46 protein-coding genes and 2 pseudogenes (2 of these 48 only partly in view) are annotated in these 57256 nt (G+C 74.5%); 14 read left to right on the forward strand and 34 right to left on the reverse strand.

Translation table 11 applies throughout. The annotated features are described in order from the left end of the window. On the reverse strand, positions 1 to 781 hold the 5' portion of the coding sequence (gene mycP, locus CP974_RS04410) for a type VII secretion-associated serine protease mycosin (protein ID WP_078915613.1). Its footprint begins 512 nt before the window's first position; the window shows 781 of its 1293 coding nt (coding positions 1-781); its start codon is at positions 779 to 781; the stop codon falls past the left edge of the window. Continuing rightward, positions 778 to 1497 carry a hypothetical protein gene (locus tag CP974_RS04415; RefSeq protein ID WP_224354469.1) on the reverse strand — a complete coding sequence of 240 codons (720 nt, stop codon included), beginning with the start codon at positions 1495 to 1497 and terminating at the stop codon, positions 778 to 780. The genes mycP and CP974_RS04415 overlap by 4 nt, the downstream gene beginning before the upstream one ends. Before the next feature lie 1891 nt (positions 1498 to 3388). Here CP974_RS04415 and CP974_RS04420 point away from each other — a divergent pair. Further along, positions 3389 to 4591: an amino acid deaminase/aldolase gene (locus tag CP974_RS04420; RefSeq protein WP_031137037.1), complete on the forward strand. Its 1203-nt coding sequence runs from the start codon at positions 3389 to 3391 to the stop codon at positions 4589 to 4591. Positions 4592 to 4759: 168 nt separating this feature from the next. On the opposite strand, the gene CP974_RS04425 is transcribed toward CP974_RS04420, so the two are convergent. The 4 genes and pseudogenes from CP974_RS04425 to CP974_RS04440 form a co-directional block, all read right to left on the reverse strand. Further along, positions 4760 to 5770 (reverse strand): DUF2510 domain-containing protein, encoded by a 1011-nt coding sequence (locus tag CP974_RS04425; protein WP_223844491.1) that lies wholly within the window; start codon positions 5768 to 5770, stop codon positions 4760 to 4762. A gap of 20 nt (positions 5771 to 5790) precedes the next feature. Beyond that, positions 5791 to 6558, reverse strand: a pseudogene (locus CP974_RS04430) (3-oxoacyl-ACP reductase); the annotation flags it as partial. A gap of 234 nt (positions 6559 to 6792) precedes the next feature. After that, positions 6793 to 8157, reverse strand: coding sequence for an aldehyde dehydrogenase family protein (locus CP974_RS04435; protein ID WP_031136401.1), 1365 nt, complete (start codon positions 8155 to 8157; stop codon positions 6793 to 6795). A 7-nt stretch (positions 8158 to 8164) separates the two neighbouring features. Then, the gene (locus CP974_RS04440) at positions 8165 to 9541 is read right to left on the reverse strand and encodes a glutamine synthetase family protein (protein ID WP_031136402.1); all 1377 of its coding nucleotides are present in this window, start codon (positions 9539 to 9541) and stop codon (positions 8165 to 8167) included. A 75-nt stretch (positions 9542 to 9616) separates the two neighbouring features. On the opposite strand from CP974_RS04440, the gene CP974_RS04445 reads away from it, so the two are divergent. The 3 genes from CP974_RS04445 to CP974_RS04455 all read left to right on the forward strand — a co-directional run bounded on the left by CP974_RS04445 (position 9617) and on the right by CP974_RS04455 (position 12881). Beyond that, positions 9617 to 10408, forward strand: a complete 792-nt coding sequence (locus CP974_RS04445) for a FadR/GntR family transcriptional regulator (RefSeq protein ID WP_031136403.1) — start codon at positions 9617 to 9619, stop codon at positions 10406 to 10408. 257 nt (positions 10409 to 10665) lie between these two features. Then, entirely contained in the window at positions 10666 to 12135 is a 1470-nt protein-coding gene (gene eat / locus CP974_RS04450) for an ethanolamine permease (protein ID WP_031136731.1), read from the forward strand. An 89-nt stretch (positions 12136 to 12224) separates the two neighbouring features. Beyond that, positions 12225 to 12881 (forward strand): gamma-glutamyl-gamma-aminobutyrate hydrolase family protein, encoded by a 657-nt coding sequence (locus CP974_RS04455; RefSeq protein ID WP_231717382.1) that lies wholly within the window; start codon positions 12225 to 12227, stop codon positions 12879 to 12881. Positions 12882 to 12908: 27 nt separating this feature from the next. Here the strand turns inward: CP974_RS04455 and CP974_RS04460 are convergent, their stop codons facing one another. Next, positions 12909 to 13811: a LysR family transcriptional regulator gene (locus CP974_RS04460; protein WP_031136735.1), complete on the reverse strand. Its 903-nt coding sequence runs from the start codon at positions 13809 to 13811 to the stop codon at positions 12909 to 12911. Between the two features lie 70 nt (positions 13812 to 13881). Here CP974_RS04460 and CP974_RS04465 point away from each other — a divergent pair, with 70 nt between their 5' ends. Then, a complete protein-coding gene (locus tag CP974_RS04465) occupies positions 13882 to 15129 on the forward strand; it encodes an SLAC1 family transporter (protein ID WP_150485769.1) in 1248 nt (415 codons plus the stop codon). Here the strand turns inward: CP974_RS04465 and CP974_RS04470 are convergent. Continuing rightward, entirely contained in the window at positions 15056 to 15775 is a 720-nt protein-coding gene (locus tag CP974_RS04470) for a helical backbone metal receptor (protein ID WP_031129484.1), read from the reverse strand. The two genes, CP974_RS04465 and CP974_RS04470, sit on opposite strands and share 74 nt — an antisense overlap. Then, positions 15775 to 16332, reverse strand: coding sequence for a helix-turn-helix domain-containing protein (locus CP974_RS04475; RefSeq protein WP_031129483.1), 558 nt, complete (start codon positions 16330 to 16332; stop codon positions 15775 to 15777). Before CP974_RS04475 ends, CP974_RS04470 begins: the two co-directional genes overlap by 1 nt. Positions 16333 to 16469: 137 nt before the next feature. On the opposite strand from CP974_RS04475, the gene CP974_RS04480 reads away from it, so the two are divergent. From CP974_RS04480 to CP974_RS04490, 3 genes are all read left to right on the forward strand, one after another. After that, a complete protein-coding gene (locus CP974_RS04480) occupies positions 16470 to 17378 on the forward strand; it encodes a 5'-3' exonuclease (RefSeq protein ID WP_037936976.1) in 909 nt (302 codons plus the stop codon). Positions 17379 to 17393: 15 nt separating this feature from the next. Continuing rightward, a complete protein-coding gene (locus CP974_RS04485) occupies positions 17394 to 18266 on the forward strand; it encodes a siderophore-interacting protein (protein ID WP_373276746.1) in 873 nt (290 codons plus the stop codon). 669 nt (positions 18267 to 18935) lie between these two features. Next, on the forward strand, positions 18936 to 20597 hold the full coding sequence (locus tag CP974_RS04490) for a chromosomal replication initiator protein DnaA (protein WP_085921584.1): 1662 nt from the start codon (positions 18936 to 18938) through the stop codon (positions 20595 to 20597). 227 nt (positions 20598 to 20824) lie between these two features. Here the strand turns inward: CP974_RS04490 and CP974_RS04495 are convergent, their stop codons facing one another. The 12 genes and pseudogenes from CP974_RS04495 to CP974_RS04550 all read right to left on the reverse strand — a co-directional run bounded on the left by CP974_RS04495 (position 20825) and on the right by CP974_RS04550 (position 33530). Further along, entirely contained in the window at positions 20825 to 21457 is a 633-nt protein-coding gene (locus tag CP974_RS04495) for a MerR family transcriptional regulator (RefSeq protein WP_231717381.1), read from the reverse strand. 345 nt (positions 21458 to 21802) lie between these two features. Next, positions 21803 to 24631, reverse strand: coding sequence for a DEAD/DEAH box helicase (locus CP974_RS04500; RefSeq protein ID WP_031129475.1), 2829 nt, complete (start codon positions 24629 to 24631; stop codon positions 21803 to 21805). Between the two features lie 216 nt (positions 24632 to 24847). Continuing rightward, a complete protein-coding gene (tatC, locus tag CP974_RS04505) occupies positions 24848 to 25792 on the reverse strand; it encodes a twin-arginine translocase subunit TatC (RefSeq protein ID WP_031129474.1) in 945 nt (314 codons plus the stop codon). Between the two features lie 88 nt (positions 25793 to 25880). After that, positions 25881 to 26159: a Sec-independent protein translocase subunit TatA gene (gene tatA, locus CP974_RS04510; protein WP_031129473.1), complete on the reverse strand. Its 279-nt coding sequence runs from the start codon at positions 26157 to 26159 to the stop codon at positions 25881 to 25883. Between the two features lie 195 nt (positions 26160 to 26354). After that, positions 26355 to 26546 (reverse strand): annotated as a pseudogene (locus CP974_RS04515) (hypothetical protein); the annotation flags it as partial. Positions 26547 to 26565: 19 nt separating this feature from the next. Continuing rightward, on the reverse strand, positions 26566 to 26841 hold the full coding sequence (locus tag CP974_RS04520) for a CpXC domain-containing protein (RefSeq protein WP_051839085.1): 276 nt from the start codon (positions 26839 to 26841) through the stop codon (positions 26566 to 26568). 248 nt (positions 26842 to 27089) lie between these two features. Continuing rightward, positions 27090 to 28046, reverse strand: a complete 957-nt coding sequence (locus tag CP974_RS04525; protein WP_031129469.1) for a helix-turn-helix transcriptional regulator — start codon at positions 28044 to 28046, stop codon at positions 27090 to 27092. Positions 28047 to 28101: 55 nt separating this feature from the next. After that, on the reverse strand, positions 28102 to 29088 hold the full coding sequence (locus CP974_RS04530; protein ID WP_031129468.1) for a helix-turn-helix transcriptional regulator: 987 nt from the start codon (positions 29086 to 29088) through the stop codon (positions 28102 to 28104). Between the two features lie 197 nt (positions 29089 to 29285). Continuing rightward, positions 29286 to 29657: an FKBP-type peptidyl-prolyl cis-trans isomerase gene (locus CP974_RS04535; protein WP_031129467.1), complete on the reverse strand. Its 372-nt coding sequence runs from the start codon at positions 29655 to 29657 to the stop codon at positions 29286 to 29288. Positions 29658 to 29699: 42 nt separating this feature from the next. Beyond that, a complete protein-coding gene (locus CP974_RS04540; protein ID WP_031129466.1) occupies positions 29700 to 30689 on the reverse strand; it encodes an FKBP-type peptidyl-prolyl cis-trans isomerase in 990 nt (329 codons plus the stop codon). 186 nt (positions 30690 to 30875) lie between these two features. Further along, the gene (gene pafA, locus CP974_RS04545) at positions 30876 to 32237 is read right to left on the reverse strand and encodes a Pup--protein ligase (RefSeq protein ID WP_031129465.1); all 1362 of its coding nucleotides are present in this window, start codon (positions 32235 to 32237) and stop codon (positions 30876 to 30878) included. 9 nt (positions 32238 to 32246) lie between these two features. Further along, on the reverse strand, positions 32247 to 33530 hold the full coding sequence (locus tag CP974_RS04550) for an MFS transporter (protein WP_031129464.1): 1284 nt from the start codon (positions 33528 to 33530) through the stop codon (positions 32247 to 32249). A 156-nt stretch (positions 33531 to 33686) separates the two neighbouring features. Between CP974_RS04550 and CP974_RS04555 the strand changes: the two genes are divergently transcribed. Then, positions 33687 to 34715 (forward strand): LacI family DNA-binding transcriptional regulator, encoded by a 1029-nt coding sequence (locus CP974_RS04555; RefSeq protein ID WP_031129463.1) that lies wholly within the window; start codon positions 33687 to 33689, stop codon positions 34713 to 34715. A 181-nt stretch (positions 34716 to 34896) separates the two neighbouring features. On the opposite strand, the gene prcA is transcribed toward CP974_RS04555, so the two are convergent. The 6 genes from prcA to arc form a co-directional block, all read right to left on the reverse strand. Next, positions 34897 to 35664 (reverse strand): proteasome subunit alpha, encoded by a 768-nt coding sequence (prcA, locus tag CP974_RS04560; RefSeq protein WP_031129462.1) that lies wholly within the window; start codon positions 35662 to 35664, stop codon positions 34897 to 34899. Between the two features lie 47 nt (positions 35665 to 35711). Beyond that, positions 35712 to 36557 carry a proteasome subunit beta gene (gene prcB, locus CP974_RS04565; RefSeq protein WP_031129460.1) on the reverse strand — a complete coding sequence of 282 codons (846 nt, stop codon included), beginning with the start codon at positions 36555 to 36557 and terminating at the stop codon, positions 35712 to 35714. Then, entirely contained in the window at positions 36509 to 37021 is a 513-nt protein-coding gene (locus CP974_RS04570; protein WP_078915405.1) for an endonuclease VII domain-containing protein, read from the reverse strand. The genes prcB and CP974_RS04570 overlap by 49 nt, the downstream gene beginning before the upstream one ends. Positions 37022 to 37159: 138 nt before the next feature. Beyond that, entirely contained in the window at positions 37160 to 37378 is a 219-nt protein-coding gene (locus CP974_RS04575; protein ID WP_031129458.1) for a ubiquitin-like protein Pup, read from the reverse strand. A gap of 143 nt (positions 37379 to 37521) precedes the next feature. Continuing rightward, positions 37522 to 39033, reverse strand: a complete 1512-nt coding sequence (gene dop / locus CP974_RS04580; RefSeq protein ID WP_031129457.1) for a depupylase/deamidase Dop — start codon at positions 39031 to 39033, stop codon at positions 37522 to 37524. A 278-nt stretch (positions 39034 to 39311) separates the two neighbouring features. Beyond that, positions 39312 to 41078: a proteasome ATPase gene (gene arc, locus CP974_RS04585; RefSeq protein WP_031129455.1), complete on the reverse strand. Its 1767-nt coding sequence runs from the start codon at positions 41076 to 41078 to the stop codon at positions 39312 to 39314. 253 nt (positions 41079 to 41331) lie between these two features. Between arc and CP974_RS04590 the strand changes: the two genes are divergently transcribed. Beyond that, entirely contained in the window at positions 41332 to 41643 is a 312-nt protein-coding gene (locus tag CP974_RS04590; RefSeq protein WP_031129454.1) for a ferredoxin, read from the forward strand. A 7-nt stretch (positions 41644 to 41650) separates the two neighbouring features. Here CP974_RS04590 and CP974_RS04595 read toward each other — a convergent pair whose 3' ends face one another. The 3 genes from CP974_RS04595 to CP974_RS04605 all read right to left on the reverse strand — a co-directional run bounded on the left by CP974_RS04595 (position 41651) and on the right by CP974_RS04605 (position 44682). Beyond that, on the reverse strand, positions 41651 to 42244 hold the full coding sequence (locus tag CP974_RS04595; RefSeq protein WP_031129453.1) for a hypothetical protein: 594 nt from the start codon (positions 42242 to 42244) through the stop codon (positions 41651 to 41653). 220 nt (positions 42245 to 42464) lie between these two features. After that, the gene (locus CP974_RS04600; RefSeq protein WP_031129452.1) at positions 42465 to 43352 is read right to left on the reverse strand and encodes a tRNA (adenine-N1)-methyltransferase; all 888 of its coding nucleotides are present in this window, start codon (positions 43350 to 43352) and stop codon (positions 42465 to 42467) included. A gap of 82 nt (positions 43353 to 43434) precedes the next feature. Beyond that, positions 43435 to 44682, reverse strand: a complete 1248-nt coding sequence (locus CP974_RS04605) for a site-2 protease family protein (RefSeq protein ID WP_031129451.1) — start codon at positions 44680 to 44682, stop codon at positions 43435 to 43437. Between the two features lie 118 nt (positions 44683 to 44800). On the opposite strand from CP974_RS04605, the gene CP974_RS04610 reads away from it, so the two are divergent. Both CP974_RS04610 and CP974_RS04615 read left to right on the forward strand, forming a co-directional pair. Further along, positions 44801 to 45661 (forward strand): RecB family exonuclease, encoded by an 861-nt coding sequence (locus tag CP974_RS04610; protein WP_031129450.1) that lies wholly within the window; start codon positions 44801 to 44803, stop codon positions 45659 to 45661. Between the two features lie 9 nt (positions 45662 to 45670). Next, on the forward strand, positions 45671 to 46342 hold the full coding sequence (locus CP974_RS04615; RefSeq protein WP_031129449.1) for a response regulator: 672 nt from the start codon (positions 45671 to 45673) through the stop codon (positions 46340 to 46342). A 142-nt stretch (positions 46343 to 46484) separates the two neighbouring features. Here the strand turns inward: CP974_RS04615 and CP974_RS04620 are convergent, their stop codons facing one another. The 4 genes from CP974_RS04620 to metH form a co-directional block, all read right to left on the reverse strand. Then, on the reverse strand, positions 46485 to 48074 hold the full coding sequence (locus CP974_RS04620) for an ABC transporter substrate-binding protein (protein WP_031129447.1): 1590 nt from the start codon (positions 48072 to 48074) through the stop codon (positions 46485 to 46487). Positions 48075 to 48112: 38 nt separating this feature from the next. Continuing rightward, positions 48113 to 49714, reverse strand: coding sequence for an ABC transporter substrate-binding protein (locus CP974_RS04625; protein WP_031129446.1), 1602 nt, complete (start codon positions 49712 to 49714; stop codon positions 48113 to 48115). Positions 49715 to 50192: 478 nt separating this feature from the next. Beyond that, positions 50193 to 50894: an HAD family hydrolase gene (locus CP974_RS04630; RefSeq protein WP_031129445.1), complete on the reverse strand. Its 702-nt coding sequence runs from the start codon at positions 50892 to 50894 to the stop codon at positions 50193 to 50195. Positions 50895 to 51467: 573 nt separating this feature from the next. Then, on the reverse strand, positions 51468 to 54992 hold the full coding sequence (metH, locus tag CP974_RS04635; protein ID WP_031136297.1) for a methionine synthase: 3525 nt from the start codon (positions 54990 to 54992) through the stop codon (positions 51468 to 51470). 241 nt (positions 54993 to 55233) lie between these two features. Here metH and CP974_RS04640 point away from each other — a divergent pair, with 241 nt between their 5' ends. Both CP974_RS04640 and CP974_RS04645 read left to right on the forward strand, forming a co-directional pair. Further along, positions 55234 to 55998 carry an IclR family transcriptional regulator gene (locus CP974_RS04640; RefSeq protein ID WP_031136295.1) on the forward strand — a complete coding sequence of 255 codons (765 nt, stop codon included), beginning with the start codon at positions 55234 to 55236 and terminating at the stop codon, positions 55996 to 55998. A gap of 584 nt (positions 55999 to 56582) precedes the next feature. Continuing rightward, positions 56583 to 57256: the 5' portion of an MIP/aquaporin family protein gene (locus CP974_RS04645; RefSeq protein ID WP_031136055.1), read on the forward strand. It continues 88 nt past the right edge of the window; the window shows 674 of its 762 coding nt (coding positions 1-674); the start codon lies at positions 56583 to 56585; the stop codon falls past the right edge of the window.

Here is a 57256-nt window from a genome sequence, read left to right on the forward strand (position 1 = left end):
CGCCGGGGTAGGCGGCGGGGTACGAGACGCGGTCGCCCTTCTCACCTCCGTTCCCGGCCGACGCGACGACCACCGCGCCCTTGGCGAGGGCGTACTGGACGGCCGCGTCCTCGGCGGCCTCCGGGTGGGCGGCCTCGCTGTCGTCGCCGAGGGACAGGTTGATCACGTCGGCGCCCTGGTCGGCGGCCCAGCGGATGCCCTGCGCGAGGGCGCTGCCGCGGGTGTTGCGGGCACGGGCGCGGGACTTGTCGGCGCCTTCGAGGATGACGCGTACGGGCAGGATCCTCGCCTCGGGGGCGACTCCGACGACCCCGTCGCCGTTGCCGGGGCCGTGTCCGTGGCCGGCGATGATGCCGGCCATCGCGGTGCCGTGGCGGGCCCACGCGCGGTCGCCGCGCCGGGCGCCGAAGCCGATGAAGTCCTTGCCGGGCAGGACGTTCCCGACCAGGTCGGGGTGGGTCTCGTCGACGCCCGTGTCGAGGACGGCGACCGTGACGCCGGCGCCCTTGGTGGTGTTCCAGGCACGGTCGGCGTTGATCGCCTCGTTGCCCCACTGCCGGGCGCGGATGCCGTCCGCGGCGGCGGGGGCGGCGGGCAGGAGGGCGAGCGCGGCGGCCAGCAGCCCGGCGAGGAGCACGCGTACGGCGGGGCGGGGGGCGGGGGTGGCCGCGGGGATCCGGGACGCGGTGCCGGCGGTGGTGCGGCGCGGGGCCGTGCGGTGGGGGGCGGTCGCCGCCGAGTCGGTGGGGGCGGCCGACGGGTGGGTGGGGGTGTGCTTCATCGGTTCCCCTTCCGCTCGGGGCCTTCGACCGCCCGCGTGACCGTCGTCCGCAGGCCCTTCTCGATCCGGTCGGCGACGCCCCGCGCCTCGTGGCCGAGCCCCGCCTGCGCGGGTGCGGTCGTCTGGCCCTTGGCCATCGCCTGCGCGGCGGGCTGCGGGTGGAGCACCGCCCGGCCGTCCGCGAAGCCGGACACCCCGTATACGACGACGGGCATCTCGGTGAGGACGTTCACGTGCCAGCTTCCGCGCTGCGCGTTGCCGAACCGGGCGGCGACGGTGCCGGGGGCGGCGAGCGCGGGCGGCATCAGGTCGGGGCTCCCGCCGAGGCCGCCGGTGGTGAAGCGGGTGCGGAGCGCGGCCATGTCGGCCGGGGCGGTGTCGAGGAAGACCAGGCCGACGGTGGTGACGCTGCTGGAGGTGGCGTCGGTGTACGTGGCGCGGAGCACGCGCCGGCAGCCGGCCGGCGCGAGGGTGGCGGCCAGCCGCGGCTGGAGGACGGCGGCGCAGGACGCGTCGGGTGCGACGGCGACCCGGGTCCAGACGCGGTCGGCCCCGCCGGGGCCGGCGCCGTCCCCCGCGAGGGTGCGCGGGAAGAGGGTGTCGACCGGGGTGCTGTGCCAGAGGGTCCCCGCCTCGGTGTACGCGGTGCGGCGCGGGGTGGCGTCGGGGTCCCGGAGCAGCCAGGCGCCGACGGCCGCGCCGCCGATGAGGCCCACTCCGAGGACCAGGCACGCGACGGCCGCCGTCAGCCGGCCGGTGCGCGGCGCCTCCGGGACGGGGCGCAGCCGTACGGTCGTCTCGGGTGCCGTCTCGGGCGGAGCCGCCCGGTAGGCGGGCGGGGTGGCGGGGCGGGCGTCCGGCAGGGGGCGGTGATGGGCCGGGGTGTGGTGGGCCGGGGTGTGGTGGGCCGGGGTGTGGTGGGCCGGGGTGTGGTGGGCCGGGGTGTGGTGGGCCGGGGTGTGGTGGCGGGGCTCTGCTGGGCGGTGGTTCTCCGGGGCGGCGTGGCGGTGGGGGGAGGCCGCGTGGCGGGGGGCGGGCTCGGTGTGGCGGTGCGGCTCGGCCGGACGAGGCGCGGGCGTGCCGGGTGTGCCGGGTGTGCCCGGAGCGGAGGCCGGTGCCGCACCGCGTCCCGGCGGTGCGGCGGGGGGTGGCGGTGCGGTCGGCCGGTGCGCGGGCGCACCGGCAGCCGTCGCTTCCCGCTGGGGGGCGGGGCGTGGTGGAGCCTGCCGGGGTACGCCCGGCGGGGCGGGGGCGGGACTCGGCGCGCACTGGCCGGCCTCGCCGGTCCGGCGGGAGGCGGCCGCTTCGTTGGGCGGTGCGGGCGGCGGGGTCCGGCGGGGGACCTCCGGCCGGCCGGGAGCCGTCGCTTCGTTCGGCGGGGCGGGACGCGGCGGCTGCCCGGATATGCCGGACCGGCCGGGGGCGGCTTGGCCCTTCGGCGGTACGGCCGGTGACGGGGCGGCACCCTGCGGGGGCGCGCCCTGCCGGCCGGTCGACGGGCGGGCGGGATCGGCGGGCGGGCGGCCCGCGTCGGGTGCCTGCCGGGTACGGCCTTCCGGGAGCCCGGTGGCGGCGGGGCGCGCGGGCTCGGCCGCGGGAGCGGTGTCGCTGTGGGGCGCCGGGGGCGGCGCCGGCGTGCCGGGGCGGTCGACGGGGCGCTGCGCGGGGGCGGACGTGGACGGGCGGGCCTCGGTGGGGCGACCAGCCGGTGCCTGAGCCGGGGTCGGCGTGGCGGGGCCTGCGGTGGTGGGGTGCGAGGAGGGGCCCCGGGGCGCCCGGTCCGGGGCGGCGGACGGGGCGGGGGCACCGGTCGGGGCGGGGGCACCGGTCGGGGCGGGCGTACGGCCCGGCTCCGGAGCCTCGGGCGGCGCGGGAGCCGCCGTACCCGCCGCCGGGGCGAGCGACCGCGCCGGGGTCTGCGCGGGGCGCGAGGGGGTGTCGGACGGCGGAGTCCGGTCCGGAGCGGGGGCCTGGGGCGGCGCGGAAGCCACGGGGTGCGCCGTGGTCCGGTGCCGCGTGGGGCTCTGGGCTCCGGCCGGGGTGGCGGGGGGCGCCGGGGCGTCGGAGCCGGTCGGGGCGAGCGACCGCGTCGGCGCTTCCGGCGGGGCGACGGGCTGTGCGGAGGACTCCGGACCGGTCCGGGTGGCGGGGGGCGCCGGGGCGTCGGAGCCGGTCGGGGCGGCGGACCGCGCCGGGGGCTCGGCCTCGGCCGGAGCGCCGGGTCGCGCGGGGGCCTTCGGGCCGGGCGAGGTCGTGGGGTGCGCGGGGGCGGCTCGGGTGGGGAGGTGCGGCTCCGGGGCCGGGGGCGCTTCGGGGCGGGCGGCGGGCGCCGGGGCCGGCTGCGGCGGGATGGGGCGCAGGCGGGTGGTGGTCTCCTGCGGGGCCTCGGGCCGGGGAGCCGGGCGCCGTGCCTCGGTGCTCATCCGCCCCCCTCGTACGCATGCCGTCGACGCCGTCGGGGCAGGCCCGCGCACCGGCGTGTAGCCGTCACTCTAAAGGCTGTGGGCGGGCCCGCGGGAACGCGGCCGCAGGTCGGGGCGGATCTGACCGGAACGTCCCGTCCACGGCCACTACCCCCTGGTAACGGGGTCTGGCACGCTCGGGCCCATGACTCCCCGTGCCGCTGACCGCGCCCGCTTCGACCGGGCGACCGCGCATCTCGACGCGCCCCTCGCCCTGGTGGATCTGGACGCCTTCGACGCGAACGCCGAGGACCTCCTCCGGCGTGCCGGGGGCAAGCCCGTGCGGGTCGCCAGCAAGTCGCTGCGCTGCCGGGCGCTGCTGGAACGAGCGCTGGCCCGGCCCGGTTTCGCGGGGGTGATGTCGTTCACGCTGGCCGAGTCGCTGTGGCTGGCGCGGGCCGGTTTCGGCGACGTGCTGCTGGCCTATCCGTCGGCGGACCGGGCCGGTTTCGCCGAGCTGGCCGCCGACGCGAAGCTCGCGCGGGCCGTCACGGTGACGGTGGACGACCCGGCGCAGCTCGACCTGGTGGACGCGGCACGCGGGGACGGCCGGGAGGAGGTGCGGGTCTGCCTGGAGCTGGACACGTCGCTGCGGCTGCTGGGCGGGCGGATACGGATCGGCGCGCGGCGCTCGCCGCTGCGGGATCCGGCCGAACTGGCGGAGCTGGCACGGTCGGTGGCGCGGCGGCCCGGGTTCCGGCTGGTGGGGGTCATGGCGTACGAGGGGCATGTCGCGGGGGTCGGTGACGCGGTGGTGGGGCGTCCGCTGCATTCGCGGGCGGTGCGGCTGATGCAGGCGGTGGCGCGGCGGGAGCTGGCGGAGCGGCGCGCGGCGGTGGTGGCGGCCGTACGGGAGGTCGCGCCGGACCTGGAGTTCGTGAACGGCGGCGGCACGGGCAGCGTCCAGCACACGGCGGCCGAGGAGGCGGTGACGGAGGTCGCGGCCGGGTCGGGGCTGTACGTGCCGAGGCTGTTCGACGACTACACGTCGTTCAGCGGCCGGCCCGCCGCCCTGTTCGCGCTGCCGGTGGTGCGGCGCCCGGGGGTGGGCGCCGTGACGGTGCTGGGCGGCGGTTACCCGGCTTCGGGCGCGCCCGGCCGGGACCGGCTGCCGGTGCCCTACCTGCCGGAGGGGCTGCGGTACGACCCGGTGGAGGGGGCCGGCGAGGTGCAGACGCCGCTGCTGGGGTCGGCCGCCGACGACCTGCTGATCGGCGACAAGGTGTGGTTCCGGCACGCGAAGGCGGGCGAGCTGTGCGAGCGGTTCGACCGGCTGCACCTGGTGGAGGGCGACCGGGTGACGGGCGCCGTGCCGACGTACCGGGGCGAGGGGCGGGCCTTCCTGTAGCGGAGCGGCCATCGCCTCCATGGCGCGGGTCGGGCCGCCGGGGCGGTCGGGCGCCGTGGCGGTCGGGCGCCGGGCGGGCCGGCCGTCGCCGCGCGCGGGGGCGCCGGGATGGTCGGCGGAGCGCCGGAGCGGGTCGGCGGGGCGCCGGGGGGCGGCGGGGCGCCGGGGTCAGCCGCCGGGGGCGATGCTGCTGCCCACGCCGCCGCCCGTGGGGCCGCCGACGGGCCGGATGCCCCGCGTGATCTCGTCCATCAGGGAGAGCGGCGGCCCGCCCGGCCCCGCGTCGAAGGCGAACCGCACGGCGACGGGCTGCTCCGTGCCGCTCGGCGACGGGAAGACCAGCGACTGGACATGGCCGCCGGGGCCCTCGCCGGTGGTGACCCGCCAGCGGACCAGGTAGCCGGTGCGGCCGGCCACGACGGTCTCGCGGGCGGCGACGACCTGGTGCGACCTCACCCCGCCGTACGGGCTGCCGCCGAGCACGTCCTCGCCGTACAGCTCCTCGGCGGCGTGCGCGACGTCCGCCTCTGCCATCGCCTTCGGGGTGGGCGCGGCGGAGGCGAGCGTGCGGGACACGACACGGCCGTACGGGCACGCGCGGGATCCGGCGGGGCAGGTGCGCTCGTCGGTGGTGGCCATGACCGCCCCCTGCCCGACGCCGTACTCGGGCCGCCGCCAGCCCGCCGGGACGGGCAGGGTGACGCCGTTGAGCTGGTCGACGAGGACGGAGCCGTCGTCCGCGGGGGCGGCGGACGGCGGGGCCGTGGCGGGTTCGGCGGACGGCTGCGGCGGGGCCGGTGCGGGGGGCGCGGGCCGGGCGGAGCCGGGGCCCGTGGCCGGTCCGGCGGCGGGTGGCCGCCGCGCTTCGGGGCCGCCGTCGCCGCCGGGGCGCAGGAGGAGGGCGCCCGCCACGACCGCCGCCACGGCGAGCGCCGCGACGGCCGCCTGGACCGCCCGGCCGCCGGACCGCCGGGGCGGGACCACGACCGCGGTGGGGTACGGGGCGGGCGGGACGGGCGGGGCCGCGGGGGTCGCGGGCGGGGGGACGACCGCCGCCCGGGGCTGCGCGGCGCCGTCCGCCGGGCGGGTGTGCCCGGTCCACGCCGTACCGTCCCACCAGCGCTCGGCGGCGGGCGCGGCCGGGTCCGGGTACCAGCCCGGCGGAGTCGTCATGCTCATGCTGCCAGGGTAGTCAGCGGTCAGAGCGGGGTGACGTAGGCGCCGGAGATTCCGCCGTCGACGAGGAAGTCGGTGGCGTTGACGAAGGAGGCGTCGTCGCTGGCGAGGAAGGCGACCGCGGCGGCGATCTCCTCGGCTTCGGCGAAGCGGCCGAGGGGGATGTGGACCAGGCGGCGCGCGGCCCGTTCGGGGTCCTTCGCGAACAGTTCGCGCAGCAGCGGGGTGTTGACCGGGCCGGGGCACAGGGCGTTGACGCGGATGCCCTCGCGGGCGAACTGCACGCCGAGCTCGCGGGAGAGGGCCAGGACGCCGCCCTTGGACGCGGTGTAGGAGATCTGCGAGGTGGCGGCGCCCATGCGGGCGACGAAGGAGGCGGTGTTGACGATGGAGCCCCGGCCCTGGCGGCGCATGTAGGGGATGGCGGCCTTGCAGCAGAGGTAGACGGAGGTGAGGTTGACCTCCTGGACGCGTTTCCACGCCTCCAGGCCGGTCTCCAGGATGGAGTCGTCGTCGGGCGGGGAGATCCCGGCGTTGTTGAAGGCGACGTCCACGCTGCCGTAGGTGTCGTAGGCGGCCCTGAACAGCGCCTCGACCTGGTCGGGGTCGGTGACGTCGACGTGGGCGAACAGGCCCCCGACCTCGTCGGCGGCGGCCTTGCCCGCGCTCTGGTCGATGTCGCCGCACACCACGTGGGCGCCCTCGGCGGCGAGCCGGCGGGCGGTGGCCAGCCCGATACCGCTGCCGGCACCGGTGACCACGGCGGTACGGCCTTCGAGCCGGCGGCAGACGGGACCCGCCCCGGTGGCCGCCGCCGGGTCGGGCGCCGGGGCAGCGGAAGCGGGGCCGGGCGCAGGGGTGCCGGAAGCGGGGCCGGGCGCCGGCTCGGGCGCCGCGGAGGTCTGTGCCGCGGGGGTCTGTGCCGCGGGGGTCTGTGCCGTGGAGGCCGGCGCCCCGGGGGCCGGCGCCCCGGGGGCGGTGGCCGGGCGGGAGGAGGGCGGCTCGGGGGCGGTACGGGTCATGGGTCAGCCTTCCGTGCTGATGAAGACGTTCTTGGTCTCGGTGAAGGCGGTGAGGGCGTCGGGGCCCAGCTCGCGGCCCACGCCGGACTGCTTGAAGCCGCCGAACGGGGTCCAGTAGCGGACGCTGGAGTGGGAGTTGACGGAGAGGTTGCCGGCCTGGACGGCGCGGGAGACGCGCAGGGCGCGGCCCACGTCCCGGGTCCAGACGGAGCCGGACAGGCCGTAGTCGGTGGCGTTGGCGAGGCGTACGGCGTCGTCCTCGTCGTCGAAGGGCAGGACGACGGCGACGGGGCCGAAGACCTCCTCGGTGGCGGCGGGCGCGTCGGGGGCGAGGCCGGTGAGGACGGTCGGCGGGTACCAGAAGCCGGGCCCGGGCGGGGCGCTGCCGCGCAGGGCCTCGGCGCCGTCGGGGACGTAGGACCGTACGCGCTCGAGCTGGGCGCGGGAGATGAGCGGGCCCATCTGGGTCCGCTCGTCGGCCGGGTCCCCGACGGCGACCTCCTCCAGGGCGGGGCCGAGGAGTTCGAGGAACCGGTCGTACGTGGTGCGCTGCACGAGGACGCGGGATCGGGCGCAGCAGTCCTGGCCGGCGTTGTCGAGGAACGACATGGGGGCGGCGAGGGCGGCGGCCTCGACGTCGGCGTCGGCGAAGACGATGTTGGGGCTCTTGCCGCCGAGTTCCAGGGTGACGCGCTTGACGCGGTCGGCGCACCGGGCCATGACGCCCTTGCCGACGCGTACGGACCCGGTGAAGACGATCTTGGCGACGCCGGGGTGGTCGACCAGGGCGGCGCCGGCGACGGCGCCCTCGCCGGGGAGGACCTGCAACAGGTGCTCGGGCAGGCCCGCTTCGAGGGCGAGTGCGGCCAGGCGCAGGGCGGTGAGCGGGGTGGTCTCGGCCGGTTTGAGGAGGACGGCGTTGCCCGCGGCGAGGGCGGGGGCGGCGCCCCAGGCGGCGATCGGCATGGGGAAGTTCCAGGGGGCGATGACGCCGACCACGCCGAGGGGTTCGAGGAAGGTGACGTCCACCCCGCCGGGCACGGGGATCTGGCGCCCCGTGAGGCGCTCCACTCCCCCGGCGGCGTAGTCGAGGAGGTCGCGGACGTTGCCGGCCTCCCAGCGGGCGTTGCCGATGGTGTGCCCGGCCTCACGGACCTCCAGGAGGGCCAGCTCCTCCAGGTGGGCGTCGACGGTGGCGGCGAAGCGGCGCAGGAGCCGGGCGCGGTCGGCGGGGGCGGCGGCGGCCCAGGCCCGCTGGGCTCGGGCGGCGCGGGTGACGGCGGCGTCGACGTCCTCGGGGGTGGTGGCGGGGACGGTGGCGATCCGCTCGCCGGTGGCGGGGTTCAGGACGTGGAGCTCGGTGGTCACGTCGGCCTCACATGCGTTCGAAGGAGCGGCGCAGTTCCCAGTCGGTGACGGCGGCGTCGAAGGCGGCCAGTTCGACGCGGGCCATGTTCAGGTAGTGGGCGACGACGTCCTCGCCGAAGGCGGCCTTGGCGAGGTCGCTGGTCTCCCACAGCTCGGCGGCCTCGCGCAGCGTGGTGGGGACGTGCGCGTGGTCGCCCGCGTAGGCGTTGCCGGTGCAGGGCGGGGGGAGTTCGAGGCGCTGCTCGATGCCGTGGAGACCGGCGGCGACGAGCCCGGCGACGGCGAGGTACGGGTTGACGTCGCCGCCGGGGAGGCGGTTCTCGAAGCGGGTGGAGGGGCCGCGGCCGACGACGCGCAGGGCGCAGGTGCGGTTGTCGTGGCCCCAGGCGACGGCGGTCGGGGCGAACGAGCCGGGCTGGAACCGCTTGTAGCTGTTGATGTGGGGGGCGTACAGCAGGGAGAACTCGCGCAGCGCGGCGAGCTGACCGGCGAGGAAGTGGCGCATCACGGGCGAGAGGGCGGCGGATGTGCCGGGCGGGCCGCCGCCGGCCATGGCGGCCCGCCCGTCGGCGTCCCGGAGGGAGAGGTGGATGTGGCAGGAGTTGCCCTCGCGCTCGTCGTACTTGGCCATGAAGGTGAGGGAGACGCCCTCCTGGGCGGCGATCTCCTTGGCGCCGGTCTTGTAGACGGCGTGGTGGTCGCAGGTGGTGAGCGCCTCGTCGTAGCGGAAGGCGATCTCGTGCTGGCCGGGGTTGCACTCGCCCTTGGCGGACTCGACGGTGAGCCCGGCGCCGGCCATCTCGTTGCGGATGCGGCGCAGGAGCGGTTCGACGCGGCCGGTGCCGAGGACGGAGTAGTCGACGTTGTACTGGTTGACGGGCGTCAGGCCCCGGTAGCGGGCGTCCCACGCCTGCTCGTAGGTGTCCTTGAAGACGATGAACTCCAGCTCCGTGCCGACGTGGGCGGTGTAGCCGTGGGCGGCGAGGCGGTCGAGCTGGCGGCGCAGGATCTGCCGGGGCGCCGCGGCCACGGGGGCGCCGTCGTGCCAGACGAGGTCGGCGAGGAGGAGCGCCGTACCGGGGTGCCAGGGGACGCGGCGGAGGGTGGCGGGGTCGGGGCGCAGGACGAAGTCGCCGTAGCCGGTGGACCAGGAGGCCATGGCGTAGCCGTCGACGGTGTTCATCTCGGCGTCGACGGCGAGCAGGTAGCCGCAGCCCTCCGTACCGTGCTCCAGCACCTCGTCGAGGAAGAAGGGGGCCGCGAACCGCTTGCCCTGGAGTCTGCCCTGCATGTCGGGGAAGGCCAGGACGACGGTGTCGATCTCGCCGCTCGCGACGAGGGCGCGCAGCCGGTCGGCGGGGAGCGGGGGTGTGCGGTCTGTCACGGGGTGGGCCTCCTCGGATCAGCCGGGAGCCATAAGGTATGCCTGAGGACCTTTGAGGGGAAGGGGGCGGTCAACATGGCGCGGGAGCCGGCATCCGATCGGCTGACACCGGTGCTGCGGCCGGTGCGGGCGGGCAACGGGTTCGAGGAGGCGCTGGAGCAGATCCTCCAGGTGGTGCGGCTCGGCCTGGTGCCGGCCGGCGGGCGGCTGCCCGCCGAGCGGGAGCTGGCCGAGCGGATGGGCATCAGCCGGGTCACCCTGCGCGAGGTGCTGAAGGTGCTCCAGGAGCAGGGGCTGGTGGAGAGCCGGCGCGGCCGGTACGGCGGGACGTTCGTGCTGCGCCCGGAGCGCGGGGCGGGCCCGGAGCGCGGGGCGGGCCCGGGGGGCGCGGCGGACGCGGCGGGCGCGGCGGGCAGGGCGGGCGCGGCGGAGGAGCTGCGGCGGCGCACGGCCTCGGTGGACCTGGAGGACGCGCTGCTCTTCCGGGAGGTCCTGGAGACCGGCGCGGCGGGCCTGTGCGCGGCGCGGGGGCTGACGGAAGCCGAGGCGGCGCGGCTGCGCGGGGCGCTGCGGGCCACGCACGACGCGCCGCTGGACGACTACCGGCGCCAGGACACGCTGCTGCACCTGACGCTCGCGGAGCTGTCCGGCTCGCCGAGCCTGGCGGCGCGGTACGCGGCGGTGCGGGCGACCGTGAACGCCCTGCTGGACTGCATCCCGCTGCTGGTGCGGAACCTGGAGCACGCCCAGCACCAGCACGACGCGCTGGTGGAGGCGGTGCTGGAGGGCGACGCGGAGGGGGCGCGGGAGGTGGCGCGCGAGCACTGCGCGGGGACGGCGGCGCTGCTGCGGGGGTTCCTGGCGTAGGCGGGGGTCTGGGGCGGGGGTGGCGGGGGCGAGGGCGCGGCACGGGCGGGGGTCCGGCGCGGGCGGGGGTCCGGCGCGGGCTTGGTGCCAGCGGCGGCTTGGTGCCGGCGGCGCGCGGGGTGTTTCGGGGAACGTGCCGTCGAGGGGGTTGCGCCCGGCGCGCCCGCGCGGCAAAGGTATGGGGCCATTCCATTGGGCCGCGCCCCTCGGGCTGCTGGGCCACCGGGCAGGACCCGACACGGGGAGCTGACGCCGCCATGACGCTGGAAGACACCTCGGGCACCTCACCGGGCGGGGCGGCATCCCGCCCCTCCGCCGTCCCCGACGACTACCTGAAGCGCCGCGCCCTCCGCCGGGGCAGCGCCGGGTGGCTGCTGCTCACCGGACTCGGCGTCGGCTACGTCGTCTCCGGCGACTACTCCGGCTGGAACATCGGCCTGGCGCAGGGCGGCTTCGGCGGGCTCGCCGTCGCCACGCTGCTCATGGGCACGATGTACGCCTGCCTGGTCCTCGCGCTCGCCGAGCTGTCCGCGATCCTGCCCGCCGCGGGCGGGGGCTACGGCTTCGCCCGGCGGGCGCTCGGCCCCTGGGGCGGCTTCCTCACCGGCACGGCGATCCTCATCGAGTACGTCCTCGCCCCCGCCGCCATCTCGATCTTCATCGGGGACTACGTCGGGTCCCTGGGCCTGTTCGGGCTGGAGTCCGGGTGGCCGGTCCACCTGGCGTGCTTCGTCGTCTTCATCGGCGTCCACCTGTGGGGCGTGGGCGAGGCGCTGCGCTTCAGCCTCGTCGTGACGGCGGTCGCGGTGGTGGCGCTGCTGGTCTTCGCGGCGGGCGCGTTCACCGACTTCCGGGTGGACCGGCTGGACGACATCCCGGTCGACGCCGCCGCGTTCGGCGCGAGCTCGTGGCTGCCGTACGGGCTGCTGGGCATCTGGGCGGCGTTCCCGTTCGGGATGTGGTTCTTCCTCGGCGTGGAGGGCGTGCCGCTCGCGGCGGAGGAGGCGAAGGACCCGGTCAGGTCCATGCCGAGGGCGCTGGCGCTGTCGATGGGCGTCCTGGCGGTGCTCGCGCTGCTGACCTTCCTGGCGGCGACCGGGGCGCGGGGCTCCGCCGCCCTGGCCGACGCCGGGAACCCGCTGGTCGTGGCGGCGGAGGGGGACGGCGGGCCGACCGGGCTGAGCCGGTTCGTGAACTACGCGGGGCTGGCGGGGCTGGTGGCCTCGTTCTTCTCGCTGGTCTACGCGGGCTCGCGGCAGCTCTTCGCCCTGTCGCGGGCCGGCTACCTGCCCCGGTTCCTGTCGCTGACGAACCGCCGCAAGGCCCCGTACCCGGGGCTGCTGGTGCCCGGCGTGATCGGCTTCTCGCTGGCGGCCGGGTCGGGGGACGGGGCGCGGATGCTGAACGTCGCCGTCTTCGGCGCGACCCTCTCGTACGCCCTGATGGCGCTGTCCCACATCGTGCTGAGGCGCCGCGAACCGGGCCTGGCGCGGCCCTACCGCACGCCCGGCGGGGCGCTGACCTCCTCGGTGGCGCTGGTGCTGGCGCTCGCCGCGCTGGTGGCGACGTTCCTGGTGGACGTGGTGGCGGCGGGGCTGGCCCTCGGGGTCTACGCGGTCGCCGCCGCGTACTTCGCGCTCTACAGTCGGCACCGGCTGGTGGCGAGCGCGCCCGAGGAGGAGTTCGCCGCGCTGGCCGCCGCCGAGGCCGAGCTCGACCGCCGATGAGAGGAGTCGCGGGCGTGAGAGGAGCCGCGGGAGGGAGCGGGACCGCAGGAGTGGGAGGAGCCGCGGGGACGGCGAGGCCGCTCATCGGAGTGACGACGTACCTCGACACCGCCCGGTGGGGCGTGTGGGAGCTGCCGGCCGCGCTGCTGCCCGCCGCCTACCCGCGGCTGGTCCAGGCGGCGGGCGGGCTCGCCGCGCTGCTCCCGCCCGACGCGCCCGGCGCCGCGGCCGCGACCGTCGCCCGGCTGGACGCCCTGGTCGTCGCGGGAGGCGCCGACGTGGACCCCGCGCGGTACGGGGCCGCGCGCGACCCGAGGACCGGGCGGCTGGCCCCGGAGCGCGACGCGTGGGAGCTGGCCCTGGTGGGCGCGGCCCTGGCGGCCGGCACCCCGCTGCTGGGGATCTGCCGGGGCATGCAGCTGCTGAACGTCGCCCTGGGCGGCACGCTCGTCCAGCACCTGGAGGGGCACACGGCGGGGGTCGGCGTGCCGGGGCTGCACACGGTGAAGCCGGTGCCGGGGACGCGGTACGGGGCGCTGGTGCCGGAGGCGGTGGAGGTCCCCACGTACCACCACCAGGCGGTGGAGCGGCTCGGCGCGGGACTGGTGCCGTCCGCGTACGCCGAGGACGGCACGGTGGAGGCGGTCGAGCTGCCGGGGGCCTGGGCGCTCGGTGTGCAGTGGCACCCCGAGCTGGGCGACGACCCGCGCGTCATGGCGGGGCTGGTCAGGGCGGCGGGAGGCTGACGAGCGGGCCGGGCGCCCGCCCGCCGCTCAGCGCGCCCGCGAAAGGGACAGCAGGTCCCGCGCCGGGCCCGTCGGGCGCGGCCCCGTGGGCCACACGGCGCGCAGCGCCCGGCGCAGGTCGGCGCCCTCGACCGGCACCTCCACCAGGCGGCGGGACGCCAGCTCCTCGCTGACCGCCAGTTCGCTGAGCACGGCCGGTCCGGCGCCGCTCACGGCCGCCGCCTTCACCGCCGTCGTCGAGGCCAGCTCCATGAGCGGCGCCGCGAGGCCCCCGTGCGCGACCAGCGCCGAGTCGAGGACCTGCCGCGTCCCGGAGCCGTACTCGCGCAGCACCAGCGGGGTCTCCGCCAGCTCGGCGGGGGTGACCGGGGCGCGGCGGCGGGCCCAGCGGTGCGACGGCGCGGCGACGACGACCAGCCGGTCGCGGGCGACGACCACGCCGTCCAGTCCGTCCGGGACGGCGAGGCCCTCCACGTACCCGAGGTCCGCCTCGCCCGCGAGCAGCAGGGCGGCGACCGCCGCGGAGTTCCCCGCCTGCAGGGACACCGCCGTGCCGGGCCGCTCGGCGCGCAGCGCGATCAGCCAGCCGGGCAGCAGGTACTCGGCGATGGTCATGGACGCGGCGACCCGCAGCCGCGAGTCCCGGCGGTCCCGCAGTGCCTGGGCGCCCGCGTCGAACGCCTCCGCGGCCTCCACGATCCGCCGCGCCCAGTCGGTGACGAGGGCCCCCGCGTCGGTGAGCCGGGAACCGCGCGGCGAGCGGTCCACGAGCGCGACGCCGAGCTGCCGCTCCATGGACCGGATCCGGCCGCTGGCGGCGGGCTGTGTGATGCCCACCTCGCGTGCCGCCCGGCCGAGGCTGCCGTGCCGCGCGACGGCGAGCAGCAGCTCCAGGGCTCCGAGGTCGGGCACACGATGCGTCAGGCTCATCAATCAAGCTTATGGGGCCATAGTGACAAGGTCCCTGGTCGGGGGTGGGTCCCCCGGCGAGGGTGGGGACATGGCCACCCTCGCCCAGCCGGCCCCGCCGCCCTCCGCCCCGGACCCGCGCCCCGCCCCGCATCCGCACACCCCCGACCCGCACGCCCCCGACCCGCCCTCCACCCCGCGCCCGCGCCCCGCCGACCACCCCCGCCCCGCCACCGCGCCCCCGCCCGCCCCCGAGACGCGGCTGCGGCGGCTGACCCCGCAGCTGCACGCCGCCGTGATGGGCACCGCGGTCCTCGGCACGGCGGGGGCCGGTCTGCCGCTCGCCGGCCTGCCGGGCGTGCGCACGGCCTGTACGGCGGTGTGGGCCCTGGCGCTGCTCGCGCTGGCCGTGCTGCTGCCCGCCCGCGCCGCGCACTGGGCCCGCCATCCGGACCGGGCGCGGGCCCATCTGCTGGACCCGGCGGTCGCCCCGTTCCACGGCTGCCTGTCCATGGCGCTGACCTCCGTCGGCGGCGGGGCGCTGGTGGTGGGCCGAAACTGGCTCGGCACCGGCCCGGCGGTGGGGCTGGCGGCCGTGCTGTGGGCGGCGGGCATGGTGGCCGGACTGGTGGTGACCGTCGTCATCCCGTATCTGATGGTGGTGCGCCACCCCATGGAGGCGCCGTCACCGGTGTGGCTGCTGCCCGTGGTCGCCCCGATGGTGTCCGCGGCCACGGGGCCGCTCCTCGCCCCGCACCTCCCGGCGGGCCAGGCGCGCGCGACGCTGCTCGCCGCATGCCTGGGCCTGTTCGGGGTGAGCCTGCTCGCGGCCCTGCTGATCCTGCCGCCCGTCTTCGCCCGGCTGGTCGCGGCCGGCCCGCCCCCGCTCCCGGCGACGCCCGCGCTGCTGCTGGTCCTGGGGCCGCTGGGCCAGTCGGCGACGGCGGCGGCCGCTCTGGCGGGGGCGGCGCCGGACCTGCCGTACGGGCGGGCGCTCGCCGTGGCCTACGGGCTGCCGGTGCTGGGCTTCGCGCTGCTGTGGCTGGCGCTGGCCGGGGCGCTGGTGGTGCGGGCGCGGCGGCGCGGGATGCGCTTCGGGCTGTCGTGGTGGGCGTTCACCTTCCCCGTCGGGACGTGCGTGACGGGGCTGGAGGGGATGGCGCGGCTGACGGGCCTGGTGGTGCTCGACGGGGCGGCGGTGGCGCTCTACGCCCTGCTGGTGGCGGGGTGGCTGGCCGCGGCGCCGGCGACGGTACGGGGCCTGCTCAGCGGGTCGCTGCCCGCAGGGCCCGCTCCAGCGCCTCGCGCGCCCGCGCCAGGGACGGCCCGTACCAGGTGAGGTACCGCCCGTCCACGAGGGCCGCGGGCAGGCCCTCGAACGCCTCGGGGCCGTCGTCGGCGGTGAACCGGTACGGCTCGTCGGGGAGCACGACCAGGTCGGCTTGCGCGGCGCGCAGCTCGCCGAGGGGGACGCGCGGGTACCGCTCGGCGTGGCCGGCGTACACGTTGGCCACGCCGAGCCGGGCGAGCAGGTCCCCGGCGAAGGTGTCACGCCCCAGCACCATCCAGGGCCGCCGCCACACGGGGACGACCGCCCGGCGGGGCGGACCCTCCGGGGCGGGCGCGGCCCACGCGGCCTCGGCCTCGTCGAGCCAGCGGGGCCGGGAGGCGACGCCGCAGGCGCGCAGCACCCGGTCCAGTTCGCCCAGCGCCTGCTCCAGCGAGCGCACCTCCGTGACGAGCACCTCCAGCCCGGCGGCGCGCAGGGCGGCGAGGTCGCCGGGGCGGTTCTCCTCCTCGTTGGCGACGACCAGGTCGGGGCGGAGCGCGGCGACGGCGGCCACGTCCGGGTTCTTCGTGCCGCCCAGGGCCGGCACGCCGAGGCCCGCCGGGTGGGTGCACCAGTCCGTGCGGCCCACGAGCGCGCCGGGCGCGCTCACGGCGACGGCCTCGGTGAGCGACGGCACGAGCGACACGACCCGGATCACTGCTCCGCCGCCTCCATGTGCGGCGCGACCGACACGACGAGCAGCCGCGTGCCGGGGTCGGAGGCGCGCCAGCGGTGGCGGACCCCACCGGAGAGGTACAGCGTGTCCCCCGCCTCCAGCCGGTAGGCACGGCCCTCGGCCTCCACCTCCACGGTGCCGTCGGCCACGTAGAGGAGGGCGTCGTTGCGCAGGACCAGCTCGCGGCCCGCGTCGTGCTCGCCGGTGAACTCCTCGGCGTGCATCTGGTGCTCGCCGCGCACCAGGGCGCGGACACCGGCCGGGGCGCCCGGGTCGTCGGCGTAGGCCGCGGCCCGTACGACGTCGACGGTGCGGGCCGCGTCGCCCGCGTCGAGCAGCTCGACCGCCGTGGTCTTGAGCGCGTCGGCGATGCACTCCAGGGAGCGCCTGCTGGGGCGGGCGCGCTCGTTCTCGATCTGGCTGAGAAAGGGCACGGACAGGCCGCTGCGCTCGGCGACGGCGGCGAGGGTCAGCGACAGCGCCCGGCGCCTTCTGCGCACGGCGGCGCCGACCCGCGGTGTCTCCTTGTCGTCCATGTCTTCCCTCCCTTCCCTCCCTCTCCCGACAACCTTACGCAGCGCGAGAACCGCCGAGTAGCGCAAACGGCGCAAGCACTTCGGGGCGTGGCCTGTCGGTGACGTACGGCATCATGCGGGGTGTGACGCGACGCCTGATGCTCCTCGACACCGCTTCCCTGTACTTCCGGGCCTACTTCGGGGTCCCCGACTCGGTGCGCGCCCCGGACGGCACACCGGTGAACGCCGTGCGCGGGCTGCTCGACTTCATCGCCCGGCTGGTGCAGGACCACCGCCCGGACGAGCTGGTGGCGTGCATGGACGCGGACTGGCGCCCGGCCTGGCGGGTGGAGCTGATCCCCTCGTACAAGGCCCACCGGGTCGCCGTGGAGACCGGGCCCGGAGCGCCGGACGAGGAGGAGGTGCCGGACACGCTGTCGCCGCAGGTCCCGGTGATCGAGGCGGTGCTGGACGCGGTGGGCGTCGCCCGCGTGGGCGTCGCGGGGTACGAGGCGGACGACGTGATCGGCACGCTGGCCGTGCGGGCGGCGGGCCCGGTGGACATCGTGACCGGCGACCGGGACCTGTTCCAGCTGGTGGACGACGCGCGCGGGGTGCGGGTGCTGTATCCGGTCAAGGGCGTCGGCACGCTGCAGGCGGTGGACGAGGAGTGGCTGCGCGGCCGGTACGGCGTGGGCGGGCGGGGGTACGCCGACCTGGCCGCGCTGCGGGGCGACCCGAGCGACGGGCTGCCGGGGGTGCCGGGCGTCGGCGAGAAGACGGCGGCGAAGCTGCTGGAGGCGTACGGGGACCTGGCGGGCGTGATGGCGGCGGTGGACGACCCGGCGTCGCGGCTGACCCCGGCGCAGCGGCGGAGGCTGGCCGAGGCGCGGGAGTACGTGGCGGTGGCGCCGAAGGTGGTGCGGGTCGCGCACGACGTACCGCTGCCGCCGTTCGACCCGGCGCTGCCGGCCGGTCCGAAGGACCCGGAGGCGCTGCGGACTTTGGCGGAAAGATGGGGGCTGGGCGGCTCCCTGGAGCGGCTGCTCGCCGTACTCGCCCGATGAGGTGTTAGCTTAGGCATGCCTAAGCAACCACTGACCGGGGAGCATGCCGTGGCGGACGAGTCGTCCCGCAGGACACCGAGGACCCATGAGGCACGGGTGGTGCGCACCGAGCGGATCGCACCGCACATGGTGCGTGTCGTGCTCGGCGGCGAGGGGCTCGGCTCCTTCGCCACGAGCGGCTTCACCGACCACTACATCAAGATCCTCTTCGCTCCGGAGGGCGTCGCCTACCCGGAGCCGTTCGACCTGGAGCGGATCCGCCAGGAGCTGCCGCGCGACCAGTGGCCGGCGCAGCGCACGTACACGGTGCGCGCCTGGGACCCGGCGCAGCGGGAGCTGACGGTCGACTTCGTGGTGCACGGCGACGAGGGGCTGGCCGGCCCCTGGGCGGCGCGGGCGCGGGCCGGGGAGACGGTCCGGTTCCTGGGCCCCGGCGGGGGGTACGCCCCGGACCCGGAGGCCGACTGGCATCTGCTGGTGGGCGACGAGAGCGCCCTTCCGGCCATCGCCGCGGCGCTGGAGGCGCTGGAGGAGGGCGCCGTCGCGCGGGTGCTCGTCGAGGTCGGCGACGCGGACGACGAACTGAAGATCGCCGCCCCGGCCGGCGCGGAGGTGCGCTGGCTGCCGCGGCGGGGGCGCCCGGTCGGCGAGGCCCTCGTCGAGGCCGTGCGGGATCTGGACTTCCCCGAGGGCAGCGTGCACGCGTTCGTCCACGGCGAGGCGGGCGCCGTGCGGCAGCTGCGCCGCCACCTGCGCACGGAGCGCGGGATCCCGCTGGAGCGGCTGTCCATCTCGGGGTACTGGCGGCTGGGCAAGACGGACGAGGCGTGGCGCGCGGTGAAGCGCGAGTGGAACGCCGAGGTGGAGCGCGAGGAGCGGTCGGCCTGAGCCGTCCGGGCTCCCCCGTCGGGGTCGGAGGAGAGGGCCGGCCCCCTTCACGGCGTACGTGACGCAGGGCCCGCGCGCCCCTCGCGCAGGCCCTCGCCGTCCCCCGCGGGCCCCGGTGCGCCCCTCCGTTCCCACGGGCTCCGGTGCGCGCTCCGTTCCCCCGCCCTTCCCTGCCCCCGGGCCCCGCGCGCGGGCCCTCGCTACTCCCCGCGGGCCCCGTCCCGCGCGCGGCCCCCGCCTCTCCCCCGCGGGGCCCGTCCCGTGCGCGGCCTCTCGCTCTTCCCCTGCCCTTCCCCGCGGGCCCCGCTCCCCTCGCGCGGGCCCTCGCTCCCCCTCGTGCGGCACGCCGCATCGGGCGGCGCGAGCCCTCGCCTTCCCCGTGCGGCGCGCCGCGATCAGGCGCACGGGCCCCCGCTCTCCCACCGAGGCCCCGGCACTCGCGCGAACCCTCGCCTCCGCCCCCGCGGCCCCGCCCCCAACGTTCCCCGAGCGGGCCCGCGGGTTCCCCCGTACGGGCCCGCCTGGTGGGGCCGCGGTAACCCGTCCGCCTTTCCCTGATGGCGCAATTGCCCGGTCTGTCTCTTACATGGAGCAGACCGCGCGCCAGGTCGGCGCACGACGACCGACACGGTGTGTGCCTCACCGGAGTCCGGCGAACGGAGCCACGCCATGACAACCGACGACCCCACGTTCCACGCCGCGGGCGCGGCCCCCGGCCCCGAGCAGTTCCCCGACGCGGCGGCCCCCATAGCAAGGCCCCTCGGCGCGCGGAGCGCCGCCGTACCCGTGGAGACCGTGCCGCTGGAGACGCCGTACCCGGCACCGGCGCGCCCGGCCGCAGTGGACGCGCCCGCGGCCGAGACCCGCAGGACCGGCGGGTTCACGCCCCTGCGCCCGGCCCCGCCCTCGTACCCGAGCAGCGCTCCGAGCAGCGCTCCGAGCGGCGCTCCGAGCCGCGCCCCGGACCGCGGGCCCGGCATGGACCGCCCCACCGGCGAACGCGCGGGCGGGCGCACCGGCGGACACCCGGACGGCGCGCACGCCGAGGCGCTGCCCCCCATGCCCGCACTCCCCCCGGGCCACGGCGCCGGGCCCCTCGACCTCGGCGGCGCGGACACCGCCTACGCCAGACCCCCGGGCATGGCGGTGACGCCCGGCGGCATCGTCTCGCGCGGCGACGAGGTGACCGCGCCCGGCCGGGACCCCCGGCCCGACGCTCCGTGGAGCACGGGCGGCACGGGCCGCCGCCCCGAGGAGCGCCCCGGAGGTACCGGTGCCGCCGACGGGATCACGCGCCCGGTCGGCCGCGACGCGCCGGCCCGCCCGGACCCCGACAGCGGCGCCGAGCATGCCGGCGGGGATGGCCCGGCAGGCCGCCCGGCGGCGGACGCCGCGCTCGTGGAGGCGGTGCTCGGCGAGACCTCGGGCACGGAGGCGGAGGACCCGGAGGGTGCCGCGGGCGCCGAGGGCGAGGACAGCGACGAGCGCATGCGGACCCTCATCTGGACGGCGGCCACCTACCGCCCCCTGGAGGAGGTCGTCGCACTGGTCACCCAGCTCAAGGAGGCCAGGGCGGTCGACAGCCCCGCCGACGAGGCGCTGCGCGCCGCCGCGGTGGCCCGGCCCCTCGAAGAGGTCCGGCAGCTCGTGGCGATGCTCAACGAGGCCGGCCACACGCTCGACGAGAACGACACGACGCTCCGTGCCGCCGCCGTCGGACGCCCCATCGAGGACGTCGTCCAGCTCGTCGCCATCCTGGGCACCGCCCAGGGCCGCCCACTCGCCCCGGGGGCGGCGGGGACGACGGCCGGGGGCCAGCCCGTACCGCAGGACCCCTGCCTCCGCCCGCCCCGCTCCGCCACGGCCACGGCATCGGCCGCTGGCGCGAGGACGGCCGACGGACCGGACGGCGGGGCGAACGGCGGGGCGAACGGCGCCGCCCAGCGGTCCGCGCTGCGCTGGTTCGCCGCGGCGGCGCTGTTCGCGTGCGGTGTGATCCACCTCCCCACGAACTTCGGCGCCCTGTGGTCCGGCGGGTACGCGGACGGTTTGGCACTCGCCGTGGCCCTGCTCTGCCTGGTGCTCGGCGAGTGGCTGATCGTGCGCGAGACCGCACGGGTCTGGGCCTCCGCGGCCGTCCTGTCCATCGGTGTGGTCGCCCTGCACGGCATGGCGGGCAGCAGCGGTGTCGCCCTCCTCGGCAACAGCCTGGGCAACGGCTGGGCCTGGGCCGGGGCGGCGGCCGTGGCCTCCGCCATGCTCACCGCGCTGTTCGCGGGCCTCGCCCTGCTGCGCCGGCACCGCAGACCGGCCGTCGGCACCGGAATCTGAGCACCGGGCTCTGGGCACCGGCATACGGCGGCCACGCCCCCGCCCGAGTACGGCGAGCGCCCCCACCGCGCGGTGGGGGCGCTCGCCGTGCCCGTGCGTGCCCGCCCGCGCCGCGGCCGCGGAAGACGCCGGGCACGCCCCGGAGCGAGGCGTCTTCCGCGCACGGGCCGCGGCGCCAGGCAGACGCCCAGGCGTTGTCGAGGTCTCCCCCGCGTCGGCCTGGGCGATCAGCGCGGTGAGCACCCGCTCCCGGGTGCCGTCGACGGCCCACATCCACAGCCGGTACGGGCCGAGGCGTCCACCTGGGCGAGGCGCCGCAGCGAGGTGAACAGCGCGTCGCCCAGGACCGTGCCGACCACGGCGTTCTCGACCGCGTCCTCGCGGGCCGCCTCCCGCGCCGCGTACGCCACGTCCGACGCGGCGACCCGCTCCGCCGCCTCCGCGTACAGGTCCAGCGACATCTCGGCGAACCGCGTGTGCCCGAGCCGGTGGAGCGCCGCCAGGGCGTCGGCCAGGGACCGGATCGCCGGAGCGTCACCGTGCACCTGCCAGCCACGGCGGGCGATCAGCGCGAGGACCTGCTCGTGGGCGGCCTCCCGCGCCGTGTCGTCGGGGCCGTCCTCCCTCGGGGCGAGGCGGTCGTGGGCGGCGCCGAGCACCTCGTGGACCGAGCGTCCCGGGTCCTCGACGGCTGCCAGGACGTCCCGGATCGCCGCCACGGACAGGCCGCCCACATCGATGAGCGCCCGCACGAGCCGCAGCCGGCGCACATGCGACTCGTCGTAGCGGGCCTGGTTGGGACTGCTCAGCTCACCGGCGTGCAGCAGCCCCTCCCGTACGTAGAACTTGATCGTCGGCACCGAGACCCCGGTCCTCCGGCTCAGCTCGCCCACGCGCACCCCGGCTCACCCCTTCCCCGCCGCTCCGGCCGGGGCGGCACCGCCACGGCACCACCAGGATAGATAGTGCGGCTATCCGACAGCGGCGGGCGCCACGGTCCCGGCGTCCATCGCACCACCGCCCGCCGGTCACCGTCCCCGCCACCGCCACCGCCACCGCCACCGCCACCGCCACGGTCGCCCGCCTGGACCGCGGGTCTCCAGGGCGCCCCGGCCCGCCGGCCGGACCCCTCCCGGCGAACGGCGCGGGGCCCGGCCGGAGCACGCCCGGCCGGGCCCCGCGCGCGTGCCCGCGCTCCGCGGGCCTCAGCCCACCGAGCTGTACGCGACGACGCCCCGCAGCAGCCCGTCGACCGCCTTGCGGGCGCTCTTCGCGACCGTGCCGTCCTCCCGCGGCGCCGCCGCCGCGATCTGGCCCAGCACGTCGATGACCTGCTTGCACCAGCGGACGAAGTCACCGGCCGGCATCTCGGCCTCCCGCAGCACCTCGTCGAGGCCCTTGCCGGACGCCCACTGGTGCGCCGCCCAGGCGAAGCCCAGGTCGGGCTCGCGCTGGCCCACGCCCTCGGCCTGCTTGACCCGGAAGTCCTCCTCCAGCGCGTCGAGGCGGCCCCAGATGCGGACCATCTCGCCCAGCGCGGCCTTCGACCGGCCGGTCGGCACCTTCGGGGCGACCGCGTCGTCGGACTGCCGGGCCTCGTACACCAGGGCCGACGCACAGGCGGCGAGCTCGGCCGGGTTCAGCCCCTCCCAGACACCCTCGCGCAGGCACTCGCTGGCCAGCAGGTCCAGCTCGCCGTAGAGGCGGGCCAGCCGCTTGCCGTGCTCGGTGACCTCGTCGCCGCGCAGGTAGTCCAGCTCCGTCAGCAGCGCCACGATCCGGTCGAACGTGCGGGCGATGGTGTTGGTGCGGCCCTCGATGCGCCGCTCCAGCTGCCGCGTGTCCCGCTGGAGCCGGTGGTACCGCTCGGCCCAGCGGGCGTGGTCCTCCCGCTCGTCGCAGCCGTGGCAGGGGTGCGCCCGCAGCTCGGTGCGCAGCCGGGCGATCTCCCGGTCGTCCACCGCGGCGGAGCGCTGTTTGCGGTGCCGCTCCGGCACGATGTGCCCCGCCTTCGTGCGCAGGGCGGACGCCAGGTCGCGGCGGGACTGCGGGGAGCGCGGGTTGAACGAGCGGGGGATGCGCATCCGCTCCAGCGGCTCCACCGGGACCGGGAAGTCCATCGACGCCAGCCGCTTGACCTGCCGCTCCGCCGTGAGCACCAGCGGACGGGGGCCGTCCTGGTGGTCGAAGCCGCGGTGCCCGTTGGACCGCCCGGCCGGCAGCCCGGGATCCAGCACCAGCGCCAGTCCGGCGAACTTGCCGGTCGGCACGTGGATGACGTCACCGGGCTTGAGCCGCTCCAGCGAGACGGCCGCCGCGGCCCGGCGCTGCGCGGCGCCCTGCTTGGCGAGCTCGTTCTCCCGGTCCTTCAGCTCGCGGCGGAGCCGCGCGTACTCCTCGAAGTCGCCGAGGTGGCAGGTCATGCCCTCGCGGTAGCCCTCCAGGCCCTCCTCGTTGCGCTGGACCTGCCGGGAGATGCCGACCACCGACCGGTCGGCCTGGAACTGGGCGAACGACGTCTCCAGCAGCTCCCGCGAGCGGTGCCGGCCGAACTGGTCGACCAGGTTGACCGCCATGTTGTACGACGGCTTGAAGCTGGAGCGCAGCGGATACGTGCGCGTACCGGCGAGGCCCGCCAGGTGCGCCGGGTCCATCCCGCGCTGCCAGAGCACCACGGCGTGGCCCTCGACGTCGATGCCGCGGCGGCCGGCGCGGCCGGTGAGCTGCGTGTACTCGCCGGGGGTGATGTCGGCGTGCTGCTCGCCGTTCCACTTGACGAGCTTCTCCAGGACGACGGACCGGGCGGGCATGTTGATGCCGAGCGCCAGCGTCTCCGTGGCGAAGACCGCCTTCACCAGGCCGCGGACGAACAGCTCCTCCACGACCTCCTTGAAGGTGGGCAGCATGCCCGCGTGGTGCGCGGCGATGCCCCGCTCCAGCGCCTCCAGCCACTCGTAGTAGCCGAGGACGTTCAGGTCCTCGCTGGGGATGGACGCCGTGCGCTCCTCGACTATCTCGCGGACCCGGGCGCGGGCGTCCTCGTCGTTGAGCCGCAGGCCCGCGTGGAGGCACTGCTGGACGGCGGCCTCGCAGCCGGCGCGGCTGAAGATGAAGGTGATGGCGGGCAGCAGCCCCTCGGCGTCGAGGCGGTCGATGACCTCGGGCCTGCCGGGCGTCCAGATCCGCGAGCGCTGGCGGCGCTCCCGCTCGCGGTCGGCCTCGCGGACCATCTTGCCGCGCCGCCGGTCGCGCGGGTTGTACGTGCGCGAGTTCTCCATGCGGGCGAGGCGGACCAGGTCGGGGTTGACCTCGCGGCGGGCGACGCCCCGGCCGCCGTGGTCGGTCTCCTCCTCGAAGAGGTCGTAGATCCGCCGCCCGGCCAGCACGTGCTGCCACAGCGGCACGGGCCGGCTCTCGGAGACGATCACCTCGGTGTCGCCCCGGACCGTGTCGAGCCAGTCGCCGAACTCCTCGGCGTTGGAGACCGTGGCGGAGAGCGACACGAGGGTGACCGACTCGGGGAGGTGGATGATCACCTCCTCCCAGACGGCGCCGCGGAAGCGGTCGGAGAGGTAGTGCACCTCGTCCATGACCACGTATCCCAGGCCGCGCAGGGACTGGGAGCCGGCGTAGAGCATGTTGCGCAGGACCTCGGTGGTCATGACCACCACGGGGGCGTCGGAGTTGACGCTGTTGTCCCCGGTGAGCAGGCCGACCTTGCCGGGGCCGTAGCGCTTGACGAGGTCGGTGTACTTCTGGTTCGACAGCGCCTTGATCGGCGTCGTGTAGAAGCACTTGCGGCCCTGCTCGAGGGCGAGGTGGACGGCGAACTCGCCGACGATGGTCTTGCCCGAGCCGGTCGGCGCGGCGACGAGCACGCCCTTCCCGGTCTCCAGGGCGCGGCATGCCTCGATCTGGAACGGGTCCAGCTCGAAGTCGTAGAGCGCGCGGAAGGCGTGGAGCGCCGTGGCCTCCTCGGCGGCCCGGCGCCGGGCCGCCGCGTACGCTTCCGCTGGTGTGAGGTCGTCTGTCATCTTGTCATCGAGACTACCCGGCGGCGCTGACAGTCAGCTCGGCGTTTATCCGACCTTCTCGGGCCGTTCGCCGTGGGCGCGGCGGGAGGGGGCGGGTGCGGGGCTCCGATCGGCGCCCCCCTCCCACCGCGGCGCCCTCCACCGGGAACGGCCGCACACGGCGAACGGCCGGTCGCGCTCCGTGCGCGGCCGGCCGTTCGTGCTCCGGGGACGGGATCAGGTGATGTCGTCGTAGCCGTTCACGCGCCGGGACGCGGCCGTGTCGGTCTCGCCGCCGGCCTGCTCGGGCAGGGTGGGCGCGGCGACCGGTTCGACGGGTGCGACCGGCTCGGGCGTGAGGTCCAGGGTGGACGCCTCGTCGTCGGCGAGCTCGGGACCCTCGGCGCGGCGCCTGCGGCGGTCGTTGAGGAGCGCGAAGCCGACGGCGGCGAAGTAGAGCGCCGTGAGCGGCACCTGGAGCGCGATCATGGAGAGCGGGTCGGTCGGCGTGACGACGGCCGAGAAGACGGCGATGCCCATGACCATGCCCCGCCACCAGCCGAGCATCTTCGCGCCGCTGACGACACCGCCCAGGTTGAGCAGGACGAGCAGCAGCGGCATCTGGAAGGCGAGGCCGAAGGCGAGGACCAGTTTGACGGTCATCCCGATCATGTCGTCGACGGTGATGTAGTTCACCGAACCGTCGACGCTGAAGCTGAGCAGCAGCGGCACCGCGTGCGGGAGGATCCAGTACGCCAGGTAGGCGCCGGCGAGGAAGAGCGGCGTGCCGATCACGACCGTGGAGATCGCGTACTTCTTCTCGCTCCTGTGCAGGCCGGGGGCGATGAACGCCCACAGCTGGTACAGCCAGACCGGAGCCGACGCGACGAGGCCCGCCATGATGCCGACCTTGACGTACGTGGTGAAGGGGGACGTGATGCCGATCTGCGAGAGCACGGCGCAGCGGCCCTCGCGCGCGGCGGCCTCCAGCTCGCTCATGCACCGGGGCACGGGGGCGCTCAGGAACTCGGCGATGTCCTTGGAGAAGAACAGCGCCACGATCATCAGCGGGATGAAAGCCAGCAGGGACTTGACCAGCCTGTCGCGGAGCTCGCGCAGATGGTCGACGAGGGGCATCCGCCCCTCGGGGTCCTTCGGCTTCTTGCGGGCGGACCTGAGCAACCCACGTCCTTCTCTCGAAGGGCGGCCGTCCGTCCGAACGGCCACCTCTGTGCCTGTGGTGAACCGTGAACCGCGTGCGGACCCGGGGTCAGCCCTGGGTGGTCCGCTTGGGCTCCTCCACCGGGCGGGCGGACGCGACGTCACCGGGGGCGGCCTGGATGGTCCTGGGGGCGGCGGGCTGGTCGGCCGTGCCGGGCTGCGCCTCGCCGTCCTTGGCGCCGTCGTTCTTCATGGCGGCGGCCTCGCTCTTGAGGATGCGGGCGGACTTGCCCAGCGAGCGGGCCACCTCGGGAAGCTTCTTGGCCCCGAAGAGGAGGATGACGATCCCTACGATGATGGCCAGCTGCCAGACACCGATCTGACCCATGACTGCCTACCTTCTGACCGAGGTCACCTGTACCGGAGCGGTGCGGACGCACGACTGGGGGCCCGCCCGCGCGGGAATTCATCGTAACCCTCGCCGGTGAACGCAGGGCAATGCCCCGGCGACCCCCCGGTGCCGGTGTCAGGCGCGCGGCGCACGGGAGGTGTCCGCGCGGTCGCCGGGTGTCCCGCGGCCCGGCAGGGTGGCCCCGGTCCGGGCGAGGCCCTCGGCCGCCCTCTCCAGCTCCTCCGCGGCGCTGTTGATCCGCTGTGTGGTGCGCGTCACTTGACGGCCGAGGCGCTGGGCCTCGATGAACACCCGGATCCCGAGGAGTCCGAGGACGGCGATCCCGAGGAAGCCGAGGGCGACGGCGAGCATGGGCCAGAACATGGGCAGAGCCTAGGGGGTGTCAGACGGTGGAGTGGAGCCGCAGCGTCCGCACTCCGCCGCCGGTGAGGAGTTCGACGATGCGCTCCCCCGCGGGCTTGCGGACGGCGGAGCCGCACTCGGGACAGGTGAAGGAGTAGAAGGTGGTGCGGCGGCTGGCGCCGATGGCCAGTCGCAGCGCGCCCGGGTCCAGCTCGAACCGGGCGCGGCACTCGGGGCAGGCGGCCTTGTAGAGGACCGGTCGGCGCTGCTGCGGGATGCCGGGCAGCAGCGCGGCCGTGTCCCGGGGGTCCCCCATGGCGGTTCTCCTCTCCTGCGGTGCGTGTCCCTCGGCGGCTTTCCCGGGCGGTTCCTCGCGGGTGCCCCTCGGCGGCTTCCCGGGCGGCTTCCCGGGCGGTCCCTCGTGGATGTCCCCCGGCGGGTGTTCGTCGGCGGTTCCCCCGGCGAGCGGCCCTCGGCGCATGGGCCCCGGGCGGTCCCCCGGGCGGACCCCCGCCCGGACCCCGGCGCGGCGGGCCCGGTGGCGGGTGCGGGGCCGCCACCGGGTCAGTCCTGGACGTCGTACGCGGCGAGCGCCTCCCGGGCGGCGCGGCGCGCGCTCTCGCCGAGCGCCTCCGGCGACACGATCCGCCCGTCGCGGCCGAGGCGCAGGGCCAGGCGGCGCAGCGAGGCCGGGTCGGGGGTGCGCAGCGTGATGCGCAGCCCGCCGTCCGCCAGCTCCTCGGCGCTGTCGTGCGGGTAGTACTCGGCGACCCAGCGTCCTCCGGGGCCGACCTCCACCACGACCTCGGGGTCGTCGGCGGACGGCTGGACGAGGTTCTCGGACAGGTCCCGCAGCTCGATCTCCGGGGGCGCCGACGGCTCGTCGAGGATGCGGATCTCGGCCACGCGGTCGAGCCGGAAGGTGCGCCGCGCCTCGGAGAGCCGGCACCACGCCTCCATGTACGTGTGGCCGACGGCGAACAGCCGGATCGGATCGACCTCACGTTCGGTCAGCTCGTCGCGCGCCGGGGAGTAGTAGCGGAGCCACAGCCTGCGGCGCTCCGAGATGGCCCGGTCGACCTCGGCGAAGACGCCGCCCTCGGACTCGAAGGTGACCGACAGCCGGGAGCTGGCGCCGGCCGCCTCGCCCGCCGCGGCCTCCAGCTTGGCGGTGGCGCGCAGCAGCGCCTCGCGGTCGCCCTCGCGCAGTCCGGGCAGGGTGGCGACGGCGCGGGCGGCGACGAGCAGGGCGGTGGCCTCGTCGGCGGCGATGCGCAGCGGCTCGGCCACGTCGTCGGCGTTGTGCCACCAGATCTGCTCGCCGTCGGTGTCGATGTCGAGGAGGTCGCCGCCGCGGAAGCTGGTGCCGCACATGGGCAGGACGTCGAGGTCCGCGATGAGTTCGGCCTCGGTGATGCCGAAGGCGCGGGCCACGTCGCCGACGTGGGCTCCGGGGCGCTCCCGCAGATAGGTCACCAGGGAGAGCATCCGCCTGGTCTGGTCGATCGCGTTGGTGGCCATCGCTCGCTCGTCCGTCCGTTTCCTCAAGTCCCGCCGGGTCCTCGCTACCCGCCGCTCAGCTGCCCTTGGCGACGGCGCGCAGCCGGTCCACCACGTCGGCGCGCAGGTCCGCCGGCTCCTGTACGACGACGTCCGGGCCGAATTCGGCCAGCCAGGCGTCGAGGCCGTGCCCGTACGGGATCTCCAGCTCGTCCCAGCCGTCGCCGCGGTCGCGCACGGTCAGCGCGCGGGCCCGCAGCGGGTAGCCGCAGTCGGCGCGCAGCCGGATCAGCGCCGTGCGGGTGGCGCTCTCGCCGGCCCAGCGCTCCACCGCCTCGCGGACGGTGGACACGTCCGGCACGGGCGCGGTGAACGCGCCGGCGCGGGAGCGGACCTTGCCGGTGATGCGGGAGAGCCGGAACACCCGCTGGGCGCCGCGGTCCCGGTCCCAGCCGGCCAGGTACCAGTGGCCGCGCCAGCACTCCAGGGTCCAGGGCTCGACGTGCCGGGTCTCGGCGCGGGCGGAGTTGGACTTGCGGTACTCGAAGACCACGGGGCGCCGGTCGCGGCAGGCCAGCATCAGCGGTTCGAACGCGGCCTCGCGGACGGGGATGCGCGGTTCGAGGGCGCCGGGCCGGTCCTCGTAGGGGCCGTCCGCCTCGGGCATGCCGGCGGCGCGCAGCTTCTGCAGGGCGCCGCTGGCGGCTCCGGCGAGGCGGGCCTGCTGCCACACCCGGGCGGCCAGGCCCAGCGCGGCGGCCTCCTCGGCGTCGAGCTGGACGGGCGGCAGGCGGTTGGAGTCGCGGCGGGCCAGGTATCCGGTCTCGCCGTCGAGGTTCTCGACGGTCTCGATGACGAGGCCCAGCTCGCGCAGGTCGTCCTTGTCGCGCTCGAACATGCGGTTGAAGGAGTCGTCGGCCGGTGAGGGGCCTCCGTCACCGGGCCCGAACGCCTCCACGTACGCCTCGATGGAGCCGCGCAGCTCGCGCTTGCTGAGCGGCCGGCGCGTACCCAGCAGGCACAGCGCGAGATTCATCAGCCGCTCGGCCTTGGCAATGGCCATCGACGCCCAGCACCTCTTCTTATGGAGTCACTATCGCCCGCTGACCGTACCGCCCCGGACCCGGCGTCACCAAAGTCACGCCGGCCGGGCGGCCCGCCCGCGCCTCCCGGGTGCCGCCCGCGGGCCCCGGAGCGAAGCACCGGCCGAAGCGGCGTGGGCCCGCACCGGCAGGTGCGGGCCCACGTGATCCGGTCCGGTCAGACCGCGACGAGGTCGCAGACGAAGATCAGCGTCTCGCCCGGCTTGATCTTGCCGCCGGCGCCGCGGTCGCCGTAGGCGAGGTGCGGCGGGATGACGAGCTGGCGGCGGCCGCCGACCTTCATTCCCTGGACGCCCTGGTCCCAGCCGGGAATGACCTGGCCGACACCGAGCTGGAACTGCAGCGGCGTGCCGCGGTTCCACGAGGCGTCGAACTCCTCGCCACTGGAGAAGGACACACCGACGTAGTGGACCTTCACCATGTCGCCGGCCTTGGCCTCCGGGCCGTCGCCGACCCAGATGTCCTTGATCTCCAGATCCGCCGGCGGCTCGCCGCCCGGAAAGTCGACCTCGGGCTTGTCGATGCTCACGTCAGTGCTCCTGTTGATCGTTTGTGCACAACCCGCACAGTCTTACATCTTCGCCAGGATGTCGAGCGTGAAGACCAGCGTGGAGTTGGCCGGGATCTCGCCGGAGGCCTGGTCGCCGTAGCCCAGGTCCGGGGGCACGACCAGCATGACGCGGCTGCCGACCTTCTTGCCGGCCAGGCCCTCCTGCCAGCCCTTGATCAGCTGCTGGAGCGGGAAGGCGGCGAGCTGCTTGCGGGAGTAGCTGGAGTCGAACTCCTTGCCGCCGTTCCACAGCACGCCCTTGTACTGGAGGAGCAGCTGGTCGGTCGGCGCGACCTCCTCGCCGTCGCCCTCCAGGACGTACTCGGCGACGAGCTTCTTCGGGGCGGCGCCCTTGGGCACGGTCACGGCGGGGGCCTTGCCGTCCGTGTTGGTGCCGACCTTGGGCAGGGCGGCGTCGTCCTGGGGGACCTCCTTGCCCTTGACGGACGACGAGCCGTTGAAGGTCTCCTCGATGTCGATCACGAAGACCATCGTGTCCGTGCCCTTGATGTCCCCGCGTCCCTCCGCGCCGTAGCCCAGCGCCGGCGGGACGGCCATCTCGACGCGGCTGCGGGTCTTCTTGCCGGCCAGGCCCAGCCGCCAGCCGTCGATGACGGAGCCCGGCTGGAGCTGGATGACCAGCGGCTGCTTGCGGTCGTAGGAGTTGTCGAAGACCTTCGCCGTGTCCCAGATCTGGCCCAGGTAGTGCGCCCGGACGTAGTCGCCCTCGGCGACCGGGGTGCCGGAGCCGGCGATGACCGTCTTCACCGCCAGGTCGGAGGAGGGCTTCCCGGTCCCCTTGGCGACGGTCGGCTTCTCGCCGAACTTCTGCCCGCCGGTGATGGCGGGCAGCGGACCGTCCACGATCTTGGCGGACGCGCCCGGCTCCGGCGCCGACGGGCTCTCGGCGACCTGGTCCTTGTCCTTGTCCTGGTCTGACTGGCCGTCGCCGCAGGCCGACAGGGTGAGCAGGCCGGCGGGCACGGCGAGGAGGAGGGAGCGACGACGCACGGGAAGCCTCGTATCTGGTCGGGGGTCGATCTTGCCTTGGGTGCGCGCCACTCTACGGCGTGCGGGAGGTGCCGCACGAGGAACGTGCGCCCCCTCCCCGGACGTTCCCCGGCCCGGTGCGGCCCGACGCCCCGGGCCCCGCACCGGCGGTCCGGTGCGGGGCCCGAGGCGTGGGGCGGTACGGGGTCACATCCCGGCGATGAGCTTCTCCACCCGGTCGTCGACCGACCGGAACGGGTCCTTGCACAGCACCGTGCGCTGCGCCTGGTCGTTGAGCTTCAGATGGACCCAGTCCACCGTGAAGTCCCTGCGCTGCTCCTGCGCGCGGCGGATGAAGTCGCCGCGCAGCCGCGCCCGGGTGGTCTGCGGCGGCACGGACTTCGCCTCGAAGATCTTCAGATCGTCGCAGACGCGGGCCGCCTGGCCCTTCTTCTCCAGCAGGTAGTACAGGCCGCGGCGGCGGTGGATGTCGTGGTAGGCGAGGTCTATCTGCGCGACCCTCGGGTGCGACATGGTCATGTTGTGCTTGGCCCGGTACCGCTCCAGCAGCTTGTACTTGATGACCCAGTCGATCTCCGTGCCGATCCGGTCCAGGTCCTCCGTCTCGATCGCGTCGAGCGTGCGGCCCCACAGCTCCAGGACCTGCGCGACCGTGCCCGTGCGGATGCCGCGCCGGTCCACGAAGTCCACGGCCTTCTCGTAGTACTCGCGCTGCACCTCCAGCGCGGACGCCTCCCGGCCGCTGGCGAGGCGGACCTTGCGGCGGCCGGTGATGTCGTGGCTGACCTCGCGGATGGCCCGGATCGGGTTCTCCAGGGTGAGGTCGCGCATGACCGTGCCGGCCTCGATCATCCGCAGCACCAGGTCGGTGGCGCCGACCTTCAGCAGCATCGTCGTCTCCGACATGTTGGAGTCGCCGACGATGACGTGCAGCCGCCGGTACCGCTCGGCGTCGGCGTGCGGCTCGTCGCGGGTGTTGATGATCGGGCGGGAGCGGGTCGTCGCCGAGCTGACGCCCTCCCAGATGTGCTCCGCCCGCTGGCTCACGCAGTACACGGCGCCGCGGGGGGTCTGCAGCACCTTCCCCGCGCCGCACAGCAGCTGGCGGGTGACGAGGAACGGGATGAGGATGTCCGCCAGCCGCGAGAACTCGCCGTGCCGCGCCACGAGGTAGTTCTCGTGGCAGCCGTAGGAGTTCCCCGCCGAGTCGGTGTTGTTCTTGAAGAGGTAGACGTCGCCCGCGATTCCCTCCTCGTGCAGGCGGCGTTCGGCGTCCACGAGCAGACCCTCGAGAATGCGCTCGCCCGCCTTGTCGTGCGTGACCAGCTCGGTCACGTTGTCGCATTCCGGCGTCGCGTATTCCGGATGCGAACCCACGTCGAGGTAGAGGCGGGCGCCGTTGCGCAGGAAGACATTGCTGCTGCGGCCCCATGACACGACACGGCGGAAGAGGTAGCGCGCCACTTCGTCAGGAGACAGTCGGCGCTGTCCCCTGAACGTGCACGTGACGCCGTACTCGTTCTCCAGCCCGAAAATGCGGCGGTCCATGACAGAACATTACGCCTGACGGCCCTCGCTGAAACCGGGTTCGACCGTGCCGTTTCGATCATTTTCCGATACACGCACCGGTTTCGCCGTTTCCGCCCGGCCCGCGGCGGCGGGGGCGGCCAGCACACGGCGCGTCGCCACCAGCACCAGCAGCGCCGCCGCTCCCCCCGCCCCGGCGACGGCGAAGCTCCAGGCGACGCCCGCCAGCTCGATCGCCGGGCCGGCCACCGCCGCGCCCGCCGCGGCGCCCACCCCGAAGGTGGTCACCAGCCACGAGAACGCCTCCGTCACCGTGCCGCGCAGCGCGTGCCGGTCCACGACGACGAAGGCGCAGGCGATGGCCGGCGCCAGGAAGACGCCCGCGAGAGCGGACAGCGCGGTCATGGCGGCCACGCCGGGCGCCAGCACCAGCGGCAGGTAGCCGAGCGCCAGCAGCGCCACCAGCACCCGCAGCCGCGCCTCCGGCTCCCCGGACCAAGACCGCGCGCCGTACCCGAGGCCGCCCACCAGCGCGCCCAGCCCCAGGGCCGCCATGAGCGCCCCGTACACGGCGTCGCCGCCGTGCAGGTCGGCGTAGGCGAGCGCGGCCACCGTGATCGAGCCCATCGCCAGGCCGACGAAGAAGAAGGCGCCCAGCAGGGCGAGCAGGCCCGGCGAGCGCAGCGCGCCCAGCCAGTGCGCCTCGCGCGGCTCGGAGCGCCAGGCCCGCGAGGGGGCCGACGCGACCACCGACAGGGCGCCGAGCACCCCGGCGGCGTTGATCAGCAGCAGCGCCGCCGCCGGCGACCACAGCCACACCAGGACGGTCACCAGCAGCGGACCGACCGTGAACATGACCTCCTGCGCCACGGCGTCCAGGGCGTACGCGCGGTGCACCCGGTCGCCGCCGCCCAGCACGCTCGGCCACAGCGCCCGCAGGCCGCCCTCCAGCGGCGGGGTGAAGAACCCGGCGACGACCACCGCGGCGAAGGCGACCGGCAGCGAGCCGATCCCCGCGGCGGCCAGCCACGCCATGCCCAGCGCCGAGACGAGCGCGGCCGGCAGCTGCACCCGGGGCTGGCCGTGCAGGTCGACGGCGCGGCCGAGCAGCGGCTGCCCCGCCGCCGTCGCCAGTCCGTACACGGCGGCGAGGGCGCCCGCGAGGCTGTAGCTGCCGCCCTCGGCGCGGGTGAACAGCGCGATCGCGATGTGCGCCGTGCCGTTGGGCAGCCGGCCGACCAGCGTGCCGACCAGCAGCCGCAGCGCGTGCGGAGCCCTGAGTATGTCGGCGTACCCGCCGCCCGCCGCCGCCATCGCCCGCGCCTCCTCCTCCGGACCATGCCGGGGTTTTACGTATAACCAAGGACGTCATACGTACCATGTCGGCAGCCGCGGGTCCACCCGCGCACCCCTGGACGACCGCCCCGCACCGGTGCGGCGGCCCCGGACCACCCGTGGAGGCGTACGCGCGTGAAGGCCCCGGACCCCCTCGGCGGCACCCGTCCCACCAGCCGGGACGTCGCCGGCGCCGCAGGCGTCTCGCAGGCCACCGTCTCCCTCGTCATGGGCGGCAAGTGGCGCGGCCGGGTCTCCGAGCGCACCGCCGACCGGGTCCGCGACACGGCCCTGCGGCTCGGCTACCGCCCCAACCTCGCCGCCCGCAGCCTCCGCCTCGGCCGGACCCGCACCGCCCTGCTGGTCGTGCCCGCGCTCACCAACGAGTTCTTCGCCCGCGTCCACACCGGGGCCTCGGCGCTCGCGGCCCGCCACGGCTTCGGCGTCGTCCTCTACCCCTCGCCCGAGGGCGTCGGCCCGGCCAGGGACCCCTTCGCCTCCGCCGGCGCCGCCCTCGACGGGATCATCGCCTCGTCGATGGCGGCCGGAGCCCTGCACGCCTTCCGGGACACCGGCCTGCCGCTCGTCATGCTCGACAGCGACCCCGCCGACCCCGGCTCCGCCGCCCGGGTCAACCTCGCCATCGAGGACGGCATGCGCCAGGTGACGGACCATCTCCTGGCCCTCGGCCACCGCCGGTTCGCCCACCTCGCGTCGGCGGTGCCGTCCTGGACGTTCGACGTGCGCGCCCACGCGTTCGCCGCCGCCCTGGACGGCCGCCCCGGCGTCACCGCCCGCACCGTGCCCACGCCGCTCGACGTGGCCGGCGGCCGGGAGGCGGCGGCCCGCGCACTGACCGGGCCCGGCCCGCGCCCCACCGCCCTGGTCTGCGACGACGACCTCATCGCGGCCGGCGCCTGCAAGGCGGTGCGGCGCCTGGGGCTGCGCGTCCCGGAGGACGTCTCCGTGACCGGCTTCGACGACCTGACCCTCGCCACCGCCGTGGAACCGGAGCTCACCACCGTCTCCCTCCCCGCCGAGCGGGTCGGCGAGCGCGGCATGGAGGCCCTGCTCGCGGTCCTCGACGGACGCCTCCCGCCCCGCGGCGACCTGCCGGTGACCCTGCGCGTACGGGCCTCCACCGCCCCGCCGCCCGTCGGCTGACCCCGCGCACGCGAAAGGGCCCCGGCCCGCCCCCGAAGGGAGCGGACCGGGGCCCACCACACCTGCCCGAAGCCGGCCGCCCGGCCCGCGAGGCCCGGCCCCGCCCGTGCGCCGGCCCGGCGGGCCGGGCGGCCGGCAGAGGGCCTGACGGGCGGACCGGGAGGACCGGCCGGGCGCGGACTCAGTCGGCGGCGCCCTCCGGGCCCTCGGCCTCGTCGTCCGCCGCGTCCGTCGGGGCCGTCGCCGGCTCCGCGGCCGCGAGCAGCCGCGCGAGCTGCCGGCCCACGATCCGCTTGAACTTCCGTGACTGCGGACGCGTGCGGTCCAGCACGGCCACCTCCAGGCGCTCGGCGGGGATCTCCCGCTCACTGCCGCTGGTGTCCCGCGACAGGGCCTGCACCGCCAGCTTCAGCGCCTCCGCCAGGGACATCCCGTCGCGGTGGCGCTGGTCCAGGAAGCTGCCGATCTGCTCGGCGTTGCCGCCGACCGCGACCGAGCCGTGCTCGTCCACGATCGAGCCGTCGTGCGGCAGCCGGTAGATCTGGTCGCCCTCCGGCGACGCGCCGACCTCCGCGACGACCAGCTCCACCTCGTACGGCTTCTCGCCGGCGCTGGAGAAGATCGTGCCGAGCGTCTGCGCGTAGACGTTGGCGAGGCCCCGCGCGGTCACGTCGTCGCGGTCGTACGTGTAGCCGCGCAGGTCCGCGTAGCGCACACCGCCGATCCGCAGGTTCTCGTACTCGTTGTACTTGCCCGCGGCGGCGAAGCCGATCCGGTCGTAGATCTCGCTGAACTTGTGCAGCGCGCGGGACGGGTTCTCCCCGACGAAGACGATGCCGTCGGCGTACTGCATCACGACGAGGCTCCGGCCCCGCGCGATGCCCTTGCGGGCGTATTCCGCCCGGTCGGCCATGGCCTGCTGGGGTGAGACGTAGAACGGAGTCGACACCGGCTATCCGTCCCTTTCTGTCAGTGGCGGGAACATCGTCAGCATCATCAGAGCAGCTCGGCGCGGGGGCCGTCCGGCTGGTCCAGGCGGCGCTCCAGCACGGAGCGCGACACGTCCGACGCCTCGGTCTCGGTCAGGCGGCGGTAGCCGTCCTCCGTGATCACCGTGACGATCGGGTAGATCCGGCGCGCCACGTCCGGGCCGCCCGTCGCCGAGTCGTCGTCCGCCGCGTCGTACAGCGCCTGCACCACCAGCGTCACGGCCTGCCGCTCGGACAGGTCCTCGCGGTAGAGCTTCTTCATCGAGCCGCGCGCGAACAGGGACCCCGAGCCGGTCGCCGCGTACCCGTGCTCCTCGGAGCGGCCGCCGGTGACGTCGTACGAGAAGATGCGGCCCTTCTGGCGGTCCACGTCCCAGCCGGCGAAGAGCGGCACCACGGCGAGGCCCTGCATGGCCATGCCCAGATTGCCGCGGATCATGGTGGAGAGCCGGTTCGCCTTGCCCTCCAGGGACAGCTGCGTCCCCTCGACCTTCTCGAAGTGCTCCAGCTCCAGCTGGAACAGCCTGACCATCTCCACCGCCAGGCCGGCCGTGCCGGCGATGCCGACGGCCGAGTACTCGTCGGCCGGGAAGACCTTCTCGATGTCGCGCTGCGCGATCATGTTGCCCATGGTGGCCCGCCGGTCGCCGGCGAGGACCACGCCCCCCGGGAACGAGGCGGCGACGATCGTCGTGCCGTGCGGCACCTCGATCGCCCCCTGCACGGGGGGCAGCGTCCGGCGCCCGGGGAGCAGCTCCGGCGAGTGCTCGGCGAGGAAGTCCATGAAGGAAGAGGACCCGGGCGTCAGGAAGGCAGCTGGTAGACGCCCGGTGCTACGAGTGTTGGCTTCCACGAGTTTCCTTCCACGTAATCGGCCGCCCGCCTCATGGCGGCCGGTCGGTCCTTGAGCTGCCCCAGCGCCGCGTAGCAGCTGAAGCACAGCACGCCACGGACCCTACCTGTCTCGTGGCAATGATCTACATGCTCGGGTCGAGGGGACAAGCAGATCACGCAGACTCCGCCCTGCGCCTCGATCATCGCGTCCCGCTCGGCCTCGGTGATGCCGCACTTGCGCTGGAAGCAGCTTTCGCGGTGCCTGCGGGCACGGCAGTCACGGCAGTGGCTCGCCCATCCGTCGGAGGAGCCTTTGTCGTGCACCCACTCCGAGTGCGGCTTCACCTCGGCACACTTCGGGCAGCGCTCGCTCCCCCGGGGAACGGGAACCCTTGCCCGAACGGTCAGCCCCCCGGCTTCCTGGCGCCGCCGGTAGTGCTCGGCCTGGCAGGCGCGGCAGTGCTCCTGAAGTCCGTCGCGCATGGACCTGTTGTCCGCGAAGGCCGCCCGCGGCTTCGATGCACCGCACCGCGAGCAGCGCTTCGCTTCCTCCGCCTGCTCTGCCACCGTCCCCCCGAGTCAGCTCACCTTCGCTTCAAAGAAGGCTGAGCCATCAAGCCTTTACTCTCCACCCTTTTGCACGAATGACCGCACGAAATCCTCGGCATTCTCCTCAAGGACGTCGTCGATCTCGTCCAGGACGGAGTCCACGTCGTCGCTCAGCTTCTCGTGGCGCTCCTTGAGGTCCTCCGAGGCCTGCGCCTCGGGCGCCTGGTCCTCGACCTCCTCGGTGGAACGCGTGGCCTTCTGCTGGCCGCCGCCGGTGTCCTTGGTCGCCATGTCCCTCACCCCGCTCGGAATTGCCCGCTTGGTCAGGTGTCTCAAGATCTGACCCTACAAGCCCGGTCTGACATCGGCCCTGTCTTTCTCGACGTCCGGGGGCCACTTCCATGATTCCCCGAGGCGGCCCCCCTTAGCCCTGATCAGCCACCCGAAAGCACCCGGACCAGCTCCTCGGCCGTGCGGCACCGGTCCAGCAGGTCCTTGACGTGGGCGCGGGTGCCCCGCAGCGGCTCCAGCGTGGGGACCCGCTGGAGGGAGTCGCGGCCCGGCAGGTCGAAGATCACGCTGTCCCAGGAGGCCGCGGCGACGTCGTCCGCGTACTGCTCCAGGCAGCGGCCCCGGAAGTAGGCCCTGGTGTCCTCGGGAGGCTGCTTCTCGGCCCTGACGACCTCCTCCTCGTCCAGCAGCCGCCGCATCCGCCCGCGGGCCGCCAGACGGTTGTACAGGCCCTTGTCGGGGCGTACGTCGGCGTACTGGAGGTCCACGAGGTGGAGCCGCGCGGAGTCCCAGTCGAGGCCGTCGCGGCGCCGGTAGCCCTCCATGACCTCCAGCTTCGCCACCCAGTCCAGCTCGCCGGCGAGGCTCATCGGGTCGTTCTCCAGCCGCCCCAGGGTGTCCTCCCAACGGGTGAGGACGTCCGCGGTCTGCTCGTCCGCGTCGGCGCCGAAGCGGTTCTCCACGTACTTGCGGGCCAGCTCGCAGTACTCCATCTGGAGCTGCACCGCGGTGAGCGTCCGGCCGCTGCGCAGGGTGATCAGGCGCTGGAGCGTCGGGTCGTGGGAGACCTGGTGGAGGGTGCGGACCGGCTGGTCGACGGCGAGGTCGACGGTGATGAAGCCGTCCTCGATCATCGACAGGACCAGCGCGGTCGTCCCGAGCTTGAGGTAGGTGGAGATCTCGGAGAGGTTGGCGTCGCCGATGATCACATGGAGGCGGCGGTACTTCTCGGCGTCGGCGTGCGGCTCGTCCCGTGTGTTGATGATGGGCCGTTTGAGTGTCGTCTCCAGTCCGACCTCGACCTCGAAGTAGTCCGCGCGCTGGCTGATCTGGAAGCCGTGCTCCTGGCCGTCCTGGCCGATGCCGACGCGTCCGGCGCCGGTGACGACCTGGCGGGAGACGAAGAAGGGCGTCAGGTGGCGCACGATGTCCGAGAAGGGGGTCTCCCGCTTCATCAGGTAGTTCTCGTGCGTGCCGTAGGAGGCGCCCTTGTTGTCGGTGTTGTTCTTGTAGAGGTGGATCGGCTGGGCGCCGGGGAGCTGGGCGGCCCGTTCGGCGGCCTCCGCCATGATCCGCTCGCCGGCCTTGTCCCAGAGGACGGCGTCGCGGGGGTTGGTGACCTCGGGGGCGCTGTACTCGGGGTGGGCGTGGTCCACGTAGAGCCGGGCGCCGTTGGTCAGGATGACGTTGGCGAGGCCGATGTCCTCGTCGGTGAGCTGGCTGGAGTCCGCGACCTCGCGGGCGAGGTCGAAGCCGCGGGCGTCCCGCAGCGGGTTCTCCTCCTCGAAGTCCCAGCGGGCGCGGCGCGCCCGGTGCATCGCCGCCGCGTACGCGTTGACGATCTGGGACGAGGTGAGCATGGCATTGGCGTTCGGGTGGCCGGGGACGGAGATCCCGTACTCCGTCTCGATGCCCATTACTCGCCGTACGGTCATGCGGCCCTCCTTGCCCGGCGGCGCCCCCGCGCGGGAGCGGCGCCCGAGTACCGGTTCTCCGATGCGTGTGCGGTGCCCGACCCCGCACTGCGCGAATCGGCGGTACGGATGAGCCTAGAGCGCCTTCGCGCCCGGGGGGAGATCAATTGCGTCATTGCTCGCGTGTGGTCCGTGTCCGGTCCGCCCCGTGGAACGCGTCCGGCTGCGGACGCCCTCCCCCTTTCGGGCCCTCGCCCTTTCGGGGGTCCGGGGGCGTCCGCAGCCGGTTCCGCGCACCGCTACAGGTACTGGCCGGTATTCGCGACGGTGTCGATGGAGCGGCCGGTGTCCGCGCCCTGCTTTCCGGTGACGAGGGTGCGGATGAAGACGATCCGCTCGCCCTTCTTTCCGGAGATGCGGGCCCAGTCGTCCGGGTTGGTGGTGTTGGGCAGGTCCTCGTTCTCCTTGAACTCGTCCACGCACGCCTGGAGGAGGTGGGAGACGCGGATGCCCTTCTGGTTCTGGTCGAGATAGGCCTTGATGGCCATCTTCTTCGCCCGGTCGACGATGTTCTGGATCATCGCGCCGGAATTGAAGTCCTTGAAGTACAGGACTTCCTTGTCGCCGTTGGCGTAGGTGACCTCGAGGAACCGGTTCTCCTCGGATTCCGCGTACATCTGCTCCACGACCGACTGGATCATGGCCTGTGCCGCGGCGTCCTTGGAGTGGCTGTGCTCGGCGAGGTCGTCCGCGTGGAGCGGCAGGGACGGCGTGAGGTACTTGGCGAAGATGTCCTTGGCGGCCTCGGCGTCCGGGCGCTCGATCTTGATCTTCACATCGAGGCGGCCGGGGCGCAGGATCGCCGGGTCGATCATGTCCTCGCGGTTGGAGGCGCCGATCACGATGACGTTCTCGAGGCCCTCGACGCCGTCGATCTCGGCGAGGAGCTGCGGGACGATCGTGTTCTCGACGTCCGAGCTGACGCCGGAGCCGCGGGTGCGGAAGAGGGACTCCATCTCGTCGAAGAAGACGATGACGGGCGTGCCCTCCGAGGCCTTCTCGCGGGCCCGCTGGAAGACCAGGCGGATGTGCCGCTCGGTCTCGCCGACGTACTTGTTGAGCAGCTCGGGGCCCTTGATGTTGAGGAAGTAGCTCTTGCCGGCGGGCTGCCCCGTGACCTCGGCGACCTTCTTCGCGAGGGAGTTCGCGACCGCCTTGGCGATGAGCGTCTTGCCGCAGCCGGGCGGGCCGTACAGCAGGATGCCCTTCGGGGGCCGGAGCTCGTGCTCCTTGAAGAGGTCCGGGTACAGGTACGGGAGCTCGACCGCGTCGCGGATCAGCTCGATCTGGTTGCCCAGGCCGCCGATCTTGTCGTAGTCGACGTCCGGGACCTCCTCGAGGACGAGCTCCTCGACCTCGCTCTTGGGGATGACCTCGTACACGTAGCCCGAGCGGGGTTCGAGCAGGAGGGCGTCGCCGGGCCGGATGGTGACGTCCAGCAGGGGCTCGGCGAGCCGTACGACCCGTTCCTCGTCGGTGTGGCCGATGACCAGGGCGCGCTCGCCGTCCTCGAGGATCTCCTTGAGGGTGACGATGTCCCCGGCGCGCTCGAACTCCATGGCCTCGACCACGTTGAGCGCTTCGTTGAGCATGACCTCCTGGCCCCGCCGGAGCTCGTCGGGCTCCACGCTGGGGCTCACGTTCACCCGGAGCTTGCGGCCCCCGGTGAAGATGTCGCACGTGCCGTCCTCGTTGGCCTGCAGGAACACTCCGAAGCCGGCCGGCGGCTGCGCCAGGCGGTCGACCTCCTCCTTGAGTGCCACGATCTGGTCGCGGGCCTCACGGAGCGTGTTGGCGAGCCGCTCGTTCTGCGCGGACACGCCGGCCAGGTTGGTCTGCAGCTCGACGATCCGCTCCTCGAGAATCCTCGTGTGGCGCGGAGAGTCGGCGAGCTTGCGTCGCAGGACGGCGATTTCCTGCTCGAGATAGGCAACCTGGCCGGCGGGGTCCTCAGACCCCCGCCCCGGCCGGATGCCGCGGTTGATGTCGTCGTCGTGGGCTGCCACGGTCCTCACCTCCTCCAAGGGGAGCTGGACGCTTCCTGACCCTACCTGCGTGGGTGGTGATTGAAACCCCTAGATCACAAAGACTCTCGGGAGGTGTCCGATCTTCACCCTTGCGCTCTCCCCCACGGGAAGGGAATACCCACCCTTCAACATCGGAAAGCGGCCGGTTGTATCGTCGTCAGTGGCCAACACCCGGCAGGGCGGGCCGGACTTACTTCTCGACGCTTCACCCGACGCAGGAACGGCAGGGCATATGACCGCGCAGCACGAGGCTCCCACCACGGCCGCCGGAGAGGCTCTGGAGGTCTGGATCGACCAGGACCTCTGCACCGGGGACGGCATCTGCGCCCAATACGCGCCCGAGGTGTTCGAGCTCGACATCGACGGACTCGCCTACGTCAAGAGCGCCGACGACGAACTGCTCCAGGACCCGGGCGCGACGACTCCGGTGCCGCTGCCGCTCCTTCAGGACGTGGTGGATTCGGCCAAGGAGTGCCCGGGGGACTGCATTCACGTACGACGGGTTTCGGACAGGGTCGAGGTGTACGGGCCCGACGCCGAGTAGCCGCCGGTCAGCGGTCGGTGGCCGGGGTGCGCAGGAACCTGCCGCCGGTCCACCGCCATTCGACGGTCTCGTGGGTGTCGGGGCAGCACCGGGGCACGTCGGGGGAGGTGTAGCCGAGCACGGTCGCCGTGACGACGCCGTCACGGATGGCGAGGTCGCCGATGGAGAGGGCGTCCGCGGGGTCGACGAGGGTCGCCACGACGCGGGCGCCCTTCGTCGTGTCCGCGCCGCCGTCGGCGTCGCTCCGGGCGCCGGTGAGGACGTAGAGGCCGTAGGGCGGGGTGCCGGAGCCGGCGCGGCAGTGCGCGGCGGCGACGGTCTCGGGGCGGCCGTCGCCGTCGAGGTCGCCGCTGGCGGTCCTGGGGACGGCGGTGGGCACTCCGGCGCAGTCCAGCGGGTACGCGGCGGTGGCGGCGTCGGGGGCGGGGGCGCCGGGGGCGGGGGCCTGGCGGACCCCGGCGGCGGGGTTCGTGGCGGTGGCCGATCCGGGCTGGAGGAGGCCGGCGAGGGCGATGACCCCGGCCATGGCGGCGGCGGTCGCGAGCCAGTGCGTGGGGCGGGCGTGGGTGTGCGCGAGGTCCGGGAGGTCGGAGGGCTGCACGCGGGCTGTCTCCTGTGGTCGTGCGGTGGCGGTGGGCTGCCGCCGGGGAGGGTGGCCAGCATCGTGCCACACGTCACAGGGGTGCGGTACCGGGGGGCTCTCATCGGGGCCGGGGGGTACGGGTGTCGGGCGCCGCGGGGGGCGAACGCGGCCGCGCCGCCGCGGAGTTTCCCGCGAGCCGGGGGAACTCCGCGGCGGCGGCGCCGCGTTGCGGTGGGTGTCAGCCCTTGTTGGGGCCCTCGTAGTCCTCGCCGTAGGCGCCCTTGGCGGGGCGGCGGCGGCGCATGGGCGGCTCGACGCCGTCCGCGAGGCGCCGGGCGGTGACGAGGAAGCCGGTGTGGCCGATCATGCGGTGGTCGGGGCGGACGGCGAGGCCCTCCACGTGCCAGTTGCGGATCATCGACTCCCAGGGCTGCGGCTCGGCATAGCAGCCGATCTCGCGGATGGACTCCACGGTCCGGGCGAGCTGGGTCGTCGTGGCGACGTAGCAGCAGAGGATGCCGCCGGGGACGAGGGCCTTGGAGACGGCCTCCAGGCACTCCCACGGGGCGAGCATGTCGAGGATGACGCGGTCGACGTCGGTGTCCGACAGGTTGTCCTGGAGGTCGCCGACGGTGAGCTGCCAGGCGGGGTGGGGGCCGCCGAAGTAGCGCTCCACGTTGGCCTGGGCGATCTCCGCGAAGTCCGCGCGGCGCTCGTAGGAGTGGAGCATGCCGCTGTCGCCGATGGCGCGGAGCAGGAAGCTGCTCAGCGAGCCCGAGCCGACGCCGGCCTCCACGACGCGGGCGCCGGGGAAGATGTCGGCGAAGGCGAGGATCTGGCCCGCGTCCTTCGGGTAGACGACTGCGGCCCCGCGGGGCATGGACAGGACGTAGTCGGGGAGCAGGGGGCGCAGCGCGAGGTAGGCGACGTTTCCCGTGGTTCGGACAACACTGCCCTCGGGGGCGCCGATCAGCTCGTCGTGCGGGAAGGAACCCTTGTGGGTGTGGAAGTTCTTCCCGGCTTCGAGCGTGAACGTGTAGTGGCGTCCCTTGGGGTCGGTGAGCTGGACCTGGTCCCCGACCTTGAAGGGCCCGCGACGGCGGGCGGCACCGGTCGGTTCGGACATGTGACCAGGGTACCCGGCGGTGGCGCGGACCCCGACCACGGTGCCCCGGCGGGGGTGGGGCGCGCGGGGTGGTGGGACGGGGTCAGGGGCGGGTGGTGCCGGGGCGGGCCATGGCCTGGACGAAGGCCCGCTCGACGTCGGCCGTGGACAGCACCCCGTACACCTCGCCGGTGTCCTCGACGACGAGGTACTCGGTGGCGGGGGTCTCGCGGAGCCGTTCCAGGAGGTCCTCTCCGGTGAGGTCGGCCGGGACGCGCATGCCGTCGGTGAGGTCCTGGGCGAGGCCGCCGACCGCGACCCAGGGGCGGCGGTGCTGGGGGACGCCCACGATGGCGGTCTCGCGGACCAGGGCGGTGGGCTCGCCCTGGCCGTCGACCACGACGAGGGCGCGGGCGCCCGCCTCGTTGGCCCGGCGCAGCGCCTCGGACAGGGGCGTCTCGGGTGGTACGGGGACGGCGCGGCGGGTGAGCGCGCGGGCTCCCAGCTCGGGCAGGCGCTCGCGGAGGCGGGCCATGCGCAGGCTGTTGCCCGCGCCGGTCCAGATGATCGCGGCGAGGATGGCGGCGAGCAGCGCGTCCATGAGCGTGTCCATGCCGCTCAGGTCCGAGGAGTCGCCGAGGGCGCGGGTGTGGGTGAGCAGCGGCAGGCCGACCAGGACGATCACGGCGAGGGCGCGGCCCGCCCAGGCGGCGGCGACGGTGCCGCTCATCGGGTTGCCGGTGATCTTCCAGACGACGGCGCGGAGCATGCGGCCGCCGTCCAGGGGGAGGCCGGGGAGGAAGTTGAAGACGGCGACGATCAGGTTGGAGATCGTCAGGCCCGCCAGGAGGACCGCGGGGACCGTGCCCGGCTCGACGGCGTACAGGGCGGCGTAGAAGACGCCGGCGAGCACGAGGGACAGGAGCGGGCCGACGAAGGCGAGGACGAACTCGCGGCCGGGGGTCTCGGACTCCTTCTCGATCTCGGAGACGCCGCCGAAGAACTGGAGCTGGATGCGGCGGACCGGGAGCTTGAAGCGGAGCGCGGCGACCGTGTGGGCCAGCTCGTGGACGAGGACCGAGGCGTAGAACGCGACGGCGAAGAAGAGGGAGACCAGGTAGCGGGCGGTGCCCAGCTCCGGCAGGACGCGGTCGAGCTGGCCGCCGAAGACCCAGGTGATCAGGGCGGCGACCAGGAACCAGCTCGGGGCGACGTAGACGGGCACGCCGAAGATCCGGCCCATCAGCAGACCGCCGCCGGGCTCGCCTGGGCGGCGGCCGGGTCCCTCGCCCTTCCCGGCGGGCGCGGACCGCGGGCGCGTGCTCTCGCCGCTCTCGTCGTCCTGGTTCACGGGTTCCCTTCGGCGCGGGGGTGGGGCTGGGGTGTTCCCGCTCGATCATGCGGTGTGTGGTGGTCTGCCGTCGATGGTATGCCGACGGCTGTCGGTGGCGGGCCGTAGGGTCTGGGACATGACTTCGAGCCCCCAGCCGCCCGTCTCGCTGTCGCCGTCGCGCGCCGGCGACTTCATGCAGTGTCCCCTGCTGTACCGGTTCCGGGTGATCGACAGGTTGCCGGAGAAGCCGAGTCCCGCGGCGACGCGGGGCACGCTGGTGCACGCGGTGCTGGAGCGGCTCTTCGACGATCCGGCGGCGGAGCGGACGGCGCCCAAGGCCAGGGCGATGGTGCCGGGGCAGTGGGCGAGGCTGCTGGAGGCGCGCCCGGAGCTGGCGGCGCTGTTCGAGGACGACGCGGACGGGGAGCGCCTGGCGCGCTGGCTGCGGGAGGCCGAGGAGCTGGTCGAGCGGTGGTTCACGCTGGAGGACCCGACGCTGCTGGAGCCGGCGGAGCGTGAGCTGTTCGTGGAGGCGGAGCTGGACTCGGGGCTGCGGCTGCGCGGGGTGATCGACCGGGTGGACGTGGCGCCGACGGGCGACGTGCGGATCGTCGACTACAAGACCGGCAAGGCGCCGCGGCCGGAGTACGGGGACTCCGCGCTGTTCCAGATGACGTTCTACGCGCTGGTGGTGTGGCGGCTGAAGGGGGTGCTGCCGCGCCGGCTGCAGCTGGTCTACCTGGGCAGCGGGGACGTGGTGACGTACGACCCGGTGATGGCGGATCTGCGGCGGGTGGAGCGGAAGCTGCTGGCGCTGTGGGACGCGATCCGGCGGGCGACGGAGACGGGCGACTGGCGGCCCCGGCCGACGAAGCTGTGCGGCTGGTGCGACCACCAGGCGTTCTGTCCCGAGTTCGGTGGGACTCCCCCGGTCTACCCGCTGCCGGTGCAGTCGACCGGGCCGGGGCAGAATGGGCCGGGTCCGGCGATGTCTTGAGGAGTGCCCGTGGCCATCCGTGTCCTACTGGTCGACGACCAGCCGCTGCTGCGTACCGGTTTCCGGATGATTCTGGAGGCGGAGCAGGACCTGGCGGTGGTGGGTGAGGCCGGGGACGGCCTGCAGGCGCTGGAGCAGGTGCGCGCGCTCCAGCCGGACGTGGTGCTGATGGACATCCGGATGCCCCGCATGGACGGGGTGGAGGCGACGCGGCAGATCACCGGGCCCGGCCGGGACGGCCCGGCGAAGGTGCTGGTGCTGACGACGTTCGACCTGGACGAGTACGTGGTGGAGGCGCTGCGGGCGGGGGCGAGCGGCTTCCTGCTGAAGGACGCCCCGGCCAACGAGCTGGTGCAGGCGATCCGGGTGGTCGCGGCGGGCGAGGCCATGCTGGCGCCGAGCATCACGCGGCGGCTGCTGGACAAGTACGCCGACCACCTGCCGTCGGGGGACGAGCCGGTGCCGGACGCGCTGAACACGCTGACGGACCGGGAGCTGGAGGTGCTGAAGCTGGTGGCGCGGGGCCTGTCGAACGCGGAGATCGCGGCGGACCTGTTCGTGTCCGAGACGACGGTGAAGACGCATGTGGGCCACGTGCTGACCAAGCTGGGCCTGCGGGACCGGGTGCAGGCGGCGGTGTACGCGTACGAGAGCGGTCTGGTCCGGCCCGGCGCGCAGTAGCGGGGCCAGGTGCGCGGGCGCCCCCGCGGTCGGTGACCGCGGGGGCGCCGGCGTTTCGCGGGCCGGTCCGCCGGGCGGGCGGCGCCGGGGTCGGGCATGGCGCCGGACCGGACCGGGGCCGGGGCGGGGCGGAGTGGCCGGGTCAGCCCTTCTTGAGCTCCCAGAAGCGGAAGACGGTGGACGCGTCGAGGGTCCACTCCAGGCCGGTGACCGTGTTGTAGGCGACGGCGAACTGCTTGGCCTGCCAGAGCGGGAGGAGCGGGATGTCGTCGGCCACGAGGTTCTGCAGCCGGTCGAAGTCGTCCTGGGCGGAGCTGCGGTCGGCCGCCGCGGCGGTGTCCGGGATGATCTTTCCGGTGATCTTGGTGTTCTCGTAGTGGTTGCCGAGGACGTTGCCCTCGCCGAAGAACGGCTGCGTGAAGTTGTCCGGGTCCGGGTAGTCGGGGACCCAGCCCCTGATGTACACGCCGTACTTGCCGGCCTGGATGTCCTTCTCGTACTGCTCGTACTCGACGGACTTCACGTCGGCCTGGAACAGCCCGCTGTCGTTCAGCTGCTTGGCGATCACGTCGAGCTGGTCGTTCGTGCCGGGGCCGTAGCGGTTCGGCGTGGAGTACAGGGTGATCCTGACCTTGCCCTCGATGCCCTCGTCGCGCAGGGCCTTCCTGGCGAGGTCGGGCTGCGGCTGGTCGCCGTACCGGTCGAAGAAGGCCGTGTTGTGGCCGAGGATGCCGGCCGGGACGATCGAGTACAGGGGGGTCGCCGTCGACTGGTAGACGTCCTGGACGAGCGCCTGGCGGTCCACGAGGTGGGCGATGGCCTTGCGCACGCCGAGCTTGCCGACGACCGGGTCCTTCATGTTGAAGACCAGGTGCTGGACCTCGGCGCTGGACCCCTCGACGACCTCGATGCCCTTCTGGCCGGCCGTCGGGGAGCCGTTGAACTTCTGGATGTCCTCGGCGGCGAGGCCGCGGTAGGCGACGTGGACGTCGCCCGCGCTCAGGCCGTCGGCGAGGGCCTTGCGGTCGCCCTTGTAGAACTTCAGGGTGACGCCCTGGTTCTTGGCCTTGGCGGTGCCCTGGTAGTCCTCGTTGACGGAGAAGACGGCCTTGTCGTCGCCGAAGGACTCCAGCTTGTACGGGCCGGAGCCGACGGCCTTGCCGTCCGTGCGCAGGCCGTCGGCCCGGTACTCGCGGTGGTCGACGATGGAGCCGGCGCCGGAGGCGATCTTGCTGGGGAAGGTGGCGTCCGGCACCTTGAGGGTGAAGACGACCGTCTTCGGGTCCGGGGTCTCGATCTTGTCGATCGTGGCGAGGAGCGGGCCGGGCCCGTTCTCGTCGTCGATCCGCAGGGTGCGCTCGAAGGAGAACTTGACGTCCTCGGAGGTGAGCGGGTTGCCGTTGCTGAACTTCAGGCCGTCGCGGAGCGTGCAGCGGTAGACCGTGCTGGCACCCTTGTCGAACGCGCACGACTCGGCGGCTTCCGGCTGGGGCGTGGTGGCGCCCTTGGGGAAGCTCAGCAGGGACTGGAAGACGTTGTTGAACAGCACCCAGGAGCCGGGGTCGTACCCGGCGGCGGGGTCGGTGGACAGGACCTCGTCGGACATGCCGACGACGATCGTCCCGGCCCCGTCACCGGCGCCCGCGTCCTTGTCGGTGCCGCAGCCGCTGAGCGTGGCGGCCGCGAGCCCCGCGGCGAGCGGGGCCGTCAGCCACTTGTTGTGTGCCTTCACTGGAACCTTGCCTCTGGATCTCTTCGGTACAGCGGGGGTCAGGCGGTGCCTCGGCCGAGCTCCCAGAGCTGCAGGTCCGAGGAGGTGTTGAGGGCCCATTCGACGCCGGTGAGGGTGTCGCGGGAGGCGACGAACTGCTTGCCCTGCCACATCGGGAGGAACGGGACGTCCTCGGCGATGGCGTCCTGGAGCCGCTGGAAGGGGGCCGCCGCGGCGGCGCGGTCGGTCTCCCGGCGCGAGGCCGGGATGAGCCGCTCGCGGGCCTCCTTGTTGACGTAGGGCGTGTTGAGGAAGTTGCCGGCGTCGAGGAACGGCGCGATGAAGTTGTCGGGGTCCGGGAAGTCGGGGAACCAGCCGAGCCCGTAGACGGCGTACTCGCCGCGCTTCTGCGCGGGGCGGAAGGTGGACCACTCGGTGCCCACGGCGGTCGCCTCGAACAGGCCGCTCTTGTTGAGCTGGTCGCACAGGGCGGCGAACTCCTGGGCGGTGGCGGCGCCGTAGTGGTCGGTCGTGTAGTGGAGGGTCAGCTTGACCGGGGTGTCGACGTTCGCCTCGCGCAGGAGGGCCGCGGCCCGGTCGCGGCTGGGCTCGCCGTACTTGTTGAAGAACGAGTTGCTGTGGGTGGCGATGGTGGACGGGACCATCGAGTAGAGCGGCGTCGCCGTGGGGCCGTACACGCTCCGCGTGATCGCGTGGCGGTCGACGAGCGCGGCCACGGCCTGCCGCACGGCCTTCTCCCGGACCGCGGGGGCCTCGGTGTCGAAGACGAGGTAGCGGATCTCCAGGCCGGGGACCTCGGTCAGCTTGACGCCCTCGCGCGGGTCGCCGTCGAGCTTCTCGATCTGGTCCGGGTCGAGGGTGCGGGTCATCATGTGGATGTCGCCGGACTCGAGCGCCTCGCCCATGGCCTCGGCGTCGTCGAAGGAGCGCAGCTCCACGCCCTCGTTGCGGACCTTGACATCGCCCTTGTAGCGCGGGTTCCTGGTGAAGGTGACGCCGACGAGGCGTCCGTCGCGCACGTGCGGCCGCATCGTGTACGGGCCGGAGCCGTCGACCTGGAAGCCCGTGCGCAGCTCGTCGGCGCCGTACTTGTCGCTGCTGACGATGCCGGCGACGGGCGTGGCGAGCTTGTACGGGAAGGTGGCGTCGGGCGTCTTCAGGTGGAAGACCACCTCGTGGTAGCCCTTGGCCTCGATCGTGTCGATGGTGGACAGCAGTCCGGCGGCGCCGTTGTCGGAGTCGATGGCGAGCACGCGCTCGATGGAGTACTTGACGTCGCCGGCGGTGACCGGCCTGCCGTCGGAGAAGACCAGGTCCTCGCGGAGGACGCAGCGGTAGCTCTGGCCGGCGCTGTCGGTGAAGCGGCACTCCCGCGCGGCGTCCGGGACGGGCCGGCCGCCGCCGCGCGGGATGCGCGTCAGCGTCTGGACGGTCTGGCGCAGCACGTTCCAGACCCCGCTGTCGTACGCGTACGCCGGGTCGAAGGGGGCCGGGGACTCCTCGGAGGCCGTGAACCGGTCGGTGGTCCCGACGACGATGTCGCTGCCGGAGGCGGCGCCGCTCGTGTCGCTGCCGCAGGCGGCGAGCAGAGGGGCCAGCAGTCCGGCGATCGCCGGCAGCGCCAGGGTCTTGCGGTTCATGCGGGTCGTACTCCTGGTCCAACACGGGGGTGGTGCGTGTGCGGAGCCTCCGCCGCGGGCGCCCGGTGGGGCGGGGCGATCGGGCCGGGGTACGAGCGATCGGCCCCCGTGGCGCGCGGCCGGCTTTGTGGCGGTCGCGCCCCGGGGAAAGAGCGGCGGGGTGCTCGGCGAGAAGATTAGTGGCACCGCCACTAATCCTTGACCGGGGTGGAGTTGAGGGGGCGTCAGAAAGTGATCTCCGACCGTGACCGTACCCCTCGGTAACGGCGGAATGTTTCGTACACGACCTGAAGAATCCGGACACATGACCACGCCCGAAGCGCCCCGATCCGGGCATGTGTGCGGTTGCGGACGGCCCTTCGGCACCACGCTGCGTGAGCAAGGTCACGTGAAGAAGGGCGCGGAGAGGTCACGGAATAGAAACGCCGCGGCGCCCTGAGTTTCTCCGGAATTCAACGGGCCACGCTGGGTGCGCGCCTCACTCCATTCCGGTGATCAGAGAACGCAGAAAACGAAGATCGACGTCTTCCAGTGAACCGACCACCGCCCGGCCGTCCGCCGGTGCGATGGGCGCCAGGGAGGGGACGGCGACCACCCGGCACCCGGCCGCCTCGGCGGCGGCCACACCGGTGGCGGTGTCCTCCACGACCGCGCACCGGGCCGGGTCGGCGCCGACCCGCCGGGCGGCGAGCAGGTACGGGTCGGGGTGCGGCTTGGTGCGGGGCACCTCGTCGCCGGCGACCGTGAGGGTGAAGTGGTCGGCGCCCAGGGAGTGCAGGACCCGGTCGATGATGCGGCGGTGGGAGGCGGAGACCAGCGCCGTGGGCACGGCGTGCTCGGCCAGCTCGGCCAGGAGGCGGGCGGCGCCGGGCATGAGGGGGACGCCGTCGCCGATGCGCTCCTCGAAGCGGTCGTTGAGGAGGGTGGTCAGCTCGGGGAGGGTGACGCGGGCGCCCGTGGCCTCGATGAGGTAGCCGGCGCTGCGGGTCATGGGCCCGCCGACGACGATGTCCCGCCAGGCCTCGTCCAGCTCGTGCCCGAGGTCCCGGAAGACCGCGACCTCCACGTCCCACCAGAAGCCCTCCGTGTCGACGAGGGTGCCGTCCATGTCGAGGAACACGGCCTGCAGGGCCGACCCGTCGGCCGTACGGGTCAGGGACGCGGGGACCGTACTGGTCATCCGGCACACCTCCATGAGGGACGAGAAGGCCGGCCGCTCTCCCCCGCCGGGCTCCCCCGGCGGGGGCCACGCGGCCGGCCCGTACTGGACCGACCAGTGTACGACCGGGCGCCCGCCGCCACGCCCCTCGCGCACCGGGACGCGCCGGGAGGCCACCGGAGCGGCGGGGCGGCGGGGCGGCGGGGGGGGCGGGGCGGCGGGGGGCGCCTTCCCGGTGGCGGTGCCGGCGGGGCCCGCACCGGTGGCGGTGCCGGGACTTCGTCCGGTGCCCGGACGGGCACCGTACGGGCGCCGTACGGGCGCCGTACGGACGCCGGGCGGGCGCGGTGGGCGGTCGGTCGTGCGGGGCCGCTGCGCGAGGGCAGGTGGCGGGTGGGCGTGGCACGGCTCCGCGCTGCGGTCGGCTCCCCGCCCCCTGCGGGGCGGCGGACCCGCGGGGCGGGCACGGGGGGGCCGGCGGGAAGGCGCGGGACGGACGCGAAGGAAGGCGCGGCCCGGACGGGTCCGGCCGCCCGCCCCGGCGGGCGGGGCGGGCGGCCGGGAGGGGCGCCGTGGCTGGGGCGAGCGGGCGGGTCAGCGGGCGTTGAAGTACTTGGCCTCGGGGTGGTGGATCACGATGGCGTCCGTGGACTGCTCCGGGTGGAGCTGGAACTCCTCGGAGAGGTGGACGCCGATGCGCTCCGGCCGCAGCAGGTCGGCGATCTTGGCCCGGTCCTCCAGGTCGGGGCAGGCCCCGTAGCCCAGCGAGAAGCGCGCGCCCCGGTACTTCAGCGCGAACATGTCCTCCACGTCCGCCGGGTCCTCGCCGCCGAAGCCGAGCTCGGCGCGGACGCGGGCGTGCCAGTACTCGGCCAGGGCCTCGGCGAGCTGGACGGAGAGGCCGTGCAGCTCCAGGTAGTCGCGGTAGGCGTCGGCGGCGAACAGCCGCGCGGTCTCCTCGCCGATGCGGGAGCCGACGGTGACGACCTGGAGGCCGACCACGTCGGTCTCGCCGGACTCCTCCGGGCGGAAGAAGTCCGCCAGGCAGAGGCGGCGGCCGCGGCGCTGGCGCGGGAAGGTGAAGCGGGTCCGCTCGTTGCCCTCCTCGTCCAGGATGATCAGGTCGTCGCCCTTGGACACGCAGGGGAAGTAGCCGTACACCACGGCCGCTTCGAGCAGGTTGTCCGTGTGGAGGCGGTCCAGCCAGCCCCGCAGCCGGGGGCGGCCCTCGGTCTCGACCAGCTCCTCGTACGAGGGGCCCTCGCCGGTCCGGTTCTGCCGGAGGCCCCACTGGCCCTTGAACAGCGCGCCCTCGTCGAGCCAGCCCGCGTACTCCTTGAGCTGGATGCCCTTGACGACGCGGGTGCCCCGGAACGGCGGCTCGGGTACCGGGTTGTCGGTGGCCACGTCGGAGCGGACCCCGCTCTCGGGCTCGCGCTCCTCGACGGCGAGGTCGGGGGTGGCCTTGACGCGGCGCTGGCGCAGCTCCGGGAGGGCGGCGCCGGGCACGCCGCGCTTGACGGCGATGAGGGCGTCCATGAGCCGCAGGCCCTCGAAGGCGTCGCGGGCGTAGCGGACCTCGCCCTGGTAGATCTCGTGGAGGTCCTGCTCGACGTAGGCGCGGGTGAGGGCGGCGCCGCCCAGGATGACCGGGTACTTGGCGGCCAGGTCGCGCTGGTTGAGCTCCTCCAGGTTCTCCTTCATGATCACGGTTGACTTGACGAGCAGTCCGGACATGCCGATGACGTCGGCCCTGTGCTCCTCGGCGGCTTCGAGGATGGCGGAGACGGGCTGCTTGATGCCGAGGTTGACGACGTTGTAGCCGTTGTTCGACAGGATGATGTCGACGAGGTTCTTGCCGATGTCGTGGACGTCGCCGCGGACGGTGGCGAGCACGATGGTGCCCTTGCCGTCGTCGTCCGTCTTCTCCATGTGCGGTTCGAGGTGGGCGACGGCCGTCTTCATGACCTCGGCGGACTGGAGGACGAACGGGAGCTGCATCTGGCCGGAGCCGAACAGCTCGCCGACGACCTTCATGCCGTCCAGGAGGGTGTCGTTGACGATGTCGAGGGCCTTGCGGGTGCGCAGCGCCTCGTCGAGGTCGGCTTCGAGCCCGTTCTTCTCGCCGTCGATGATGCGCCGCTTGAGGCGCTCCTCCAGCGGCAGGGCGGCCAGCTCCTCGGCCTTGCCGGCCTTGAGGGACTTGGCGGTGGCGCCCTCGAAGAGCTGCATGAGCCGCTGCAGCGGGTCGTACCCCTCGCGGCGGCGGTCGTGGATGAGGTCGAGGGCGGTGGTGACCTGCTCCTCGTCGAAGCGGGCGATCGGCAGGATCTTGGAGGCGTGGACGATGGCGGAGTCGAGGCCCGCCTTGACGCACTCGTCCAGGAAGACGGAGTTGAGCAGGATGCGGGCGGCCGGGTTGAGGCCGAAGGAGATGTTCGACAGGCCGAGCGTGGTCTGCACGGCGGGGTGGCGGCGCTTCAGCTCGCGGATGGCCTCGATGGTGGCGACGCCGTCCTTGCGGGACTCCTCCTGGCCGGTGCAGATGGTGAAGGTGAGGCAGTCGACGAGGATGTCCTCCTCGCGGATGCCCCAGTTGCCGGTGAGGTCGGCGATGAGCCGCTCGGCGATCTCCACCTTCTTCTCGGCGGTGCGGGCCTGGCCCTCCTCGTCGATGGTGAGCGCGATGAGCGCGGCGCCGTGCTCGCGGGCGAGGGCGGTGACCTTGGCGAAGCGGGAGTCGGGGCCGTCGCCGTCCTCGTAGTTGACGGAGTTGAGGACGGCGCGCCCGCCGAGCTTCTCCAGGCCGGCGCGGAGCACCTCGACCTCGGTGGAGTCGAGGACGATGGGCAGGGTGGAGGCGGTGGCGAAGCGGCCGGCCAGCTCCTCCATGTCGGCGACGCCGTCGCGGCCCACGTAGTCGACGCAGAGGTCGAGCATGTGGGCGCCCTCGCGGATCTGGTCGCGGGCCATCTCCACGCAGTCGTCCCAGCGGCCTTCGAGCATGGCCTCGCGGAACTTCTTGGAGCCGTTGGCGTTGGTCCGCTCGCCGATCGCGAGGTACGAAGTGTCCTGGCGGAACGGCACGCTCTGGTACAGGGAGGCGGCGCCCGGCTCGGGGCGCGGGTCGCGGGTCGCGGGGGTGAGGCCCCGGACGCGCTCGACGACCTGGCGCAGGTGCTCCGGGGTCGTACCGCAGCAGCCGCCGACGAGCGACAGCCCGTAGTCGCGGACGAACGCCTCCTGGGCGTCGGCCAGCTCGGGCGCGGTCAGCGGGTAGTGGGCGCCGTCCTTGCCGAGGACGGGCAGGCCGGCGTTGGGCATGCAGGACAGGGGGACGCGCGCGTGGCGGGCGAGGTAGCGCAGGTGCTCGCTCATCTCGGCGGGGCCGGTGGCGCAGTTCAGGCCGATCATGTCGATGCCGAGCGGTTCCAGCGCGGTGAGCGCGGCGCCGATCTCGGAGCCGAGGAGCATGGTCCCGGTGGTCTCGACGGTGACGGAGACGATGACCGGCACGTCGGCGCCGAGGGCCGTCAGGCCGCGGCGGGCGCCGAGGACGGCGGCCTTGGTCTGGAGGAGGTCCTGGGTGGTCTCGATGATGAGCGCGTCGGCGCCGCCGGTGACGAGGCCCTCGGCGTTGCTCTGGTAGGCGTCGCGCAGGGTGGTGTAGGGGGCGTGGCCGAGCGTGGGCAGCTTGGTGCCGGGGCCGATCGAGCCGAGGACCCAGCGCTGCCGGCCGTCGGCGGCGGTGTGGGCGTCGGCGGACTCGCGGGCGATGCGGGCGCCGGCCTCGGACAGCTCGTGGACGCGGTGCGCGATGTCGTACTCGGCCGCCGCGGAGTGGTTGGCGCCGAAGGTGTTGGTCTCCACGCAGTCGACACCGACGGAGAAGTAGGCGTCGTGGACCGCGCGGACGATGTCGGGCCGGGTGACGCTGAGGATCTCGTTGCAGCCCTCGAGGTTCTGGAAGTCGGCGAGGGTGGGGTCCTGTGCCTGGAGCATCGTGCCCATGGCTCCGTCGGCGACGACGACCCGCGTGGCGAGTGCGTCGCGCAGGGCGGCCGCTCGGGCGGCGGCGCTGTCGGCGGGCGCGGGGGACGGGGTCGGCAACGAGGCCATGGAGGTGCTCCCTGGGGTGCGACGGCTGTCGGCTTTGCGTCTCCGGGGGGAGGCGCACGTCGTCAGCCTAGCCGCCCTCCTCACGGGGCGGGCACGTCGTCCCACGTGGCGGACGGCATGCTTGGCGGGGGCCGAAGTCCGGCCACATGGCGCGTACGGCGCTCCACGATGTGGCCGGAGGTCGGCAACGACCGATAGTGTTCAGCATTGTCGAACCGCGGAGTGAAGGAGCAGGCCGGGGATGGCGAAGAACATCCAGTCGCTTGAACGGGCGGCGGCGATGCTGCGACTGCTCGCCGGCGGAGAGCGCCGGCTGGGTCTCTCCGACATCGCGTCGTCGCTCGGCCTCGCGAAGGGGACGGCGCACGGCATCCTCCGCACACTGCAGGCGGAGGGGTTCGTCGAGCAGGACGCCGCCTCGGGCAGGTACCAGCTGGGGGCGGAGCTGCTCCGGCTCGGCAACAGCTATCTGGACGTGCACGAGCTGCGCGCGCGGGCCCTCGTCTGGACCGACGACCTGGCCAGGTCGAGCGGCGAGAGCGTGCACCTGGGCGTGCTGCACCAGCACGGGGTGCTCGTCATCCACCACGTCTTCCGGCCCGACGACAGCCGCCAGGTGCTGGAGGTCGGCGCGATGCAGCCGCTGCACTCCACCGCGCTGGGCAAGGTGCTGTCCGCGTACGACCCGGTGGCGCACAGCGAGGCCGTGGAGGTGGAGCGCAAGGCGTTCACCGCGCGGACGGTCACGGCGCTGGAGGACTTCGAGGAGCTGCTGGACCTGACGCGGGCGCGCGGCTGGGCGGCCGACGTGGAGGAGACCTGGGAGGGCGTGGCCTCGGTGGCGGCGCCCATCCACGACCGGCGGCGGATGCCGGTGGGCGCGGTGGCGATCACCGGCGCCGTGGAGCGGGTCTGCGACCGGGGCGAGCTGCGGTCCGAGCTGGTCGCGGCGGTACGGGAGTGCGCGCGGGCCGTCTCGCGGGACCTGGGCGCGGGGCGCTTCTGACGCCTGGGCGCCGCTTGCCGCCCACCGGGCCCCGCGCCGCGCGCGCGGGGCCCTTCCTGCGCCTGGGCGCGGGGCCTCTCCTGCGCCTGGGTGCGGCCGCGCCCGGCCCTGTCGCACACCGCCCCGGGGCCCCGCCTCGGCGCACCCTGAGCCCGGCCGGCGCTTGGCCGCGGACCCGACCCGGCCCCCGCCTCGGACCCCGCCGGGGCGCCACCGCCGCCGCCACCGCGGGACCGCCGCCGGGACACACGGTCGGGCGCGCCACGGCTTCCGCCGCCGCTGCCGAGGACGCCGCCCGGCCCGCGGCCGCGGGCGCCGCCCCGGGCGCGCCGGGGGCACCCGCGGCCCCGCCGCGGGCCGGGCCCGCGGTAACGATCGGGTCTCGCGCCCACCAACCCTTGACTCGCTGTTCACCCGAGGGCAAAACTGCCGTCCATCGGTCGGCATTGTCGAACACCTACCGGAATGACGCGCTAGAGTGTGACAACGCCAGGAGGCCGGCACCGCCCTCATCCCGAGGGCACGGACCACCGGAGGGACCCGGGGTTCGCCTTTCCCCTGGACGAAGGACAAAGGAGTCGCGGGTGTCCAGCTCCGACATCTTCATCGGCGAGACCATCGGTACCGCCGTACTCATCCTCCTCGGCGGAGGCGTCGTCGCCGCCGTCGTGCTCAAGCGCTCGAAGGCGCGGGACGCCGGCTGGCTGGCCATCACCTTCGGGTGGGGCTTCGCGGTCATGACCGCCGTCTACATGACCGGTGCCCTCTCCGGCGCCCATCTGAACCCCGCGGTCACCGTGGGCATCGCCCTGAAGGACGGCGCCTGGGGCGACGTCCCCGTCTACTTCGCCGGCCAGTTCCTCGGCGCCATGATCGGCGCGGTCCTGGTGTGGGTGGCCTACTACGGGCAGTTCCAGGCCCACCTCCGCGACCCCGAGGCGGCGGCGAAGCCCGCGGTGGAGGGCCCCGGCCCGGTCCTGGGCGTGTTCGCCACCGGCCCCGAGATCCGCAACGTCTGGCAGAACCTGGCCACCGAGATCATCGGCACCTTCGTGCTGGTCCTGGCCGTGCTCACGCAGGGCCTCAACGACGACGGCAAGGGCCTGAACGTCCTCGGCGGTCTGATCGTCGCCCTCGTCGTCGTCGGCATCGGCCTGTCGCTGGGCGGACCGACCGGCTACGCGATCAACCCGGCCCGCGACCTCGGCCCCCGCATCGTGCACGCCCTGCTCCCCCTGCCGAACAAGGGGGGCTCCGA

Origin of the sequence: Streptomyces fradiae ATCC 10745 = DSM 40063, assembly GCF_008704425.1 — a bacterium.
GTDB classification, from domain to species: domain Bacteria; phylum Actinomycetota; class Actinomycetes; order Streptomycetales; family Streptomycetaceae; genus Streptomyces; species Streptomyces fradiae.

Bases quoted from the DNA above. Each gene is read 5' to 3' on its own strand.
- CP974_RS04420 (WP_031137037.1), top strand. From the start codon at position 3,389: ATGACTCCCCGTGCCGCTGACCGCGCCCGCTTCGACCGGGCGACCGCG.
- CP974_RS04425 (WP_223844491.1), bottom strand. From the start codon at position 5,770: ATGAGCATGACGACTCCGCCGGGCTGGTACCCGGACCCGGCCGCGCCC.
- CP974_RS04445 (WP_031136403.1), top strand. From the start codon at position 9,617: ATGGCGCGGGAGCCGGCATCCGATCGGCTGACACCGGTGCTGCGGCCG.
- eat (WP_031136731.1), top strand. From the start codon at position 10,666: ATGACGCTGGAAGACACCTCGGGCACCTCACCGGGCGGGGCGGCATCC.
- CP974_RS04460 (WP_031136735.1), bottom strand. From the start codon at position 13,811: ATGAGCCTGACGCATCGTGTGCCCGACCTCGGAGCCCTGGAGCTGCTG.
- CP974_RS04465 (WP_150485769.1), top strand. From the start codon at position 13,882: ATGGCCACCCTCGCCCAGCCGGCCCCGCCGCCCTCCGCCCCGGACCCG.
- CP974_RS04475 (WP_031129483.1), bottom strand. From the start codon at position 16,332: ATGGACGACAAGGAGACACCGCGGGTCGGCGCCGCCGTGCGCAGAAGG.
- CP974_RS04480 (WP_037936976.1), top strand. From the start codon at position 16,470: ATGCTCCTCGACACCGCTTCCCTGTACTTCCGGGCCTACTTCGGGGTC.
- CP974_RS04485 (WP_373276746.1), top strand. From the start codon at position 17,394: ATGCCTAAGCAACCACTGACCGGGGAGCATGCCGTGGCGGACGAGTCG.
- CP974_RS04490 (WP_085921584.1), top strand. From the start codon at position 18,936: ATGACAACCGACGACCCCACGTTCCACGCCGCGGGCGCGGCCCCCGGC.
- CP974_RS04500 (WP_031129475.1), bottom strand. From the start codon at position 24,631: ATGACAGACGACCTCACACCAGCGGAAGCGTACGCGGCGGCCCGGCGC.
- tatA (WP_031129473.1), bottom strand. From the start codon at position 26,159: ATGGGTCAGATCGGTGTCTGGCAGCTGGCCATCATCGTAGGGATCGTC.
- CP974_RS04520 (WP_051839085.1), bottom strand. From the start codon at position 26,841: ATGGGGGACCCCCGGGACACGGCCGCGCTGCTGCCCGGCATCCCGCAG.
- CP974_RS04525 (WP_031129469.1), bottom strand. From the start codon at position 28,046: ATGGCCACCAACGCGATCGACCAGACCAGGCGGATGCTCTCCCTGGTG.
- CP974_RS04530 (WP_031129468.1), bottom strand. From the start codon at position 29,088: ATGGCCATTGCCAAGGCCGAGCGGCTGATGAATCTCGCGCTGTGCCTG.
- pafA (WP_031129465.1), bottom strand. From the start codon at position 32,237: ATGGACCGCCGCATTTTCGGGCTGGAGAACGAGTACGGCGTCACGTGC.
- CP974_RS04550 (WP_031129464.1), bottom strand. From the start codon at position 33,530: ATGGCGGCGGCGGGCGGCGGGTACGCCGACATACTCAGGGCTCCGCAC.
- CP974_RS04570 (WP_078915405.1), bottom strand. From the start codon at position 37,021: ATGCGCGACGGACTTCAGGAGCACTGCCGCGCCTGCCAGGCCGAGCAC.
- CP974_RS04575 (WP_031129458.1), bottom strand. From the start codon at position 37,378: ATGGCGACCAAGGACACCGGCGGCGGCCAGCAGAAGGCCACGCGTTCC.
- dop (WP_031129457.1), bottom strand. From the start codon at position 39,033: ATGACCGTACGGCGAGTAATGGGCATCGAGACGGAGTACGGGATCTCC.
- CP974_RS04590 (WP_031129454.1), top strand. From the start codon at position 41,332: ATGACCGCGCAGCACGAGGCTCCCACCACGGCCGCCGGAGAGGCTCTG.
- CP974_RS04600 (WP_031129452.1), bottom strand. From the start codon at position 43,352: ATGTCCGAACCGACCGGTGCCGCCCGCCGTCGCGGGCCCTTCAAGGTC.
- CP974_RS04610 (WP_031129450.1), top strand. From the start codon at position 44,801: ATGACTTCGAGCCCCCAGCCGCCCGTCTCGCTGTCGCCGTCGCGCGCC.
- CP974_RS04625 (WP_031129446.1), bottom strand. From the start codon at position 49,714: ATGAACCGCAAGACCCTGGCGCTGCCGGCGATCGCCGGACTGCTGGCC.
- CP974_RS04630 (WP_031129445.1), bottom strand. From the start codon at position 50,894: ATGACCAGTACGGTCCCCGCGTCCCTGACCCGTACGGCCGACGGGTCG.
- metH (WP_031136297.1), bottom strand. From the start codon at position 54,992: ATGGCCTCGTTGCCGACCCCGTCCCCCGCGCCCGCCGACAGCGCCGCC.
- CP974_RS04640 (WP_031136295.1), top strand. From the start codon at position 55,234: ATGGCGAAGAACATCCAGTCGCTTGAACGGGCGGCGGCGATGCTGCGA.